The organism is Streptomyces sp. NPDC047061 (assembly GCF_040643955.1).
GTDB lineage: Bacteria > Actinomycetota > Actinomycetes > Streptomycetales > Streptomycetaceae > Streptomyces.
The window spans coordinates 1-57,671 of record NZ_JBEYVI010000021.1; the positions used below are offsets into that span (position 1 = coordinate 1).

Consider the following 57,671-nt stretch of genomic DNA (forward strand, 5'->3'; position numbering starts at 1 on the left):
CACCTGGCACCTCGCACCCGCCGGTACATGACCGCAGGGGCTGTCCGGCCTGACGGCCGGACAGCCCCTCACCAAGATCTTCATCGACCTTCTAGCCGCCGTTTCGACGGCCCCTCGCGGGCCGTCGGAGGTGCTGTGGCAAGGAGGAAGTGCGGGGTCGTCTCGGACGCAGCGGCCCGGGAGCCTCCGCGTGTCCGGCCGGCAGCGTGCAAGACGAACGCCCCGACCGTCCTGCCCGGTCGGGGGCCGTCGACGACATGCATCGGCTCCTGGGCCGTACGAGGCTCCCCCAAGCCGCTCGACAGCGACCGGCAGGCCCCCGCAACCCTCAGTGAAACCCCAGGTCACAGCCCCCGCACCGAACGGGTTAACACCCGAGGCTGGACGTCAGGCAAGATGGGGTGTATCTGCCCACTGCCAGATTTCAAGCTGCCGGACGGTTTCTCTTGGCTGAGTTCATTTACACCATGCGCAAGACGCGCAAGGCGCACGGCGACAAGGTGATTCTTGATGACGTCACCCTGAACTTCCTGCCGGGGGCCAAGATCGGCGTCGTCGGTCCGAACGGTGCCGGTAAGTCGACCGTGCTGAAGATCATGGCGGGGCTGGAGCAGCCCTCCAACGGTGACGCCTTCATCTCGCCCGGCTACAGCGTCGGCATCCTCCTGCAGGAGCCCACGCTCACCGAGGACAAGACCGTCCTGGAGAACGTCCAGGAGGGTGTCGCCGAGGTCAAGGGCAAGCTCGACCGGTTCAACGAGATCGCCGAGCTGATGGCCACCGACTACTCCGACGCGCTGCTCGACGAGATGGGCAAGCTGCAGGAGGACCTCGACCACGCCAACGCGTGGGACCTCGACGCCCAGCTGGAGCAGGCCATGGACGCCCTCGGGTGCCCGCCCGGCGACTGGCCCGTCACCACCCTCTCCGGTGGTGAGAAGCGGCGTGTGGCGCTCTGCAAGCTGCTGCTCGAAGCCCCTGACCTGCTGCTCCTCGACGAGCCCACCAACCACCTCGACGCCGAGTCGGTGAACTGGCTGGAGCAGCACCTCGCCAAGTACGCCGGCACCGTGGTCGCCATCACCCACGACCGGTACTTCCTCGACAACGTCGCCGAGTGGATCCTCGAGCTCGACCGCGGGCGTGCCTACCCGTACGAGGGCAACTACTCCACCTACCTGGAGAGCAAGGCGAGCCGTCTCAAGGTCGAGGGCCAGAAGGACGCCAAGCGGCAGAAGCGCCTCAAGGAAGAGCTGGAGTGGGTGCGGTCGAACGCCAAGGGGCGCCAGGCCAAGTCCAAGGCCCGTCTCGCGCGGTACGAGGAGATGGCCGCCGAGGCCGACAAGATGCGGAAGCTGGACTTCGAGGAGATCCAGATCCCGCCGGGCCCGCGGCTGGGCAGCATCGTCGTCGAGGTCGACAAGCTGAACAAGGCCTTCGGGGAGAAGGTCCTCGTCGACGGGCTCAGCTTCACGCTGCCGCGCAACGGCATCGTCGGCGTCATCGGCCCGAACGGCGCCGGCAAGACCACGCTCTTCAAGATGATCCAGGGCCTGGAGACGCCGGACTCCGGTGACATCAAGGTCGGCGAGACCGTCAAGATCTCCTACGTCGACCAGGGCCGTTCCAACCTCGACCCCAAGAAGACGCTGTGGGAGGTCGTGTCCGACGGGCTCGACTACATCAACGTCGGCCAGGTCGAGATGCCGAGCCGGGCGTACGTGTCCGCGTTCGGGTTCAAGGGCCCGGACCAGCAGAAGCCGACCGGTGTCCTCTCCGGCGGTGAGCGCAACCGCCTCAACCTCGCGCTCACCCTCAAGCAGGGCGGCAACCTGCTGCTCCTCGACGAGCCGACCAACGACCTGGACGTCGAGACGCTCTCCAGCCTGGAGAACGCGCTGCTTGAGTTCCCCGGCTGCGCCGTCGTCGTCTCCCACGACCGGTGGTTCCTCGACCGGGTGGCGACCCACATCCTCGCCTACGAGGGCGAGTCCAAGTGGTTCTGGTTCGAGGGCAACTTCGAGTCGTACGAGAAGAACAAGATCGAGCGGCTCGGGCCGGACGCCGCGCGTCCGCACCGTGCCACCTACAAGAAGCTGACCCGGGGCTGATCGATCTTGCGTCATCTCTACCGCTGCCCCCTGCGCTGGTCCGACATGGACGCGTACGGCCATGTCAACAACGCGGTCTTCATCCGCTACCTGGAGGAAGCCCGGATCGACTTCCTGTTCCGCCCGGACAAGGAGTTCAAGCAGGGGTCGGTGGTGGCGCGCCACGAGATCGACTACAAGAGGCAGCTCGTGCACCGGCACCACCCGGTCGGCATCGAGCTGTGGATCACCGAGATCAGGGCCGCGTCCTTCACCATCACCTACGAGGTGAAGGACGACGACCTGGTCTACGTACGGGCCTCGACGGTCGTCGTGCCGTTCGACTTCGACGCCGGACGGCCGCGCCGGATCACCGCCGAGGAGCGGGACTTCCTTGAGGAGTACCGCGACGACGACAAGGAGGAGGCCGTCGCCGCATGACGGTGCTCCACCTCGCTGACGACGGGGAGGCCGCGGATCTCGCGGCCTTCCTCTCCCGGCTGCTCCGCTACGACCGTTCGGCCGCGGTACGGCTGCAGGCCGCCGGCACCGCACTCGCCGTCTTCGGGCGGCCGCCGTCCTTCGAGGTGCTGGCGATCCGCGCGGTGCGGCTCGCCAAGCCGTACGAGGACGGCCTGGACGTCACCCTCGACGTGACCGTGTCGGCGGGGGAGCTGCTGGAGTCGGTCGACGAACAGGCCGCCACGGCCGCCGTGCCGGGGGCGGTGACCGGGCCGCCCTGGGCCGGGGTGCTGCCGCCGCGGGGCGGCTGGCGGGCCGAGCCGGGGCTGCCGGCGCCGCAGGCGCTGCGGGCCACGGTCGCCGCCGCGGTCGGCGAATTCCGGTCCCGTACCGAGGAGTTGGCCCCGGAGGGTCGTACCCGGGCCGAACTCGACCGGATCGGGCGGGACATCTGGTCCCGGACGGTCGGCGACACCCGGCTGCCGGTCCGGGCCGTGCACGCGGCGCAGTCGCTGGGCTTCCTGCGGCCGGACGACGAGGCCGGGGCCGTGCTGCTCTCGGCGGGCGCGTGGCTGCGGCTGCGGACGCCGTTCGGGTCGATCGCCGTACGGCGGGCGGGACTCGGGGCACTGGACGTCAGCGTCCGCTGAGAGCCGTCGGTGGAGTTGTTCCACCAGGGGGACTAATCAGCACATATCACTGGTGCGTCGTGGTGGTGTCGTCACGGAGAGTATCTAACGTGGCGTGTTCCGACCACGAAAGGTGTCAGTGTGAGAACTCGCTTCGGAACGAAACGGAGATCGGCGCTCGGAGTCACGGTCGCGGCGCTGGTCGCGATCGTCGCCGCCTCGGCCGTACCGGGAGCGGCCTCCGCCGTCCCGGCCGGAGGGGACCACGGACGATCGGCCCACTGGGGCGTCATCACCCGCAACACGATCGGCTCGCCCGTCGCCGCCCTGCGGGACGGCCCGTTCGGCTCGTTCGGCGTACCGGCTCAATTCGCCCATCCGCCCTACGGCCACGGCAGCCTCGGGATCGAGGTGGCGGACAGGTCCACCTCTCTCAGCCCGCCCAGCGAGGCCGTCCACTTCGGCAACGAGGTCGACTTCTACGGCGCCCCGGTCCTGCGACTGCATCAGGTCGGCTTCCACGTCTTCCAGACCGGCGAGAACGTCGGCTACGGCGGCGCCAACGTGAACATGCCGAACATCAGGTTCGAGATCAATCCGAACCTCGGCAACTCCACCGCCACCTACTCCTCGATGGTGTGGAATCCGCCCGACGTGCCTGTGGCGAGCAGGAACCGGTGGAGCGACTACCTGGACGCCACCACGACCGGATCATGGTGGCTCACGGGCAACGCGGGAACCGCGACCGGCTGCACACTGGCCACCCAGTGCACCTTCCCGCAGCTGATGACGGCCCTCAACGACGGCGGCGCGGAGCCCGTCATCTACACCGCCGGCGTGAGCAAGGGCCGCGACTTCATGTGGATCGGGGCCGTCGACGGCCTGCGGATCAACGGGACCGTCTTCGACTTCGAATCCGGCGGAGTCAGAGCGCGCTACGCCCGCTGAGTCGCCGCACGCCGACACGCCGAGGACGGGCGGCGGTCAGTCGGGGGTGTTGACCATCGAGGCGGCCGCGTAGGTGAGGTAGTTCCAGAGCTGTTCCCGGTGCTCCTCGGAGAGACCGAGCTCGTCCACGGCCACCCGCATGTGCTGCAGCCAGGCGTCGTGCGCCGCCCGGTCCACGGTGAACGGCGCGTGCCGCATCCGCAGCCGCGGGTGGCCGCGGTTGTCGCTGTACGTCGTGGGGCCGCCCCAGTACTGCATCAGGAACAGGGTGAGCCGTTCCTCGGCCGGTCCCAGGTCCTCCTCCGGGTACATCGGCTTGAGGATCGGGTCCTCGGCGACGCCCTCGTAGAAACGGTGGACCAGTCGGCGGAAGGTCTCCTCCCCGCCGACCTGCTCGTAGAAGGTCTTCTCCTGAAGCGTGCCGCGCCGAATCTCTCTCACCCGTACATGGTCTCAGACGGGGTGACCCAGGACTCGAGGCCTAGGACCCCGGGCCGGGCGGGGACACGCGCCTAGGGTGGAGGCATGGGCGGCTACGACAGCGGGATCGAGGGGCTCGCCGCCGTGGCCCGGGCCGCGCTGGTGCGGGAGATCGACGCCGAGGGGGTCTGGGCGGCGGAGCCGGTGTGGCGGGAGGCGTTCGCGGAGGTGCCCCGGCACCTGTTCGTGCCCTACTACTACGTCGCCGGGGCGCACGGCTATGAGCGCCGGTGGGGCGAGAGCCCGGATCCGGCGGCCCGGGAACGATGGGTGCGCGGCGCCTACGAGGACGTACCGCTGGCCACCCGGCTGCGCGACGGCGAGCTGCTCTCCTCCAGCAGCCAGCCCTCGCTGATGGCGCGGATGCTGGTCGCGCTGGGGGTGGCGGACGGCGACCGGGTCCTGGAGATCGGCGCCGGCACCGGGTACAACGCGGCACTGCTGGCGCATCGGCTGGGCGACGACGACCTGGTCACCACCGTCGACGTGGAGCCGGAGATCAGCGAGTCCGCGCGACGGCACCTGGCCGCGGCGGGGTACCGGCCGGCCGTGGTCACGGGGGACGGGGCGCGGGGGGTGCCGGAACGGGCGCCGTACGACCGGATCATCGCGACGTGTGCGCTGCCGAGCGTGCCGCGGGCGTGGGTCGACCAGTGCGGGGAGGGGGCGCGGATTCTCACGCCGGTGGCCACCGGGTTGCTGGCGCTGACCGTGCGGGGTGGGTGCGCCGAGGGGAGGTTCCTGCCGTCGGCGGCGTTCTTCGTGCCGTTGCGCGGGATGCCGCGGGCGGGGGTGGGGGATCTGGGCGGGGTGCCGCCAGGAGCCCTGGGGGATGAGCTGTTCCAGTTCCTGGCCGAGCTGACCCAGGGGGTGCTCAGTCCGCGGGAGGCCTATGAGGTGTGGGCGGGGGAGGGGATGCCCGGGCGGGAGCGGTATGGGGTGAGCGTCGGGAAAGACGGGGAGTGGGTGTGGCTGGACGACCGGGAGGGGCCGTTTGTATGGCCGCTCCCGGTCTGAGCACGGTTCTTCGGCTGCGGGCCGGTGGGGGCTGGTCGCGCCCACGCGGCGGAGCCGCACATCGATACAGCCCCGCGCCCCTTTCGGGGCGCTGCACCTCAGCCTCGTCGGGGTTGACCGCGCCCACGCGATACAGCCCCGCGCCCCTATGGGGCGCTCAGCCCCGTCGGACGGTGATCGTCGTCCAGGCGCCCACGTGCACCCGGTCCCCGTCCTGCAGTGGCACCGGGACGAACGGCTGGATGGGCTCCTCGCCGCCGTTGACCGTGGTGCCGTTCGTCGAGTTCTGGTCGACGACCGCCCAGCTGCCGTCGGGCTGCTGGACCAGGACCGCGTGCTGGTGCGAGACGCCCGGGTCCTCCGGCGGCACCGACAGGTCGATGTCGGGGGTGTCGCCGGTGGAGTGCCGGCGGCGGCCGATGGTGACCTGGTTGCCGGTGAGCGTGCGCTGCTGCTCCGGGGAGTACGCGGGCAGGTTGAGGCCGGCCGCCTCGGGGCCCGAGCGCTGCATCATCGCCATGAAGTACGCGCGGTCCGGGCCGATCGTCGCGATCCAGGTCGCCGGGCCCTGCGGGGCCTGCGGGAAGGCGGGGCCGGGCGGGGCCTGGGTGGCGCCGGGCTGCGGGTAGCCGTAGCCGCCGGGGCGGGCGGGCGCGCCGGGGCCCGCCGGACCACCGGCCGGCCCGGGCGGGGAGATCACCCAGTCGTCGTCACCGCCGCCGAAGGCCGGGCCGCCGGCCGGCGGCCTGGTCTCCTGCGGGAAGCCGGTCGGGGCCGACTGCTGGTAGGCGCCGGGAGCGCCGCCGGTGGTCGCACCGGGGCCGCCGGGCGGCGGAACCGGCGGGCGGGACGGGTCCGCGCCGCCGAAGGGCCCGGCGCCGGGTCCGCCGGAGGGGTCGCGGGTGTAGGGGCCCGAGGGCTGGCCGGCGCCGGGCGGGGCACCGAACGCGGACGGGCCGCCGGCGTTCTGGCCCGGGGCGCCGCCGTACGGCGGGGGCGGAGAAGAGGGGCCGCGCTCGCCGCCGAAGGGCGGGGGAGAGGACTGGCCGCGGTCACCGCCGCCGAAGGCGGGCGGACCCGGCTGGCCACGGTCGCCACCGAACGCCGGAGGACCGGACTGGCCGCGGTCGGGGCCGCCGAAGGCGGGCGGGCCGGGCTGGCCACGGTCGCCGCCGAACGCCGGAGGGCCGGGCTGTCCGCGGTCGCCGCCGAAGCCCGGCTGACCGGGCGGGCCCGACGGGCCGGGCGGCGGTGCCGAGGGGCCACGGTCGGCGCCGAAGGCGGACTGGCCGCCGCGCTCGCCCGCGAACGGCGTCGGGCCCGAGGGCTCGCTGCCGAAGGACGGGATCGGCTCGGCCGGACGGTTCACCTGCGAGGGGCGCGAGCCCTGGTACTCGTACGAGTCGCCGCCGCCGAACGTCGGCGGGGCCGGCGGCCGGAAGGTGGGCGCGGCCGGACCGGGACCGCCCGCCGGGGGGCGCGGGGCGGCGGGGGTGTACGAGGTGGCCGTGTTGGTCAGGAAGTTCCAGCGGCACTCCTCGCAGAACGGCGCACCGCCCTCACGGGGCGTACGGCACTGCGGGCACAGCTCCGGCTCGTGCGCGTTCGGCACCGCGGACAGATGGCGGCCACCGCCCATCGGGCCACCGGCCGGGGCGCCGGGCGCGGGCGGCGGGAAGCCGTAGCCGCCGGCGGTCGGCGGGGGCGGCGGAGGTACGGCACCGGCCATGCGGTGACCGCACACCTCGCACCAGTCGTCGGAACCCGACTGGTGTCCGTTCGGGCAGGTCGGCATGGCGGGCTTCCCTCTCTGTCAGGTTCGTCCTGAGCCTGTCTGGATGGTCCTGCGGGTGGACTGTCAGGTCACTTCTTTACACGAACAGTCTTTGTGGACCTTGTCTCGAGAGTCATCTCGTCGGCCTCCTCGACCTTCGCCTTCAGTCGCACAGTACCTGTCGTGGCGTCGACCACGTCCACCACCTTCGCAAGCAGTTTCGCAGTATCCGCGTTCCCGGAAGCGCTTGCCAACTGAACGGCCCGACCCAGTTTGGCTGTTGCCCCGTCCATATCGCCTGCTTTGCGCAGATCCAGGCCCTGTTGGATGGCTTGTGCCAGTTCGGCCTGGCCGGTGTAGTGGGCGACCTGGGGGTTGATGGAGGTCGAGGCGACCATGTCGTCCGTCCACACCGCCTTGATCAGGCCCTGCGCGCCCAGGTTCTGGACGCTGCCGTCGGGCTGCGGGACGACCAACGACACCCGTGCGGCGAGCATTTCCCGGCCGAGCCCGGCCGTGGGGACCTCCACGCAGACGTGGTAGTCACGGGACTCGTCGCCCCAGGAGCCGGTGGGGTAGTCCCCGGCCCGCGGCCCCGCTTCGGTGCGGCGGTCGGTCAACGCCTCGACCGTGGGCGCCACTTGCTTGACGAACTTGATGGTCGTGCCGACCGGGGTCCACAGCCGCAGCGCGACGTCCGCGACCTCCTTGCCCATCGCCGTCTCCATCATCTGCGTGAAGTCGGCGGCCAGGCCCGTGGGATCGGCGACGATGTCGGCGGTGCCGAGCAGCGCGGAGGCGATGCCTGTGACTTCTTTCACTTCCCAGTCGGTGCCGACACCACGGGCGTCACAGGTGAACCGCCCGGCGCAGGAGTCCAGGGCGGCCCTGAGGTCCTCCGGCGCCTCGTGCTCGTTGCGGCCGTCGGTGAGCAGGATGCCGTGCCGGATGGTGATGTCCGCGGAGGACAGGAGACGGTCGGCAAGCCGCAGCCAGGTGCCGATCGCCGTGCCGCCGCCCGCGCTGAGCCTGCGCAGCGCCTGCTTGGCCTGCTCGCGCGAGGTGCGGTCGGCCACCGCGAGCCGGCCGCCGCCCGGGTAGACCTCCTTGGCGACGTGCGTGCCGCCGATCACCGCGAAGTGGGTGCCGTCGCGCAGGGTGTCGATCGCGGCCGCGGTGGCGTCCCGGGCGTTGCGCATCTTGGTGGGCGGGTAGTCCATAGAACCCGAGCAGTCGACCATGATCGCCACCCCGGCGGAGGGCCCCTGCCCGGGTGCGTACGACGCCCCGACCGCGGTCCCGACGGTGCCGCCGCCGGTCGCCGTCACCGTGACGATCGCGTTGACCTCGCGGCCGCCCTCCGGCAGGTACTCGTTCTGGTACACGTCCACCGAGAACTGCGGCACGTTCGACTTCGAGAAATTGGCCATGACTGCTCTGGTCCCCCTCCACCCCACGCGTGGTGGGTGCTGACGGTGTGCGGACCGGTCCCCTCCGGTCCGCGGGTACTGCCCCGTACGTCTCGATCCCGTTTGCGGCCGTTTTGCGACGGCCTCAGGCGGATCCTGCCCCCTGCGGCGGTGCCGGGAACGGCAGCAGCGCCACTGTTACGTTGTCGTGGCCCCCGCCGTCCAGGGCGTGGCCGACCAGGACCCGGGCCGCGTGCAACGGCCGCACGGCCGCGTCCGCGGGGACGATCTCGGACATCTCCTCGGCCGTCTCCGCGTAGTTCCACAGGCCGTCGGTGCACACCACCACCACACCGGGCCGGTCCGGCTTGAAGGACGCGGTGTGCGGCTCCACCTCGTAGGCGTCCGCGCCGAGCCAGCCGGTGATCGCGTGGGCGCGCTCGTCGGCGTACGCCTCCGCCTCGCTCATCAGGCCCGCGGCGACCATCTGCGCGGCCCAGGAGTCGTCCTCGGTGAGCCGGGCCGCCGGGGCGGCGCGGTCCACCGGCACCCAGTAGACGCGGCTGTCGCCCACCCAGCCGACCACCAGCAGGCCCGAGGCCACGACCGAGGCGACGATCGTGCACGCCGGGGCGTTCTGGTGCGGGGTGTGCTCACGGGCCGACGGGGGCTCCTCCGCCAGGGCGTTGACGGCCTGGGAGGCGGCGACGATCGCGTCGTGCAGCGCCTGCTGCGGATGGGTGCCCTGCTCCAGCGCGGCCTGCAGCGCCTCGACCGCGGCCCGGGATGCGGCCATGGAGGCCTCGTCGGGACGGGTCGCCGAGGAGACGCCGTCGCAGACGACCGCCAGCGAGGCCGGGGTGCCGTCGGGCAGCGCGGTGTGGCCGACGGCGAACGCGTCCTCGTTGCGGTGGTGGCGCAGCCCGCGGTCGCTGACGGCGGCCACCGGGCCCGCCTCCTGCTCCATGTGGTCGCGCTCGCGGGGCTGGGCGTGCCCGCAGTTCTCGCAGTAGCCGTCGTCGTCGACCCGGCCCGCACGGCAGGCCACGCACACCTTCGGCAGCTCGGTGGTCTCGGCGGCGGAGGCGGCCACCCGGGGATCCGGCGCCTGCAGCGGGTACTCGTCGGGCTCCGGCGGCCGGTCGAACCGCACCCCGGAGGCCGGCGACACCGGCGAACCGTGCGGGGGCGGCGACGCCGGCGAACCGTGCGGCGACTCGGGCAGCTGCGTGCCGCCCGAGTCGGTGCCGGGCAGGTCGGTCGGCAGATGCGGTGCCGCGGGCTTTCCGGAGCTCTCCGGCTCGGGCGGGGGCCAGTCCACGCCCGAGGATCCCACACCGGCGGCGCCCATGGTGAGGGTCGGGTGGTCCTGCGGCGCGGCGGGCACGGCCGACAGGTCGTACCCGCACGCACCGCAGAACAGGTCACCCGATTCGAGCGGCTCCGCGCAGCTCGGGCACTTCGCCGGTGCGGCCTGCTGGGGCATCTGCGACATCAACTACACCCACGTCCGGGGGCGGTAACGGTTGGCCCGTTCCACCAGGTCGATCCTCTCCTCACCGCCGGCCGCCAGTCTGGCCAGCGTGCGGTACGAGCGTTCCAGGCCGAAGCGGAGGCCCCGCTCGTCCAGACCGCTGCCGAGCAGCACCCGGCCGCCGGCGGCGGGCTGGGAGTCCTGGCCCCCGGAGAGTATCCAGTCCAGCGCGCAGCCGAGGACTTCCGCCGACAACTGCTCGCGCCTGGCCGGGTCCAGACCGTACGCGTCCAGCGCCTCGATCTGCCCGGCACCGGCCGACAGGTCGTCCAGGAACGGGGTGTCGTCGGCCGCCGCGTTCCGGTGCCGCAGCCGCGCCCGTACGGCCGCCACCCGGGCCGCCGTGTAGTGGATGGAGGCCTCCGGCACCGACTCCAGGGTCCGTACGGCACCCCGCCGGTCCCCGGCCGCCAGCCGCACCCGGGCCAGCCCGAACGCGGAGCTGACGAAGCCCGGGTCGGTCGCCCACACCAGCCGGTAGTACTCGGCGGCGTTGTCCAGCTGGCCGAGCACCTCCGCGCACAGGCCGAGCGCCAGCTTCGGCGCGCTCTCGCCGGGGAAGGCGTCGTAGATCGCGTCGAAGGACAGCGCCGCGCCCTCGAAGTCGCCGGTGACCAGGGCGGTCACGCCCCGGTACCAGACCACCCGCCAGTCGTCCGGCTGCTCCTCCTCCAGCTCGCCCAGCGCAGCCAGGGCGGCCTCGTGGTCGCCGCTCTCCAGCCGGGCGCGGATCTGGCGCAGCCGGGTCTCCACCGTCTGGGCCGGCGCCGCGGCCAGCGCCCCGAGCAGCTCGCCCGGCGCCGAGGTCATCATCAGGCCCGCCAGGAAACCGGCGTTCGGGTCGTTCTGGTCGACGAGCGGGACCGGCAGGGCGAGCGCGGCGGCCGGCGTGGCGATCGGCCTGACCAGGGCCGGGTCGGCCGGGTCCGGGGCCGCTCCCGACGGGTCCAGCGCGAGCGTTCTGGAGGCCACCGCCCGCGCGCCCAGCCGGGACACGTCCCCGTCCAGCTTCGGGAACAGCTCGGTGTCCGTGACCTTCACCTCGGGCCCGAACAGCGTCGACAGCGCGGGCCGCGCGGTACCGGTCTGCACCGACACGACCTCGCGCAGCACACCGGTCAGCTGCTCGGCCATCTCCTGCGCGGAGGCGAACCGGCGCGCCGGGTCGGGGTCGGTGGCCCGGACCAGCAGCCGGTAGAACGACTCGTACTGCCGGAAGACCTCGATGTTGTCCGGGTCGGGCAGCGAGTCCACGAAGACGGTCGTGTAGCCCTGGAAGTCGAAGGTGAGGACGGCGAGGGTACGGCCGACCGTGTACAGGTCGGAGGCGACGGACGGGCCGACCTCGGCGACCTCGGGCGCCTGGTAGCCGACCGTGCCGTAGATGGCCGACTCCTCGTCGTCCATCCTGCGCACCGCGCCCATGTCGATCAGCTTGAGCTGGTCCTCGGTCTGGATGGCGTTGTCGACCTTGAAGTCGCAGTACAGGAGATTGCGGCTGTGCAGGTGGCCGAGGGCTTCGAGGGCCTCGATGCCGTACGCGCAGGCCTGCTCCACCGGCAGCGGGTCCCGGCGGCCCTCCGGGGTACGGCGGTCGTTGGCGATCTCCTTGAGGGACTTGCCGCCGACGTACTCCATGACGATGTAGCCGTCGAGGGAGCCGGTGCGCTGGTCGAGGTGCTCGACGAAGTTGTAGATCCGCACGATGTTGGCGTGCTCGATCTCCGCGAGGAACCGCCGCTCGGAGATCGCGGCGGCCATCGCGTCCTGGTCGCCGGTGTCCAGCAGACCCTTGAGGACCACCCAGCGGTCGGCGACCGCCCGGTCCACGGCCAGGTAGATCCAGCCCAGGCCGCCGTGCGCGATACAGCCCGCGACCTCGTACTGGCCGTGCACCACGTCGCCGCCCTTGAGCTTGGGCACGAACGAGTACGGGTTGCCGCACTTGGTGCAGAACCCCTCGGTCCGCCCCGGCTGCTCCCCGCGGGCCCGGCCCACCGGCGCCCCGCAGTCCGACCGCGAGCAGAACCGCTTCCGCTCCGGCACCTCGGGGTTCTCCAGGACCATCTCGCGCGGGTCCGGCTTCGGCACCTGCGGCACCGCGACCAGGCCCGCGCCCAGCCGGCTGCGCGCCGACGCACTGCTCGACGAACCGGAGCTGCGCACCGACACCGAACGGCCCGTCGAACTGCCCGACAGGGACCGCGACAGCCGCCCGGACACCGAGCGCCGCGACTTCGACGACTGCGACGACGTACGCGAGCTGCCGCGGCCGGTGGAGCGCGAACTGCCGCTGCCCGCCGAGCCCCTGCCGCCGGCCGTGATCCCGGTGTGCGGCGACTCCACCATCCCGGTCGCCGAGACGACCGGCGCCAGACCGCAGGTGTCGCAGTACAGCTCACCGCCGCCCACGTCCTCGTACGACCCCTCGCAGCCCGGCCGCTGGCAGGCCTCTCCCGCCTGACTCACGCCTACTCCCCCCTCCGGTCCTCGGGCCCGCTCTGCTGCGGCACCCGCGGCGCCCCCAGCGCCTCGGCCGTAGCCCGCTGGTAGCGCAGCACCGCCTCCTCCGCGACCCTGAGATCGCAGGGCGCGCTCCACAGCATCCGCCGGGCCGCGTCGTACCGCTCGATCAGGAACGGGTCCTCCGCCAGCCCGTGCCGGGCCACCTTCGCCTTGTACGCGTCCAGCCGGCCGCGCAGCTCCGCGCGGACCGCGAGCGGCGCGGCGACCGCCGTCAACGACTCGCGGGCGCGCAGCAGTTCGTCCTCCGCCTTCTGCTCCAGCGACTCGAGCAGCGGTGACAGGCGGTGCCACTGGGCCTGTCTGCGGTACTCGGCGGCCGCCGCCAGCTGCTCCTGCAGCACGGTCGGAGGGCCGCTGACCACCGGCACCTCGGTCGCCGCGATCTTCGCCAGCACCTCACCGCGCGCGGTGCGCGCCTCGGCGAGGGTGCGGTCCGCGCGGGACAGCACGTCCCGCAGCTTGATCAGCCGGGCCTCGGCGTCCTGCCGTACCGTCAGCACGGCGTCGATCTCGCGCCGCACCTCCTCCAGCGCCCGGGCCTCCCGGTCGTACACCGTGGTGTCCGGACGGCCGCCGCCGGGTGCCGAACTCCCCGGCGCCGGGACCCAGAACGTCAGCGGGTCCGAGACGACGTCCTCCCGGAGCCTCGTCAGGGTCCGGGTGATCCGCTCCAGGTCGTCGCCCGCCGGGTGCTCGCCGGGGCGCACCCCGACGGAGTGCGCGAGCTTGCGGGTGCGCTGCAGCTCCGCGGCGAGTAAATCGATCCGCGCGGGCAGCGCCGACCACACCGCGTCGGCGGTGACGACCATGTCCAGCGAGGTCGCGTACAGCTCGTTCATCCGGTCGACCAGGGCCGCCAGGGAGAACCGCTCGCTGAGCCGGCCGGCCGCCGACAGCAGGGTCGGCGCGTTCGCCGTCGCGGTCGCGCTGCCCGCCACCGTCACGGACTCGCCGCGCAGCAGCTCGGTCAGCTCCACCAGGTCCTCACGGCTGGACCAGCGGCGCCTGGCCCTGATATCCCGGGCGGAGCGCAACGCGTCCGTGTAGGCGTCGAAGTAGGCCCACAGCAGGGTGATCGAGGCGTCGGCGGTCGTCCACCGCTCCCGGGTGGTCCCGGTCAGCTCGGCGCCTTCCAGGAGCCTGCGGCCCGCGTGGTCCTGCAGGGCGAGCAGCGAGGTCTCGATCGCCTCGTGCTCCGCGCCGAGCCGCGCCAGCGCACGGTCCACCTCGTCCCGGTCCATCACCGGCCCGGCGGGGTCCGTGACGCCCATCGATCACCTCTCGCTTGCTCGTCGGGGCTGGGCCGCGCGGATGCGGGTCAGCTGCTGCGCAGGTACTGCGGCGCGGGCGGTTTCGACGCCGCCGAGTCCGTTCCCAGTGTCGCCGACAGCCACCTGTCGTACGACGCCTGCCAGCCGTCGGCCCGGTACTCCACCAGGATCTGGTTGACCCGGCGTACCAGATCGGTCGCGTCCTTCTTCATCGCCACGCCGTAGTACTCGGTGGTGAACGCGGCGCCCTTGAGCTCGACCGTCGGGTCCTGGGCGGCCTGGCTGGCGGCCAGCGCGCCGTCGGTGACCACCGCGTCGACCTCGCCGAGCTGCAGCCTTACCAGGCAGTCGAGTTGGTTGGGGACGGTGGTGGAGATGTCCGCCGAGGCGACCAGCTTCCCGGACTTCTTGTCGGCGTCCAGCTTGGTGTACGCCGTCGAACCGGCCGCCGTGCAGATCTTCTTGTGCGCCAGCGTGCCGTTGTAGCCCGTGATCGACGAGGACTTGGGGGCGAGGACCTGCTGCCCGGTCTTGAAGTACGGCGCGGAGAACGCGACGTCCTTCAGCCGGTCGCAGTTGATGGTCATCGTGCGCACCACCATGTCGACGCGGCCGTCCTGGATCGCCGGTATCCGCTGGCTCGTCGGAATCGCCTTGAACTGCACCGCGTTCGGGTCGCCGAGGATGTCCTGGGCGATCCGGTGCACCAGGTCGATGTCGAAACCCTCCAGCTCCGCGTCCGAGTTGTTCGGGTTGCGGTAGCCCCAGCGGTAGCTGTTCTGGTCGACGCCGACGATCAGCTTCCGCTTGGCGCCGGTACGGGCCTTGATGGCGTCGATGGTGGACCCGTCCGCGCCCGACGGCGACCAGGTCTCGTTCTGTGCCTGGGAGTCGGTGCAGTCGTCGGCCTTCGCCGGGCTGCCGGTCGCCAGCCCCGGACCGCCGATCCCCTCGCCCTGGCCGCCCTCACCACGGGACTGGGTGAGCGGCAGCAGCAGGACGAACGCCAGCGCCAGGGCGCAGCCGACCGCCATCGCACCCACTCCGCCCCAGCCGCGCAGGGAGGCCCTCAGCCGCCGCACGAACATCGCCACGCCCCCTCTCACCGGTACTCCGAAAGCCTGCGCCCGATGCCGAAGAGCGCGCCGGCCGCCGCCGCGACCCCCAGCATGGCGGCACCGATCGGCAGTCCGGACATCGCGTCCCGGCCGTCGGTGGCCTGCTCCTTGAACTCGGTCTCCTCGAACGCCAGCGCGTTCTTCAGGTTCGTGTCGACGCTGTCGAAGCACTCGGCGGTCGCGTCCTTGGTGCCTATCACCTTGTCCAGCGCCGCCTGGTAGTCGCCGTTCTCGTCCTCGGTGCGGGCGTCGGCGTGCCGCTCCTTCCACACCTTCATGTTCCCCTCGGCCGCCACGACAGGCTTGTTGCCGGCCGTGCCGTCCGCGAGCGCGGCGGCCTCGGTGAGGCCCTTGCCGAGCGCCGCCATGTCCTTGTCGAAGTCGTAGTAGTACGCGTCGTACGTCTGCCCGCCGACCGTGACCGTCTCGGCGCCGCGCGCCACCAGGCTCAGGTTCTCGTTCCCGCGCGCCTTCAGGGAGGCGATCCGGGCGTCGTGCAGCACGTTCAGCGAGCGGACGCCGTGGTCGTAGGAGCCGTCCAGACCGGACCGGGCGAGGGTGTGGCCGACGACCAGCCACAGCAGCGTGATGACGGTGGCCGCCGAGGCCGCGACCAGGCCGTGGTTCAGCAGGCGGTTCGTCCGGCGGTAGTGGCGCAGCTGGGCCCAGGCGAGCGCGGCGAGCGCGAGGAGGCCGAGGGCGATCGCCGCCCACGGGTACGGCGTCGCGTCCGAGTAGTCGGAGGCGAGGCGCGCGTTCTCCTTCGTGTAGAGGTCCTCCGCGGCCGGGAGCATCTCCTGCTGCATCTTCTCGTTCGCGTACCGCAGGTACGCGCCGCCGACCGGGTAGCCCTGCCGGTTGTACACGCGGGCCCGCTCCACCAGCCCCTCGTACTCCGGCAGCAGCTTGTTCAGCTTCGCCACGGCCGCCTCGGCGGGCGAGCCGGGCTCGGAGTTGGCGGCGGCGGTGACCAGCTTGGCGGCGGCGGTCTGGACGTCCTTCTCGTACCGCGTGCGGGAGGCGGCCGTCTCCTGGCCGCCCGCCAGGAAGCCGCTGGAGGCCGTGGTGTTGGCGTCCGCCAGCGAGCGGTAGATGTCGGCCGCGCCCGAACTGAGCGGCTGGCTGCGGTGCAGCACGTCGTCGGCGGCGGCCGCGCGGTCGGTCATCTGCCAGGCGGTGACGGCACCGAAGGCGACGATCAGCACGGCCAGGACGGCGCCGATGATCCGGAGCCGGCCGGGCTCGGTGGTGGCGGCGGTGCGCACCTGCTCGACGCCCTCCGCGAACGCGGAACGGCGGCGCGGGGGCGCCGCCTCGGGCGTGGGGGCGCCGGTCCGCTGCGCGGGCAGGGCGGTGCCTGCTCCTGGCGGTGCCGCGCTCTTCGTCGGCGAGTCTGTCACTTGACCTCCCCCATGGCCATCCGGTCGCCGACCAGTATCGCCGCCCGGACTGACATTCGGCACCGGCCTTCACTGGATCTTGATCGGATCGCAGCGGAACCCCTGCCCATGAATACGCCGGGGGAATCGGTTCGGTTCCGGAGGGGTGGTGAGGGTGCGTCACGGGGCGCGGGTGCGTGGGGGCTGGTCGCGCAGTTCCCCGCGCCCCTGACGGGGCGCCTCAGCCGCGGGCGCCTTGTCAGCTGACCCAGCCTGCGGGCAGTCGTGCCGCTGGGGCGGCACGGGTGGGCGCAGGCGGCACCCGGCCAGCGCCGGTAAGCGACACCCCCCGCCCCGGCCCCCACCCACCGTCACCCTTCGAAGTACCGCCGCACCCTCTCCTGCACAGCCACCCCCGCCCCCACCACATCCAGCCCCAGCAGCGCAGCGCCCAGTACCGGCCGCGCCGTCACCACCCGCGGTACCGCCTTCGGCGCCCGCGCGGCCAACAGCTCACGCACGCCGTCGTCCAGCTGCGGATGCCCGCCCGCCAGCACCCCGCCCCCCAGCAGCACCGGCGTCTCCTCGTCCAGCAGCTCCAGGCGCGTCAGCGCGACCACCGCCATCGCCACCACCTCCTGCGCCAGCCGGTCCACCACCGCCCGGGCCACCGGGTCGCCGTCGGCCGCCGTCGCGAACAGCACCGGCGTCAACTCGTGCCGCCGGGCGGGCTCGACGTCCTCCCGGTGCAGCGCCTCGATCAGCGCGAGCATGCTGTCGTACCCGAAGTGGGCCGGGAGCGCGCGGGCCAGGGCCGTGCCCTCCCCACGGCCGTCCTCCGCGCGGGCCGCGTGCCACAGGGCCTCCTCCGCCAGTCCCCAGCCCCCGCCCCAGTCACCGGAGATGCGGCCGAGGGCGGGGAAGCGGGCGGTACGGCCGTCGGGGCGCATGCCGACGCAGTTGATGCCGGCACCGCACACGACGGCGACCCCGCGCGGCTCGGTGACGCCGGCCCGGAAGATCGCGAAGGTGTCGTTGCGGACCGCCACCGTCGCCCCCCACGCGCGCGTGGCCAGCGCGGCGGCCAACTGCTCCTCCTCGAAGGGGAAGTCGGCGTTGGCCAGGCAGGCGGAGACGTGGGCGACGGAGGTGACCCCGGCGGCGGCGTACGCCTCCGCGACCGCCGTCGCCACCTCGTCCACGGCCTGCTCCACGCCCACCACCGGCGGCCGGAAACCGCCGGCCCGGGCCGTGGCGAGGACCTCGCCGTCCGCCGCCACCACCGCGACGTCGGTCTTGCTGTTGCCCGCGTCGATGGCGAGGACACTTGCGGTCAGGCCCACGCGAGGTGCTCCCGGTTGTGCGCGATCAGTCGGTCGGTCAGGGCGTCGGCGTACTCGTACTGGCCGATGAGGGGGTGGGAGAGCAGCGCCCGGAACACGCGGTCCCGGCCGCCGCGCAGGGCCGCCTCCAGGGCCAGTTCCTCGTACGCGGTCACGTTCGCGACCAGCCCGGCGAAGAGCGGGTCGACCTCCGGGACGGGCAGCGGAACGGGGCCGTGCGCGCCCACCGCCGCCTGTACCTCGATCACCGCGTCGTCGGGGAGGAAGGGCAGCGTGCCGCCGTTGTAGGTGTTCACCACCTGGTAGGGGTTCCCGCTGCTGCCGAGCAGCGCCGCGGCCAGGTCGACGGCCGCCTCCGAGTAGTAGGCGCCGCCGCGTTTGGCGAGCAGCTCCGGCTTCTCGTCCAGGGCCGGGTCGCCGTACATCTCCAGCAACTGCTTCTCCATCGCGGCGACTTCCTCCGCCCGGGACGGCTTGGTGCGCAGTTCCCGTACGACCTCGTCGTGCGCGTAGTAGTAGCGCAGGTAGTAGGACGGGATCACGCCGCCGAGGCGGTCCAGGAGGGCCGTGGGCAGCTTCAGGTCGGCGGCGATCGTGTCGCCGTGCTCGCCGAGCAGCTTGGGCAGGACGTTCTCGCCCTCGGGGCCGCCGAGGCGGACCGCCGTCTCCCAGGTGAGGTGGTTGAGGCCGAGGTGGTCCAGGTGGATCTCGGACGGCGTGACACCCAGCAGGTTCGCGAACTTCCGCTGGAAGCCGATCGCCACGTTGCACAGCCCGACCGCCTTGTGGCCGGCCTGGAGCAGGGCGCGGGTCACGATCCCCACCGGGTTGGTGAAGTCGATGATCCAGGCGTTCGGGTTGGTGCGGCGGACCCGTTCGGCGATGTCCAGGACGACGGGGACCGTGCGCAGGGCCTTCGCCAGGCCGCCGGCGCCGGTGGTCTCCTGGCCGATGCAGCCGCACTCCAGCGGCCACGTCTCGTCCTGCTGCCTGGCCGCCTGCCCGCCGACGCGCAGTTGCAGCAGCACCGCGTCGGCGCCCTCCACGCCCGCGTCCAGGTCGGAGGTGGTGACGATGCGGCCGCTGTGGCCCTGCTTGGCGAAGATCCGGCGGGCCAGTCCGCCGACCAGTTCGAGGCGTTCGGCGGCCGGGTCGACCAGGACGAGTTCCTCGATGGGCAGGGTGTCCCGCAGGCGTGCGAAACCGTCGATGAGTTCAGGGGTGTAGGTCGAGCCTCCGCCGACCACAGTGAGCTTCATGAATGGGTTAACCCTTCACTCCGGTGAGCGTGACGCCCTCGACGAACGCCTTCTGGGCGAAGAAGAAGACGAGGATCACGGGGGCCATGACCAGCAAGGTCGCGGCCATGGTCAGGTTCCAGTCGGTGTGGTGCATGCCCTTGAACGACTCCAGGCCGTAGGAGAGGGTCCAGGCGCCCGGGTTCTCCGAGGCGTAGATCTGGGGGCCGAAGTAGTCGTTCCAGGCGTAGAAGAACTGGAAGAGAGCGACGGCGGCGATCCCCGGCTTCGCCATCGGGATCACCACCCTGAGGAGGGTCCTGAGGTCGCCGCAGCCGTCCACCTTCGCCGCGTCCAGGTACTCGTTCGGGATCGTCATCAGGAACTGGCGCAGCAGGAAGATGGAGAACGCGTCGCCGAACGCCATCGGCACGATCAGCGGCCACAGGGTGCCGGAGAGGTCCAGCTGCTTCGCCCAGAACAGGTACATCGGGATGATGACCACCTGCGGCGGCAGCATCATCATCGAGATCACCAGCATCAGGGACAGGTTGCGGCCCCGGAAGCGGAACTTCGCGAGCGCGTACGCCACCGGGAGCGACGACACGACGGTCAGGACGGTGCCGAGTCCGGCGTAGATCAGGGTGTTCTTCCACCAGGTCAGGAAGCCCGGCGTGTCGAACACCTTCTTGTAGTTGCCCCACTCCCAGGTGTGCGGGATCAGGTCCCGGCTGAGCGCCTGGCTGTCGCTCATCAGCGAGGTCAGGAACACGAACACGAAGGGGAGGGTGAAGAACAGGGCGGCGGCGACGCCGAGCGAGTGCACCGCCACCCAGTTCAGCAACGCCTTGCGGCGGGCGGTGCGTTCGGCGTCCGACACCGGGGCCTTCAGCTCCGCCGGCCGGTCCAGCACTTGGGTCATCGTCAGTCACCTGCCTGGATGAGACCGCCCCGGCGCCGCATCAGGATCGCGGTGAACGCCATGGACAGGGCGAAGAGCACGAGGGCGACGACACACGCGGAGCCGTAGTCGAAGCGCTGGAAGCCGAGGTTGTAGACGAGCTGGGGGAGGGTGAGCGTCGACTTCTCCGGATAGCCGGGTTCGAACTGCGTGCCCGCGCCCTGGATCACGCCCGAGGCGACCTTTCCGGCGATGAGCGGCTGTGTGTAGTACTGCATCGTCTGGATGACACCCGTCACGACCGCGAACATCACGATCGGTGAGATGTTCGGGAGGGTGACGAACCGGAAGCGTTGCCATGCGGAGGCGCCGTCCAGCTCCGCCGCCTCGTACTGCTCCGTCGGCACGTCGAGCAGCGCGGCCATGAAGATGACCATCAGGTCGCCGACGCCCCACAGGGCCAGCAGGGTCAGGGCCGGCTTGGACCAGGTGGGGTCGTTGAACCAGCCCGGGGCCGGGATGCCGACCTTCTCCAGGATCGAGTTGACCGGCCCGGTACCGGGGTTGAGGAGGAACGCGAACGCCATGGTCGCGGCGACCGGCGGGGCCAGGTAGGGCAGGTAGAAGAGGGTGCGGAAGACCCCGGTGCCCGTCTTGATCTTCGTGATGAGCATGCCGACGCCGAGGCCGAAGACGACCCGGAGCGACACCATCACCAGTACCAGCCACAGGGTGTTGCGCAGTGCGGGCCAGAAGTAGGGGTAGTGCTCGAAGACGTACGTCCAGTTCTTCGTGCCGCTCCACGTCGGCGGTTTGAAGCCGTCGTAGTGCATGAAGGAGAAATAGACCGTGGAGATCAGCGGGTAGGCGAAGAACACCGCGAACCCGATCAGCCAGGGCGACATGAAAGCGACCGTACGAAGCGCCGACCGGCGGCGCTTCGACGCCAACGTGATGGTGCTCATCGCTACTTCGCCTGCGCGATGTCCGTGTCGATCTGCTTGGCCGTGGCCTCCAGACCGGACTTGAGGTTGCTGACCTTGCCGCTCTCGTAGTCGTATCCGAAGTTCTGGATCGTCGCCAGGTACACACCGCCGTTGATGGAGGCGGGGGACGTCGTGGAATTCGGGTTGGCGGCGATGTCCAGGAAGGTCTTGAACCGCGGGTCGTACTTCAGCTTCGGCGACTTCAGGGCGGCCAGCGTGGACGGCACGTTGTGGATGGCGTTGGAGAAGTTCACCACCGCGTCCGTGTCCGTGGTGATGTACTTGACGAACTCCCAGGCCGCGTTCTGCTTCTTGCTGTTGGCGGCGATGCCCGCGATGGTGCCGGTGATGTAGCCCTTGCCGTACTGCGCGACCTGGTCGTCGGGCACCGGCAGCGGGGCGACGCCGATGTCGAACTTCGGCTTGGTGGCAAGGGCCATGCCGAGCCGCCACTCGCCGTCGAGCTGCATGGCGACCTGGCCGGTCTGGAAGGGGTGCTTGTCGCCCCACTCGTCGCCGAGCGTCGCCCGGTACTTCTCCAGCTTCTGGAATCCGCCGAGTTCGTCGACGAGGTTCTTCTGGAGCGTGAACGCCTCTGTGAACGCCGGGTCCTTCGCGACGTTCGACTTTCCGTCGGCGGTGAAGTACGTCGGCGAGAACTGTGCCTGGTAGTGCTCGGTCGTGGTCTCCCAGCCGTGGTAGTCCGGCATGAAACCGAGCTGCTTGTAGCTGTCGCCCTGGGTGATCGTCAGTTTCTTGGCGTCGGCCTTGAATTCGGTCCACGTCTTCGGCGGGCTGGTGATACCGGCCGCCTTGAACGCCGTCTTGTTGTAGTAGAGGCCGTACGCGTCACCGAGCAGCGGCACCGAGCAGCGGTTGCCGTCGTACTGGGTGTACTCGTTCATCGCCTTCGGGAACGTCGTCGCCGGGTCGATGCCGGACTTCTTGAAGAACGGGTTCAGGTCGACCAGCGCGCCCGAGGAGCAGAACTTGCCGACGTTGTTGGTGGTGAACGACGAGATGACGTCCGGGGCCTTGTCGCCGCCGCTGCGCAGCGCCTGGTTGATCTTGTCGTCGGTCATGTTGCTGACGACGTTGACGTGGATGTTGGGGTGCGCCTTCTCGAAGCCGGCGATCAGCGCGTTGACCGCCTTCACCTCGTTCGGGGCGCTCCAGGCGTGCCAGAAGTTGATGGTGGTGTTCGCGGAGGCGTCGGCGTCGGCTCCGGAGGAGGACTGGCCGGTACAGGCGGTGAGCAGGGCCAGCGAACTGGCGGCCGCGGTCAGGGCAAAAGCCGTCTTTCGGGCAGCGGAGGGTATGGGCATGGCGAGGTCTCCCGGGGCGGGCGGTGTGGGAAGGGAAGGCTGTGCGGGAAGTCGAGGGGCGGAGAGAGGCGGAGGCAGGCGGAGAGGGGGCAGGGGCTCAGCGCGAGGTGTCGAAGACCTCGTCGCGGGTGGTCGCGAGCGCGCTCTCCAGCGCGCCGCGCAGCACGGGGTGTTCACGGACGTCGCCGACGACGAGCCGCGGCCGGGCGGCCGCCAGTTCCTCCAGTTCGGCCTGGACGAGGGCGCGCAGCACCTCGCCGCCGGAGGTCAGGGCGGTGCCGCTGAGGACGACGAGTTCGGGGTCGAGGACGGAGACGAGGGAGGCGAGACCGGTGGCGAGCCGGGTCGCGTAGGTCCGGAGCAACTGGTGGTAGGGGCCGGTGGCGTGGTCGGCGGCGCGGGCGACGAGTTCGGCGGCCGCCTCGTCGTACGGCCCGTCCGGCAGGTCCTCGATGCCCAGCTCGCGCGCCAGCCGGGGCACGGCCTGCGAACCGGCGAGCTCCTGGTAACCGCCGCTGTTGGCCTTGGTGACCTGGCGGACCAGCGGGGTGCCCGGCACCGGCAGGAAGCCGACCTCGCCGGCACCGCCGGTCCAGCCGCGGTGCAGCCGGCCACCGAGGACCAGGGCGGCACCGAGGCCCTCCTGGTTCCACAGCAGCACGAAGTCGCCGTGGCCGCGGGCCGCGCCGAGCCGCTGTTCGGCGATGGCGGCGAGGTTGACGTCGTTCTCGTACTCGACCGGCATCGGCAGCGCGGCGGCGAGGTCGTCGAGCAGTGCGGGGGAGTGCCAGCCGGGCAGGTGCGAGGCGTACCGCAGCCGGCCGGTGTTGGGGTCGAAGGCGCCGGGCGTGCCGACGACGACCCGGTGCACGTCGTCCCGGGCCAGCCCGGCCGCCTTCACGGCGCCGTCCAGGGCGTCGGTGACCTGCCGTACGACGGACTGCGCGGAGCGCCGCCCGGGGGTGGGCAGTTCGTACTCGCCGACGGTACGGCCGGTGACGTCGGCGACGGCGGCCCGGATCCGGCCCGGGTTGACGTCGAGGCCGGCGGCGTGGGCCGCACGCGGATTCACCGAGTACAGCTGGGCGTTGGGGCCCGGCCGGCCCTCGCTGGTGCCGGTCGCCAGCACCAGCCCGGCCGCCTCCAGACGGGCCAGCAGCTGGGAGGCGGTCGGCTTGGAGAGGCCGGTCAGCTTGCCGATCCGGGTGCGGGACAGCGGGCCGTGCTCCAACAGCAGGTCCAGTGCGGCGCGGTCGTTCATGGCGCGCAGCACACGCGGGGTGCCCGGCGTACCGGCGGTTCCTGCCATGGGGTTCGACACCTGCCTTTCCAGCCGCTCAGTTTCCCAGTGACACGGACGATCGGTCCACCCGGGTGGACCACCTGAGGCGGCCATCCCCTGATCACTGTTAGGAAAGTTTCCTGTTGGCTGGAAAACGTAAGCCGCCGGAAGGAGAGCGTCAATAGCCCGCCGGGGCGGCAACGCAGTCGTTACCTGGGCCCGGGCATGCGGAAGGGCCCGCCCGGAAGATCCGGACGGGCCCCGCTGTGCGCCTGGGGGTCTGTCAGAGCTCCAGGGCCGGCGGGTCCACCTCGACGTAGTCGCCCGCGGCCTTCGCCGCGGCGGTGGTCGTCGTGCCGGCGAAGACGAAGCGGTAGTAGCCGCGCTTCGAGGCCTTCACGGTGGTGGACAGCGCACCGCCGGTGCCGGAGGTGATGCCCTTGACGTTCTGGTACGTGCTGCTGCCCTCGGCGCGGAACTGGAGGACGACCTTCTGCCCCTTGTACCCCGCGTACTTGCCGGTCTCCCAGTTCGCCCGGGTCAGCTTGCCCTTGACGGTGAGCGTCTTGCCCTGGACCGCCGGCTCGGGGGTGGCGTTGACGGTCAGCTTGGCCGCCCGCTGCACCTTGGCGGTGGTCAGGTTGCCCCAGATGGCCGCGTCGTACTCGGAGCTGAGGAAGTCGTCCGAGACGGTGCTGTCGAGGTGGGCGTACAGCCCCCCGGCCTTCCACGTGGTGGCGTCCGCGGCCTCGTACAGGTAGTCGTCCGGGTCGACCGGGATGGTCTCGGAGCAGCTCTCGGTGACCGTGGTGTCCGTGGTGGCGGTCGTCGTGCAGGTGGGCATGACTTCCGGGTCCAGCTCGTTGCCGAGGGACTTCAGCGTGCCGCGGTAGAGCATCACCGCGGCGAACGTCTTCTTGTTGTCGATGACCAGGTCGGCGGGCCGGGTCAGGGTGTACGTCACCGGCACGTTCACCGTCTTGGTGGTGCCGACGACGATCGCCTTGCCCTTGTTCACGGTCACGTAGGAGAAGACCAGGTTCGGAGTGGCCGCGGAGGCGGCGGGCGCCGCGATGCCGGCCAGGGCCAGGGCGCCGGACAGGGCGGTGCCTATGGCGAGCTTTCTCATGTATCCCCACATTCGAGACGGGCCCCCGGGCGACGTCGCGCTCCAGAGCAAGGGCCCGTAGTGGGGCGACGATAGATCATCACGAGTGCGGGGAGAATGCGCGGGGCCTGTGAAGACCATCTGAATCCGGCCGACGGCCGGATTGTGATCACGGCTGCGTCACGATCTTCGTCCGCGCTGGTCAACGGGGTCCTTCGCCACGTTTCCTGCTTCTTGATCCCGGCATCGGACAGGAGGACGGGGACTCGGATGGCCTACCCGAGACGGCTGTTCCTGCGGCTGTCGCTGAGAACCTTCACCGACTCCGTGCCGGCGATGGTGCCGCCGTGCGTCTTCGCCTTCGTCGACGACGGCCTCGCCTGGTCGACCCTGCGCGAGGTGACCGCCATACCGGTGGCGTTGGCACTGCTCTCCCCGCTGTGGGCGGCCTGGCGAACCCGCGCGCTGGTGCGCGCGGCGCGCGGGCTGGGTATCCCGGTCTCCGAGAACGCCCTCGACCGCACCCAGACGCACACCCTCACCGGCGTCCCGCTGTCCCTCGTCCGCACCGAACTGGGCGCGGCCCGGCGGGCGTCCGGGGTCGGCGACGGCAACCCGGTCGGTTTCTCCTGGCGTCCGTTCCGGGGCAAGGCGTCCGCCGACGGTTCGGTCACCTACGAGGAGGCCTCGGGGGAGACCCGCGTCGAGCTCCGCGCGGGCAAGGGCCTCAAGACCGACACCGCCGTCTTCCACGGCGCCGTCTTCCTCGCGCTCTGCCAGACAGTGCGCACGATCGAGCCCGGGAGCACGAAGTGAAGCGGCGGTACATCGGGCTGGGGCTCGCCCTCGTCCTCGCGACGGCGGGCTGCACCACGACGACGGAGAAGGCGGCCGCGACCAGCCCTTCGACCAGCCCTTCGGCCAGGGCGTCCGCCACTGCCCCCGCCTGTCCCGGCGGCACCTTCCGGTGGGCCGGTGTGACCCGCGAGGAGCGGCTCACCGAGCTCTCCCCGGTCGTGACGGTGAAGGAGGGCGACCGCGGCTGGATCACCTTCCACACCCGGCTCGTCCGGAACGTCGTGCCCCGGGTCGACACCAGCGACGGCAGCGTCTCCGCGCACCGCGTCATGGCCGCGCTCGCCAAGCACCTCAAGCTGTGGGAGCCGTACGAGTACGCGACCCCCGGGGAGGACTCGGCCGACCGCCGACCGTCGCCGCTCAGAATGGGAACCCGCGGGCACGCCGGGCGCTACGTCGACGCCAAGAGCGTGCGGGTCGTCCAGGGCAGCTTCACCGTCGCCTGCCCCGGCCGGGACGTCTACGGCAGCGTCACCACCTGGGTCGGCGGCAACACCGACGCCGGCCTGACCTGCGGTGTCGACCCCCGCGCCGAAGCCTGGGTCAAGGAGGCCTACCGGCTGGCCTGCGGCGGCGGAACTACTTAGCGCCCGACCGCTGCGAGGCGATCGGCGTCGCCGCCGCCACCTGCGGCGAGTCCGAGTTGGAGAACACCGACGGCGCCGCCACCCCGTCCGCCCGGTCCGCGGCCTCGTCCTCCGAAGCCGCGGCCGGGACACCGCCGACGATCCGGATGTCCGCCGCGTCGAACGCCCGCTTGATCCGCCAGCGCAGCTCGCGCTCCACGGTCAGCGCCTTGCCCGGCATGGTCTTGGCGGAGAGCCGGACGACCATCGAGTCGATGAGGACCGAGTCCAGGCCGAGGATCTGGATCGGACCCCACAGGAGCTCGTTCCAGGGCTCCTCCTTGGACATCTTCTCGGCGACCGCGTCCAGGACGGCCCGCACCTGGTCCAGGTCCTCGCTGGGCCGGACGGTGACGTCGACGCCGGCCGTGGCCCAGCCCTGCGAGAGGTTGCCGATGCGCTTGATCTCGCCGTTGCGGACGTACCAGATCTCACCGTCGGCGCCGCGCAGCTTCGTCACCCGCAGGCCGACCTCGACCACCTCGCCGGAGGCGACCCCGGCGTCGATCGAGTCGCCGACGCCGTACTGGTCCTCCAGGATCATGAACACGCCGGACAGGAAGTCCGTGACCAGGTTCCGGGCGCCGAAACCGATCGCGACACCGGCGACACCGGCGGAGGCCAGCAGCGGGGCCAGGTCGATCTGGAAGCTGCTCAGCACCATCAGCGCGGCCGTGCCGAGGATCAGGAAGCTCGCCACCGACCGCAGCACCGACCCGATCGCCTGCGAGCGCTGCCGCCGCCGCTCGGCGTTGACCAGCAGCCCGCCGAGGGTGGTGCCCTCCGCCGACTCGGCCGTCCGGTTCATCCGGTCGATGAACTTGGTTATCGCCCGCAGCACGACGTTTCTGAGCACCACCGCGATCACCACGACCAGCAGCACCTTCAGCCCGATCGCCAGCCACGTCGACCAGTTCTGCTCGACCCAGCTGGCCGTGTTGGCGGCGCTCTCCTGGGCGTCCTGGAGCGTGGGGACGGTCGTTGTCGACGACTCCGAGGGGGTCGGCGACGGCGACGAACCGGCGGCCAGTAGGACGGCGGGCAAGGACACGGCGGGTACCTCCAGGCGGTGCGGTACTGCCCTCCGGCACGGCGTTCAAGGTCAGATACGGCGTTCAAGGTCACGGAAAGGTCACCGGACGGGCAGGAACACCACACTAACGGGGCAATGTGTGTGGGCCCGGCCGATACGAGAAGGAGAGACCGTCCTCACGCCTGCTTCTCACTTCCGGTCGCTTCCGCCGCACGGGACCGCCCGAGCAGGACCGCCTGAACAGGGCCGCTGGAAACGGCCCGCTTGAAAAGGGGTGCAACCGGGGGATGAATGCGGTGTGGTCGAAAACACTCCCAGCCCGTTACCGGGAGATGGTGGCGCGTCCACCAGGCAGGAGGGGAGACTGGCCACAGATCGTCCCGGCGCGAGCCACGCGCCGCCGACGCCCAAGGAGGCCCCCGTGCCGCATGTCCTGGTCCTCAACGCGTCGTACGAGCCGCTCGGCGTCGTACCGCTCCGCCGCGCGCTCGTCCTCGTCCTGGAGAACAAGGCTGTCGCCTTGGAGGAATCCGGCGCCTATATGCACAGCGCAACCGTCACAGTCTCGGCACCCAGCGTGGTCCGGCTCAAGCGATTCGTACGGGTTCCCTACCGGGGGCCCGTTCCTCTCACCCGCAGGGCGCTCTTCGCGCGCGACGGGGGCCGGTGCATGTACTGCGGTGGCGTCGCAACCAGCGTCGACCACGTCATCCCGCGCAGCCGCGGGGGTCAGCACGTCTGGGACAACGTGGTGGCGTCGTGCCGCCGCTGCAACCACGTCAAGGCCGACCGCCATCTCTTCGAGATCGGCTGGCGGCTGCGGCACAAACCAGCCCCACCCACCGGCCTGGCCTGGCGCATCATCGGGACCGGCCATAGGGACCCGCGCTGGCTGCCCTACTTGCAGCCGTACGGCGCGGACGACGCTCTGGCCCGGATCGACGGCATCTCCGCCTGACGATCCGGGCCTTCGCATACCCGGGCACGGTGTGCTCCGGCCCCCGGGGGTCCCCCGTGCCCCCGGGGTGCCCCGTGCCCCGGGGTGCCCCGTGCCCCACCCGGGGGCCGGGCACTCGTCCGGCGGTCACGCGTAGCGCAGTTCCGCCGGGCGCACCGAGCGGCGCAGCAGGGGCAGCGAGGTGGCCGCGGCGAGCAGACAGCACGCGTACACGCCCACCGGGACCAGCAGCGCCGCGTACGGCACGCCCGCGGCGGTCCGCTCCCCGACGAGCGCCGAGTACCAGACTCCGACCCCCATGCCGCCCGCACCCGCCACCGCGACCGCGGGGAGCAGCGGCAGCGCGGTCTCCAGCAGCAGCGCCCGGGCCAGCACCCCGTGCGGCACCCCGACGGCGGTCTGGACCGCCAGGCCCCGGCGCCGGGTGGCCAGGGACTCCGCGGTGCCCACGGCGAGGGCGGCCAGGACGATCGCCAGGGCGACGAGGATCGCGGCGGCCGTCAGATCGAGCCCGTCGGTGTAGTACGACAGGCCCGTCCCGAGGTGGCCCTCGCGCCCGGACGCGCGCAGATCGGCGAGCAGCACCTGCCGCACCCCCACGAAGCCCGTTCCGACGACCGTCACGAGCAGCACGGCCGCGTGGGTCCGGGCCGCCGCCCACGGGTCGTCGCGGAGCCGCTCCGCCGCGATCAGCACCGCGGGGCTGCCGGTGCGGGCGGCGAGCGCCGAGCCCAGCCGCCCGGACGACCAGCCCGCCAGCCACACCGCCGCGGCGCCCACCAGCAGGCACAGGGCGAAGACCACGAGCGGGCCGACGGCGAGCCCGAACAGGGGGAGCGAGAAGGGGTCGCGCACGAACACCGCCACCACCAGGAACAGCGCGGACACGCCCAGCAGGACGGTCGCCACCAGGAACAGCCGCCCCGGGCCCGCCGGCCGCACCCGCCGCACGACACCCAGCGGCGACGCCACCACGCGGCGCAGCGACAGCACGCTCACCGCCGCGCCGGCCGTCGGCACCAGCAGCGTCACCGCGGCGATCCCGGCCCAGGCCAGGGGAACGGGGTGGGACCACAGACGGAGCAGGACCGGCAGCGAGACCGCCGCGGCCACGGCGGAGCCGGCCAGGCAGGCGAGCCCCGACTCCAGCGCCGCGATCCGCCGCACCTGCGCGGCCCCCGCCCCCGCCAGCCGCAGCGCGGCCAGCCGCCGCTCGCGGTGCACGGCACCGATCCGCGCGCTCTGCCCGAGGAACCCGTACACCGGAATGAGCAGCATCGTCAGCGCGACGACCACGCCGCCCCGGGTCCCCTGCTCGTCCAGCAGCCCGCCGCCGACGCCGATGTGATAGTGACCGTCCAAGGGCACGAGCACGGCGACCACCGTCCCGAGCCCGGTCGCGAGGGCGGCCCCGGCCGCCGTCAGCACGACCCGCCACCACTCCCGCCGGTCCGACCCCCGGGTCAGCAGCCAGGCGAGCGCCAGATCGGCCCTCACGCGGCCACCTCCGCCGGCAGCACGGCCCCGTCGCTCAGCCGCACCTCGCGGTCCGCGTACGCCGCCACCTGGGCGTCGTGCGTGATCAGCAGGACAGCCGTACCCGACTCGCGGGCCGTGTGCACCAGGGCGGTCATCACCTGCTCGCTCGCCAGCGAGTCCAGCGCCCCCGTCGGCTCGTCGGCGAAGACCACCTTCGGGCCGGTCACCAGCGCCCGTGCCAGGGCGACCCGCTGCGCCTGGCCGCCGCTGATCTCGCCCGGCCGCAACTCCTCCTGTCCGCGCACCCCGAACCGCTCCAGCCACTCGCCGGCCCGCGCCCGGGCCTCGGTGCGGGCCGCTCCGGCCAGCATCAGCGGCAACGCCACGTTGTCGAGCGCGGTCAGTTCCGGGATCAGCTGCCCGAACTGGAAGACCACGCCGAAGTCGGAGCGCCGCAGCTCGCTCAGCCGCTTCTCCGGCAGCTGGTCGAGCCGCGACCCGTCGTAGGTCACCGCCCCCGTGTCCGGCCGCACGATCCCGGCCAGACAGTGCAGCAGCGTGGACTTGCCACTGCCGCTGGCCCCGGTCACGGCGAGGATCTCGCCGGCGCGCAGCTCGACACAGGCGCCGCGCAGTGCCGCTGTCCTGCCGTGCGCCTTGACGAGGTCCCGGCCCGCCAGAAGCGGCACCGGGGAGTCCCCCTTGTTGGTCATGCTGCGTCGACCTCCGCGGTCAGAGTGGTCAGCCGGTCCGCCGTGGTGTTCATCCAGCGGAGGTCGGCATCGAGGTGGTCGAGGGCGAAGTCCGCCGAGAGCACGGTCGCCAGATCGGCGCCCCGGGCCGTCTTCACGGCCGTGAGTTCCCGCATCCGCTCCATGTGCGCGGCACGCTGGGCGCGCAGATAGGCGGCCGGATCGCCACCGGCCAGGATCGAGACGACGACCTTCGCGAAGATCTCGTTCGCCACGAAGGGCGCGGGCGGCGCGATCTCCCCGGCCCAGTGCGCCAGCTCACGTGCCCCGCCGTCCGTCGACCGGTACAGCGTCCGCTCCGGCCCCCCGTCGGCGTCGGTCCCCTCGACCTCGGCGAGACCGTCCCGGACCAGGCGCTGCAGGGTCGTGTACACCTGCCCGTAGGCCAGCGGACGGGCCTGCGGAAAGCGTTCGTCGTGGCGCCGCTTGAGGTCGTAGCCATGACTCGGCCCTGCCTCCAACAGCCCCAGAAGGATGTGCCGGGTGCTCATGGAGAGCAGTATGCACTGGATACATGTACTGAGTGAATAGTGCGAGTGAAGAGTGCTCCCTGGAAATTCGCCGCCCCGCCGCCCTGCCCCGTCGCCCGCCGCGAAGGCCTGGGCGGAGTTCATCGCGTCGCAGCGCTGATCGCCGTCCGCGGGGAGTGCCCCTGCGGCGACGGGGTAGGCCTGCTCTGACCCGGCAATCGCCGCCGTACCCGACGTCGTGACGAGGAGGCCGCCGTGGCCGCAACGGTGCATCATCCGATCCCGGCCCAGTCCAAACCCCCGGTGGAGACCGCGGAGGAGCCCCACCTGTGCGGGTTCAGCGCCGAGAGTGCCTGCGCGCAGGCCCCGCTGACCAGTGAGCCGCCGCTGCCCGACGCCGAGCCCCTCACCAGCGAACCGCCGCTCGCCGACGCGGCGCCGCTGACCAGCGAGCCGGGGTTGTAGATGAACGAAGCCCTGGACCCGGGGCTGCGCCGGCTCGCGGAGCTGCACGGCGTCGCCACCTCCTACAGTCCCGCCCCGGACCGCACCGTCGCCGCCTCGCCCGGTGCTGTGACCGCCGCCCTGGGCGCCCTGGGCGTCGACGCGAGCACCCCGGACGCCGTCCGCACCGCCCTCGCCGACCGGGAACGGGAACTCGCCGAACGGCTGCTGCCGCCGACGGTCGTCCACTGGGCGGGCACCGGCGAGATCGCCCTCGGCCTGCCCGCCGGCACCCGCCTGGAGGTGCGGACGGAGGACGGGGAGAGCCGGAGCGATGTGGAGGGTCTGCCGCTCGGGGTGCATCTGCTGACCGCCGCCGCCCCCGACGGCCGCACCGCCCGCGCTCACCTGGTCGTCGCCCCCGAGCGGCTGCCCACCCCCGCCACCCGCTCGTACGGGATCCTCGTCCAGCTCTACTCGCTCCTGTCCCGCCGCTCCTGGGGCATGGGCGACCTCGGGGACCTCGCCGAGCTGGCCGACTGGGCCGGACGCACCGCGGGCGCCGGGTTCGTCCAGGTCAACCCGTTGCACGCGGCCGTACCCGGGGCGCCGACCGACCCGTCCCCCTACCGCCCCTCCTCCCGCCGCTTCCCCGACCCGGTCCACCTGCGCCCGGAGGCCGTACCCGAGTACGCCGAGTACACCGAGTGCGCCGAGGACACCGCCACGGGTCCCGGCACCGCCACCGGCGCCGTCACGGACCGTGCCGCCGTCACGGACCGTGCCGAAGCCCTGCGTTCCGCCGTCCTCGACCAGGGCGCCCTCATCGACCGGGACGCCGTGTGGGAGCTGAAGCGGGAGGCGCTGGAGAAGGCCGCCGCCGCACCGCTCGCCCCCGGCCGGCAGGCCGCCTACGACGCCTTCCGCGCCGCGGAGGGGCAGGCCCTGGAGGACCACGCCACCTGGTACGCGCTCGCCGAGCGGCACGGCTCCGACTGGCACCGCTGGCCGGCGGAACTGCGCGACCCCCGCTCACCGGAGACCGCCCGCGCCCGCGCCGAGCTGGCCGACCGGGTCGGCTTCCACTCCCGGCTCGCCTGGCTCACCGTCACCCAGCTCACCGCCGCCCAGCGCGCCGCCCGCGAGGCCGGCATGTCGGTCGGGATCGTGCACGACCTCGCCGTGGGCGTGCACCCGGCGGGCGCCGACGCCTGGGCCCAGCAGGACCACTTCGCCGCCGGGATGTCCGTCGGCGCCCCGCCCGACGCCTTCAACGCCCGCGGCCAGGACTGGGGCCTGCCGCCCTGGCGCCCGGACCGCCTCGCCGCCTCCGGCCACGCCCCGTTCCGCGAACTCCTGCGCGCCCTCTTCCGGTACGCCGGAGCCCTGCGCATCGACCACGTGATGGGCCTGTTCCGGCTGTGGTGGGTGCCGCAGGGCAGCCCGCCCACCGAGGGCACGTACGTCCGCTACGACGCCGAGGCCATGCTGGCCCTGCTGGCCCTGGAGGCGACCCGGGCCGGAGCGGTGGTGATCGGGGAGGACCTCGGCACCGTGGAGCCCGGGGTGCGCGAGACGCTGGAGCGGCACGGGGTGTTCGGCACGTCCGTGCTCTGGTTCGAACGGGACTGGGACGGCGACGGCCGCCCGCTGCCCCCGGCCCGCTGGCGCGCCGACTGCCTCGCCACCGCCACCACCCACGACCTGCCGCCCACCGCGGCCCGCCTCACCGGCGAACACGTCGAACTCCGCGACCGGCTCGGCCTGCTCACCCGCCCGCTGGCGGAGGAACGGGCCGAAGCGGTGGCCGACACCGCGGAGTGGCTGGCCCTGCTGACCCGCCTCGGCCTGCTCGCCGCCGCCGACACCGGCGACGAGGAGGCCGAGATCCGGGCCGTGCACCGCTTCCTGCTCCGCACCCCGGCCCGCATGATCGGCGTCTGGCTCCCGGACACCGTCGGCGACCGCCGCCCCCAGAACCTCCCCGGCACCTGGGACCAGTACCCGAACTGGCGCCTCCCGATCGCCGACGCCAAGGGCCGCCCGGTGACCCTGGAGGAACTGACGGCCTCGGAGCGGGTGCGCGCGCTGTTCCGGACCCTGCACACCGACCGCCCGTCCACGGCGTGAGTACGGGCCGCCGCAGCCCGCCGCAGCCCGCGGCGGCCCGTACAGGTACCCCCGGACGCGCGCCCCCCAAGTCGGCCCGCTAACTTTGGGTTCGTGGACAAGAAGAACGCCCTGCGCGCCGGCGCCCTGGCTGCCGGTACGACGCTGATGATGCTGCTCATGTCGTCGCCCGCCCTCGCGCTCACGCGTGACGACGGTGACGACCCCGGCCCGGGCCTGAGCGTCGTCCAGACGCTGGGCCTCTACGTCCTGACCCCGCTGGTGCTGTTCGCGGTCATCGCCGGTCTGGTGATGGTGCTGGACAAGTCCAAGGTCCGGGTCACCAAGCCGAGCGCGAAGGCCAAGGCGAAGGCCTGACACCCGCTTCCCCCGCTTCTCCACCGAGGGCGCCGGTCGCCTTCCGTACGTACCGCACGTACGGGAGCCGACCTGCGCCCTCGGCGCGTTTCCCGGCGGCGGGTCGTTCTCAGGGGCTCGGCGCGGTCAGATAGCGCTGCACGGTCGGTCCGAGCCACGCCTCGATCTCCTCCCGGGCCAGCGCCACGACCGGCGGCAGCCGCACCACGTACCGGGTCAGCGCGAGCCCCATCAGCTGCGCGGCGCACAGCCCGGCCCGCGTCGCCACCTGCTCGGGGTCCGGGCACACCCGCCGGGCCACCGGCACCACCTGGTCCCGGAAGATGCCCTGCAGGCGCTCGGCCCCCGCCTTGTTGGTGACGGCGACCCGCAGCACCGCGGTGAGCTCCTCGTTCGCCTCCCAGATGTCCAGGAAGTGCCCCACCAGCGCCCGCCCGACCTCGGTGGGCGGCACCTGGGACACGTCGGCCATCCGCAGGTCGAGCGTGACGGCGGCCGCGAAGAGGCCGTCCTTGCTGCCGAAGTAGCGCATGACCATCGAGGGATCGATGTGGGCGTCCTTGGCGATGGCGCGGATGGTGGCGCGCTCGTAGCCGTCGGCGGCGAAGCGCTCGCGGGCGGCGGCCAGGATGGCGGAGCGGCTGGCGTCGGAGCGGCGCGCCGCCGGGCCGCTCGCGGAATCCGTGCTTCTACTGGGGGTGCCGGTCATGCCAACGAGCGTAGGCCAACGAGCGTGGGCCAACAAGTGTGGGCCAACAAGTGTGGGCCAACAAGTGTTGACCGCGGAATCGGTCCGACCTAGGCTTGTCAACAAGCGTTGGCAAACATCCGTTGGCAAACGAGTGTCGGCACATGAATGCCGGCAAACGAGTGCAGGCATCCAGGAGGCCCCCATGAACGGCACGACTGGCACCCCGGGAACCACCGGCCCGGCCCCGGCCCCCGCCCCAGCCCCCGCCCTCGGCTCCGGAACCTCCCGTGTGATCGTCGTCGGCTCCGGCCCCACCGGCCTTCTCCTGGCCGGTGACCTCGCCGCCGCAGGCGTCCCGGTCACCCTCCTCGAAAAGCGCCCCCACAAGATCAGCAACCTCTCCCGCGCCTTCGCCCTGCACGCCCGCGCCCTGGAGCAGCTCGACGCGCGGGGCCTCGCCGACGAACTCGAAGCCGTCGGCCGGCCCCTGGCCCGGCTCAACCTCTTCGACGGCCTCACCCTCGACCTCTCCACCCTGCCCTCCCGTTTCCGGCATGTCCTCGTCCTCCCGCAGTACGAGATCGAGAAGGTGCTGGAGCGCCGGGCGGCCGAGGCGGGCGTCGACTTCCGCCACGAGTCCGAGGTGACCGGACTGACCCAGGACGCGGACGGGGTCACCGTGCACGTCAGGGGCGGCGCGGACCTGCGCGCCGCGTACGTGGTCGGCGCCGACGGGATGCGCAGTGCCGTGCGGGAGGCGGTCGGGCTGCCGTTCCCGGGGCGGTCGGCGATCCGGTCCGTCGTCCTCGCCGACGTGCTGCTCGCCGAGAAGCCCGCGACCCTGCTGACGGCCGCCGCGGTCGGCGACGCGTTCGCGTTCCTGGCGCCCTTCGGCGACGGCTACTACCGCGTCATCTGCTGGCACCGCGGCCGCGACGTCCCCGACCACGAGCCGGTCGGCCTCGACGAGGTCAGGGAGATCACCCGGCTGGCCCTCGGCAAGGACTACGGGATGCACGACGCCCGCTGGATGTCCCGCTTCCACAGCGACGAACGCCAGGTGCCCAACTACCGGGTCGGCCGGGTCTTCCTGGCCGGCGACGCGGCGCACGTGCACACCCCCGCCGGCGGCCAGGGCATGAACACCGGCCTGCAGGACGCGGCCAACCTGAGCTGGAAGCTCGCCGCCGTGCTGCACGGCCACGCGGACCCCGGTCTGCTCGACACCTACCAGGGCGAACGCCACCCGGTCGGCAGGTCGGTCCTGCGCAGCAGCGGCGCAATCGTCCGCCTCGCGATGGCCAAGGGCCCCCTGCTGGCGGTGCGGAGCGTCCTCATCCGCGCGCTGGGCCATGCCGGCCCGGTCCGCCGCAGGATCGTCGGCCAGATCACCGGCATCGGCTACCGCTACCCCGCACCACGGGGCGCCCACCGTCTCACCGGCACCCGGGCCCCCGACCTCGCCCTGGCCGGCGGCGGCCGCCTGTACGAGGCCCTGCGCGGCGGCCGGTTCGTCCTGGTCACCCCGGACCCTGACCCGGGCCGGGGCCCGCGGTACGGCGACGACCGGCTGGCCGTGGCGCGGTGGCGGAGCGGCCGTCGTACGACCGTTCTGGTGCGCCCCGACGGATACGTGGCCTGGGCGGGCGAGGACGCCCGGGCGCCGGAGATCGAGCAGGCGCTGGCCGCCCATCTCGGGTGACCGGTTCAGGACAGGCTGAAGTCGGCGGCCTTGGTGTCGAGGGTGGTGTGGCCGTCCTTGGCCGTGGCGAGTACGGCGATGTGCCAGGTGCCGTGCGTGGAGGAAGCGACGTCGGCGGCGGACACCGTGTCCTTGTAGACGCAGCGGACTGTGTGGCCGCCGGCCGGGGTGCAGGTAGCCGACTCCACCGAGGCCATGTCCTTGGCGGTCAGCGGCTTCGTCGCGAACTCGGACTTCTCCGGCCAGGCCAGCACCTTCAGGTTCTTGACGCCGGAGGGCGCGGTGACCTCGGTGGTGAAGGAGAGCGAGCCGTCCCGGCCGCCGTCGGGGGCGGTGTAGTGGACGGTGCTGTGCGCGAGGGCGGGCGACGGCTCCTGGTCGCCGGCGTAGGCGAGGGCGAAGGCCCCGGCCCCTCCGAGCACGACGACAGCGGCGACCACGGACAGGGCGATACGACGGGACATGGCGAGTTCTCCGTAACTGGCTCAGGCCGGCTCGGAACCGTCCGAGCCGAAGGGACCCGGCGCTCTCTCCCGCGCCGTTGCGTCGATACTCGCAACGCGCAGCCGCCCCGGGCGTGAGCACGGATACTCAACTGGTCCTAGGTGATGGGTACTTCGTGAGTGAGGTGGGGCGCCCGGCGCAGATCGCGCCAGGTGCCCCACCGCCCCACTGCCCCGCCGTCGTACCGCCTACTCGGCGGCCGCGTCCGCCGCCTGGGCCTTCAGGGCGCGCTCGACGCCCGCGCGGGACTCCGAGACGAGCCGGGCCAGGGCCGCGTTCGGCTGGGCCGCGGCCAGCCAGGTGTCCGTCTTGGCCAGGGTCTCCTGGGAGACCTGCAGGGACGGGTAGAGGCCGATCGCGATCTGCTGGGCGATCTCGTGCGAACGGGCGTCCCACACCGACTTCAGGATCTCGAAGTACCTGTCGGTGTAGGGCGCCAGCAGCTCACGCTGGTCGGTCTGGACGAAGCCGCCGATCACCGCCTCCTGCACGGCGTTCGGCAGCTTGTCGGAGTCGATGACCGACGCCCAGGCCTCCGCCTTCGCCTCCTCGGTCGGGCGGGCCGCGCGGGCGGTGGCCGCGTGCCGCTCGCCGGCGGCCGTCCTGTCCCGCTGGTACTCGCCCGCGATCTCCGCCTCGTCGAAGCGGCCGACCGCGGCCAGCCGCTCCACGAACGCCCAGCGCAGTTCGGTGTCGACGGCCAGGCCCTCGATGGTGTGGGTGCCGTCCAGCAGGCCTTCGAGCAGGTCCAGCTGCTCCGGTGTGCGGGCGGTGGCCGCGAAGGCGCGCGCCCAGGCCAGCTGGTGGTCGCTCGCGGGCGCGGCGGACCGCAGGTGGGCCAGCGTCGCGTCGGTCCAGCGGGTGAGCAGGGCCTCACGGGCGGCCGGGTCGGCGTACAGCTCGACGGCCAGCTTCACCTGGCGGTGCAGGGACTGGACGACACCGATGTCCGACTCCTTGCCGATGCCGGACAGCACGAGGGACAGGTACGCGCGGGTGGGGAGTTCCGCGTCCCGGGTCATGTCCCAGGCGGACGCCCAGCACAGGGCGCGCGGCAGCGAGGACTCGAAGTCGCCGAGGTGCTCGGTGACGAAGCGCAGGGACTCCTCGTCGAGGCGGACCTTGGCGTACGACAGGTCGTCGTCGTTGAGCAGGAACACCGCCGGGCGGGCGCGGCCGGCCAGCTGCGGAACGGCCGTCAGCTCGCCGTCCACGTCCAGCTCGATCCGGTCGGTGCGGACCAGCTTGCCGGTCGCCTCGTCGAGGTCGTACAGGCCGATCGCGATCCGGTGCGGACGCAGGGTGGGCTCGCCCTTGGCGCCGGCGGGCAGCGCCGGGGCCTCCTGGCGGATGGCGAAGGAGGTGATGACACCGTCGGCGTCCGTCTCCACCTCCGGGCGCAGGATGTTGATGCCGGCCGTCTGCAGCCACTTCTGCGACCAGGTGCTCAGGTCACGGCCGGAGGTCTCCTCCAGGGCGCCCAGCAGGTCGGACAGGCGCGTGTTGCCGAACGCGTGCCGCTTGAAGTACGCCTGCACGCCCTTGAAGAACTCGTCCATGCCGACGTAGGCGACGAGCTGCTTCAGGACGGACGCGCCCTTGGCGTACGTGATGCCGTCGAAGTTGACGAGCACGTCGTCCAGGTCGCGGATCTCGGCCATGATCGGGTGCGTGGAGGGCAGCTGGTCCTGCCGGTACGCCCAGGTCTTCATGGAGTTGGCGAACGTTGTCCACGAGTGCGGCCAGCGCGACCCGGGGGCGTACGCCTGGCAGGCGATGGAGGTGTAGGTGGCGAACGACTCGTTCAGCCACAGGTCGTTCCACCACTCCATGGTGACCAGGTCGCCGAACCACATGTGGGCCAGCTCGTGCAGGATGGTCTCGGCGCGCGTCTCGTACGCCGCGTCGGTCACCTTGGACCGGAAGACGTACTGGTCGCGGATGGTCACCGCGCCCGCGTTCTCCATCGCGCCCGCGTTGAACTCCGGCACGAAGAGCTGGTCGTACTTGGTGAACGGGTACGCGTAGTCGAACTTCTCCTGGAACCAGTCGAAGCCCTGCCGGGTCACCTCGAAGATCGCGTCCGAGTCGAGGAACTCGGCGAGCGACGGGCGGCAGTAGATGCCCAGCGGAACGCTCTGGCCGTCCTTCTCGTACACGCTGTGCACGGAGTGGTACGGGCCGACGATCAGCGCGGTGATGTACGACGAGATGCGCGGCGTCGGCTCGAAGACCCAGAGGTCGTCCTTGGGCTCGGGCGTCGGCGAGTTGGAGATCACGGTCCAGCCGGAGGGCGCTTTGACCGTGAACTGGAAGGTCGCCTTCAGGTCCGGCTGCTCGAAGGAGGCGAAGACCCGGCGGGCGTCCGGCACCTCGAACTGGGTGTAGAGGTAGGCCTGCTCGTCGACGGGGTCGACGAACCGGTGCAGACCCTCACCCGTGTTCGTGTACGCGCAGTCGGCGACGACACGGAGGACGTTGGGGCCCTCCAGCAGGCCGGGCAGCGCGATCCGGGAGTCCGCGAAGACCTCGGCGGGGTCCAGCGGATCACCGTTCAGGGTGACCTCGTGGACCGCGGGGGCCACCAGGTCGACGAAGGACGCGGCGCCGGGTTCGGCGACGTCGAAGCGCACCGTGGTCACGGACCGGTAGGTACCGCCCTCCTGCGCGCCGGAGAGGTCGAGATCGATCTCGTACGAGTCAACGGTGAGCAGCTTCGCCCGCTGCTGTGCCTCTTCGCGAGTCAGGTTTGTGCCAGGCACGCGGTCATCTCCTCGTTATGTGTGGGTTGCGCCATCCTTCCACGGGAGCGGGGACGAGGGCGACGAGGGAAAACCCCAGAGATCGCGCGGTCGCAGGCCCGGGGCCGCCTCAGACGGCCGTCGTGCCCCCGTCGACGGGGACGGCCGCGCCGGTGACGAAGGAGGACCGGTCGCTGCACAGCCAGAGCGCCGCCTGGGCCACCTCGGCGGGGTCGGCCATCCGCTTCTGCAGCGTCTCCTGCTCGAACTGCCTGCCCAGCTCGGGCAGCTCACGGACGACCCGGTCCATCATCTCGGTGAGTGTGCTGCCCACCACCAGCGCGTTGACGCGGATGCCGCGCTTCCCGTACTCGGCCGCGGCGGCCCGGGTGAGCCCGAGGACGGCGTGCTTGGCGGCCACGTACGCGGCCGAGGCCCCGGTGGCCCGCTGCCCCGCGACGCTGGAGGTGTTGACGATCGTGCCGCCGCCGTCGCGGAGCATCACGGGGACCTGGGAGCGCAGGCAGTTCCAGACGCCGCGCACGTTGACGTCCATGGTCTGCTCGTAGACGTCCCGACCGGTCTCGTGCAGGTCGGTGCCGGCGGTGCCGAACCCGGCGTTGTTGAAGGCGCAGTCGAGCCGGCCGAAGGCGTCGACGGCCGTGCGCACGACCCGCTCGACGTCGTCCTCGGCGGCGACGTCCCCGGGCACGGCGAGTGCCCGCCCGCCGGAGCCGCGGATCTCCTCGACGAGCGACTCCAGCCGCTCCGCCCGCCGGGCGGTGACCACGACGGCGGCCCCCTCACGGGCGAACAGCCGCGCCGCGGCCGCCCCGATCCCACTGGACGCCCCGGTGATCATGGCGACCTTGCCGTCGAGGAGGCGTGAGGTGCCGCAGGCAGGCTGGGTGTCGCTCATGTGTGGTGGCCCCCTGGAAAACGAACGTGAGCATCAGCGCCCCGTTAGGGGCGCGGGGCTGTGCCGATATGCGGCTCCGCCGCGTGGGCGCGACCAGCCAGGACGGCGCCGCACTCGCCCGACGGCAGAACGCGGCACCCCCTGAGGCGCCCGGCCCCCTACTTGCCAGCCAGCTCTTCCGCCACCAGCTCAGCGATCTGCACGGCGTTGAGCGCAGCCCCCTTGCGGAGGTTGTCGTTGGAGACGAAGAGCGCGAGGCCGTTCTCCACCGTCTCGTCGCGGCGGATCCGGCCGACGTACGACGGGTCCCGGCCGGCCGCCTGCAGCGGGGTGGGGATGTCGGACAGCTCGACGCCGGGCGCGTCGGCGAGCAGCTCGGTCGCGCGCTCCGGGGAGATCGGGCGGGCGAACCGGGCGTTGACCTGGAGGGAGTGCCCGGAGAACACCGGGACGCGGACACAGGTGCCGGAGACCTTGAGGTCGGGAAGCTCCAGGATCTTGCGGGACTCGTTGCGCAGCTTCTGCTCCTCGTCGGTCTCGTTCAGACCGTCGTCGACGAGGTTGCCGGCGAAGGGCAGGACGTTGAAGGCGATGGGCCGCTTGTAGACCTGCGGCTCCGGAAAGTCGACCGCCGTGCCGTCGTGGGTGAGCTTGTCCGCGTCGGCGGCGACCTTCTGCACCTGCCCGTGCAGCTCCGCCACGCCCGCGACACCGGAGCCGGACACCGCCTGGTAGGTGGTGGCGACCAGCGCCTCCAGGCCCGCCTCCGCGTCCAGCACCTTCAGGACCGGCATCGCGGCCATCGTGGTGCAGTTCGGGTTGGCGATGATGCCCTTCGGGCGGTTCGCGATCGCGTGCGGGTTCACCTCGGAGACGACCAGCGGGACCTCGGGGTCCTTGCGCCAGGCGGAGGAGTTGTCGATCACGACGGCACCCTGCGCGGCGACCTTCTCCGCGAGCGCCTTCGAGGTGGCCCCGCCCGCCGAGAACAGCACGATGTCCAGGCCGGTGTAGTCGGCGGTCGCCGCGTCCTCCACCGTCACACCGTCGAGCACGGTCCCGGCCGAGCGGGCCGAGGCGAACAGGCGCAGCTGGGTGACGGGGAAGTTCCGCTCCGCGAGGATCCTGCGCATGACCGTGCCGACCTGACCGGTGGCTCCGACGATTCCGACCCTCACGGCGACTCCCTCTGCATACGTTGACCTGTGTCTGCGGCCTTTCCATCATGCGGCCGACCCGGGTCCACCTGTCCAATTCTTTCCCCGCCATGCTCACCGACTGGACCAGCCGCCCCGTGGAACTCCCGCCCGCACCCACGCTGAGCTGCAGAAATTACCTCCACTTGGCCGTCGTGCCGCAAGCTGTGCTGCGCCGCGCGCCGGTGTGACGTACGCCTCGGAGAAGATTTCCGGGAAGTCGGCCGAACGTTTCCGGGGACTGCGGCGTCGTAGGAGAAACGCGGTGAGGGGGTGGGTTGTGCTGCGCAGAAAGGCCCGCCGCGCCCAGGGGGACCAGCACGGTGACCCTCTGGACGCGGACCAGGAGCGCCGGGTGCGTGCGGTGCTCGCGCTGGGCGGCGTACCGCAGGCGGACCTGCTGGACGGGGTACAGCAGGTACGCCTGCGGTTGCTGGAGCGGGCGGCCGGCGGCCAGGAGGCGCCGCGGGACGTGTCGGCGTGGGCGGCGGTCGTCGCCTCCCACCTCGCCATGGACTGGCACCGCGCCAAGCGCCGCCAGGAACGGCTCGGCGAACGGCTCGCCTCCCTCCGCCAGCCCGACCACGCCCTGGGCGAGGACACCCGGCTGCTCTCCGTCGCCGTCGCCCGCGGCCTGGACGAACTTCCGGACGCCCAGCGCCAGATCCTCGTCCTGCGTTTCTACGCCGACCTGCCGGTCCGCGGGATAGCCGAGGAACTGGGCATCCCCGAGGGCACGGTCAAGAGCCGCCTGCACACGGCGGTACGGGCCCTGCGCGCCCGCCTGCACGAGGACGAGGTGGTGTGAGCATGACCGCCGAACACGACGACCACGACGCCCGGGATGCCTGGGACGCCCGCGAGCGGTACGACGGCCGGGGCGAGGAGGAGACCGACGGCCTGTTCGCCGTCCTCATGGACGAGCCGCTCTCCGACGAGCGGCGCGCCGACCCCGCCTTCATGGCCGAGCACCGCGCCGCCACCGCCGACCTGGCGCTCCTGCGCGAACAGCTCGGGATCATCGGCGACACCCTTGCCGAGCCACCGCCCGCCACGCCCCGGCCGCACCCCCGGCCGGCCCGGCGCCGCCGCCCCTGGCAGCACCCCGGCGTCCGGGCCCTCGGGTTCGCCGGTGCCCTCGCGGCCGCGTTCGCCGGGGCCGTGTTCGGCATCGGCTGGCTCGCGGCCAACGGCGGTTCGAGCGCCATGTCGAGCGGTGCCAGTTCCGACAAGGCCGCCAGCGGCGTGTCGGGCACGGCCGGCCAGGGCGGCAAGGAGCAGGCCGCCGGCCCCGGCTACCTCGCCTGCGCCCGGCTGGTCGTGGAGGGCACGGTCACCGGGGTGCGGCAGGTCGCGGACTCCGGCACGGAGCGCGTCACCCTGCGCGTGACCCACGCCTACAAGCCGGCGAAGACCGCCGAGGAGGTGGAGTTCCTCTTCGAGGACGGCACCGACGCCCGGGTCCGCACGGGCGCCCGCCTGCTGGTCGGCATCACGGTCGGGCAGCAGGTGCCCGACCGGTACGCGGTCGGGGAGTCGGAGATCGCCCGGGAGCGGTCCTGGATCGTCCGGGACCTGCCCGAGTCGCGCACCCTGACCTGCCGGAAGTGAAAGCGAAGGGGCGGGCGCCCTGCAGGACGCCCGCCCCCCCAGCACCGCAGTCGCCTACGGCGTGACCTTCTCGATCTTCACGCTGCCGGTGCCCGCGGCCGTGCCGTGCGCGTTGACCAGCTGGACCTGCCCGAAGAACTCACGTCCCTCGGGGGCCGCCGCGGCCGCCGTGACCTGGCCGGTCACCGTGGCCGAGGCACCCGTGCCGAGCTTCACCGGCGTGGTCCCGTCGACGGTGACGGAACCGAGCGCGGGGGAGAAGAACACGTCCCGGTAGTCGTAGTCGGTGGAGCCGGCCGGGACCGAGTAGCCCACGACCTCGATCGTGTAGGTCCCGGCGGCCGGCGAGGCGATGGAGACGGCCTCCTCCGAGTCGCCGTCGGCGGACTGCGCGACCTGCGTGCCGGACGCGTCGTACACCGTCAGGTCCAGGTCGGCCGAGGTGTCCGACACGTTGCCGATCGCCACGTCCAGCGAGGTCGCGCCCGCCGGCACGGTCACCGTCGTCGTCTGGGTCTCGCCCTCCTTGATGGCCGGGCGGGTGGTCTTCGAGGAGCCGAGCGGGCCGCCGGTCAGCTTGCCGTCGAGGGCGGCGAACTCGTTGGTCACCTTCCAGGAGGCGGTGACCGGGGTGCCGACCTTGGCCTCGGGGACGGTCACCGTCTCCGGGTCGAAGGCCGCGCCGAGCACGGTGACGTCCAGCTTGTACGGGTTGTCGAGCAGCGGCGAGGTGCGGCGCGACTCGACCTCGATCTCCCAGACCCCGGCCTGCGGGTCGGCGTACGACCGCACGTCGGGCTTGCAGCCGTTGCCGTCCAGGTAGTTGTTGTAGCAGTACGGGGTGCCGGTGTTCTCGACCGGGACGCCGTACGGGTGGATGGCGATGAACCGCGTCTGGCTCTTGTCGGCGAGCCCGCTCATCGCGACCTCGAGGGTCCTGGCACCCTCCGGCACGGTCACGAAGTACGACGTGGAGCTGTTGCGCTGCACCGAACTCGACGCCGAGTAGGTGTAGTCGACGGGGGACGACACCACGACGGTCGTCAGGATCTGCTTGTCGACACCCTCGGTACGCGGGTCGTCGACCTCCAGGATCGCGGACTTGATGCCCGAACTCCTCGGCTTCGCCTGCACCTTGACCGTCACCGGCTGGTTCAGCGGCAGCGTCACCTCGTCGGACCCGAGGATCTTGAAGGTGTGCCCGGCGTTGTTCTCGAAGCGCAGCTCGTGCCGGATCGCCTTGTCCGCGCCGGAGGTGCGGGTGATGGTGACGTCGTACGTCTTCTTCTGCCGGACCTTGAGGCCGCCCTCGCGGTCGTACAGCCCGGTGCCGTAGCCCGGGGTCTTCAGCGCGGAGTCGATCGCGGTGTCGACGGGCGCCTTCACGGTGTACTCGTGGGCGGTGGCGTGGTCGCGGATGGACTCCCACGCGTCGACGATGTCGATCCGGCCCGCGCCCTCCTCGTACGCCTGGACGCCCTTGATGTGGTGGGCGGTCGACGTCAGCGCCGTGCGCAGGTCGGCGGGGGAGAGGGCGATGCCCTTCTCCTTGGCCGCGCTCAGCAGCAGCGCGCTCGCGCCCGCCGCCTGCGGGGAGGCCATCGAGGTGCCCTGGAGCATGGAGTAGCCGGCCGGCAGCGAGTAGCCCGCCTCGGCGACCGGGGCGCCCGGCAGCCAGGTCTGGGTGGTGTTGATCGCGGCGCCCGGGGCGACCAGGGTCGGCGTGAAGCCGCCGTCCTCACGCGGGCCGCGCGAGGAGAAGGGGAGCAGCTGGTACTTGGTGGTCACCTGGGAGCCGTAGTTGGCCGCCCAGGTCTCCTTGGAGATGGCCGCGCCGACCGAGATCACCTTGTCGGCCAGGCCGGGGTCGCCGATGGTGTTCGCACCCGGGCCGGAGTTCCCGGCCGAGATCACGAGCTGCACGCCGTAGGTGTCGATGAGCCGCGTGTACAGCTCGGCACGGGCGTTGTTGCCGTCGTTCAGCGCCGGGAGGCCGCCGATCGACATGTTGACGATGTCGACGCCCCGGTTGGTGACCAGGTCGATCATGCCCTCGGTGAGGGCGACGTTGGTGCAGCCGCCGGTCCAGGTGCAGGCCCGGGACGAGACGATCTTCGCGCCCGGGGCCGCGCCGTTCATCTTGCCGCCGAACAGGCCGTTGGCGGCGGTGATGCCGGCGACGTGGGTGCCGTGCTCGGACTCGATGACGCCGATGTTGACGTAGTCGGCCTTCGCGCCGGACGCGTTGTAGACGACGTCCTTGCGGATCTCGACCACGAACGGGATGCGCTCGACGACGTCCGTGGCCGGGTCGTCCGTGCCGAAGTAGCCGATCTGGTAGCCGTCCTTGTACGGCTTCATCGGCACGTCGTCGGTGAAGTCCAGGTTGTCGTTGCTGTCGACGCGCACGGTGCCGGAGGCCGGGTCGTACAGCACACCCCAGGCGTCGGTCGTGTCGCCGTCGCGGTTCAGGTCGCCCTTCATGTCGCCACCGGCGGTGGCGGACTCGTACATGTAGTTGAACTTGTACGAACCCGCGGGCGCCTTGAACGTCTCGGTGCCCTGGCTGGCCGTGGTGATGGAGAACGCCGGGCCGGCGGCCGCGACGGTCATCCGCCGCCAGGTGCCGTCGCCGTCGTTGACCGGGTCGGTCGAGGTCACCCAGTCGACGATCTTCCGCTCGCCGGTGGTGGTCTTCTGCAGCGCCGGGTGGCCGAGGTCCACGCCGGAGTCCAGGATGCCGATGGTGATGCCCCGGCCGTCCGCCTTCGGGTGCTCCTTGACGAAGTCGACGGCGCCCGTCTCGAAGGAGGGGTTGTAGGGGTTCACGGCGGGGGTGTTCTTGTTCGGCGCCGAGTAAGTGGTCTTGGACGCCTTGGCGTTGGAGCTGCTCCCGCTCGCCGTCGGGTCGTCGAGCTGGATCTCCTGGCGCAGGTCGATCGCGTGCACCGAGGACAGCTTCGCGGCGGCCGCGATCGCCGAGTCCGCCCGCCCGGTGGGGACGGTGGCCCGGACGTAACCGAGCTTGTCGTACGTACGGCCCACCAGGCCGCCCTTGACCGCGTCCAGTTCCTCGGCGACCTGCTCGGTCTGCCCCGGCGCGGTCGCGATCATCATCGTGACGCTCTTGGTGCCGTCGGACTTGGCCTCGGCGAGCAGGGCCGCGTCGTCCGAACCGAGCTTGTCGTGGGCGGACTTGACGCCGGGGTCGGCGGCGGTGGCGGCGGTGGCCGGGGCCGCGGCGGCCAGGGGCAGCGGCCCGGCGGCGGAGAGCGCGGCCACGACACCGACGGCGAGGGCCAACCGGCCCAGGCGTCTGTGGCCCGGTATCGGGTCGTGCTGGGGGGTGAGGGTCATCTGCATCCCTTGTAGGTAAAGGAACGAGCGTGGAGCGGCTGGACATGGTCATGTCCGGCGCGTAGGCGCACAGCTTTACCCAAGGGAACGGCCTTTTGGGAACGTTGACCGAATCGATATGAACGTATGGGGAAAACCCCCTATCTGTGTCCTTGCTGTGGGAGGAAATCCCGTTGGCCGCCGCCCGCCCGGGGCCCTACCGTGCCGACGTGCGAGAGAAGCTCAGGGTGGCGGCCTACGCCGTGTGTGTCCGTGACGGTCAGGTCCTGCTCGCCCGGTCACCGGCCGACGACGGCACCCCCGAGTGGGTCCTGCCCGGCGGCGGCATGGAGCACGGCGAGGACCCGTACGACACGGTCCGCCGTGAACTCATGGAGGAGACCGGCTACCGCATCGAGGTGACCGGCCTGCTCGGCATCGACTCCAACCGCCTCCGCTTCCCCCGCGCGGGCCTGCGGCGCCCCGCCACCGACCACCACGGCGTGCGGATCGTCTACACCGGCGAGGTCGTCGGCGGCGAACTGCGCAACGAGGTCGACGGCTCCACCGACATGGCCGCCTGGCACGACCTGGACGCCGTGCCGGACCTGAGGCACATCCGGCTGGTCGACGTCGCCCTGCGGCTGTGGCGGGAGAAGCCGGCGGCCGGGCGGTTCGCGGAAGAGCAGTCGTAAGGGCCGGAGACCCTCCCCTACCCCGGCAGATGAACGCGGAGTGACCGGCCCCCGGACGCCCGCAATCCGCTCCATGGCCGGTCCCCACCTCGCCTGATCCACGTACGGTGATCGGCGCTGCGCGTTGCCGCCGCGTTCACGCGCAGGTCATCCCCGGTGCCAACGATCCAAAGTGAGCGGGAAGTTCGCGGAAGCGATCGCCCGTGACCACTGCCGACGCGTTCGTACTCGGGGAGATCGCGCCATGTCGCGCATACGCTCTGTCGCCACCTCCGCGGCCCTCAAGGGCCGCGAGGCACTGGAGATCAACCGCCGTACCGTGCTCGCCGCCGCCGGAGCCGTCTCGCTCTCCGCAGGCGTCGGACTGGCCCTGCGCCCCACCGGCAGCGAGGCCGCCCCCGCCACTCCCGCCGCCCCCGCGGCCGAGGAGCAGCAGCCGGTCGCCGAGGGCCGCCAGGCCGCCGCGGCCCCCCTCGCCCCCTACACCAAGGGCACCACCCTCGCCTCCGTCGCCGCGCCCCGCACCAGCTCCGGCTACCGGCGGCTCGGCGACGGCGCCGGCTGGTCGCGCGTGGTGCGCTCCGACCTGGCCGCCGCCAGGTCCGGCCGCGCCGGCCGCCGTACCGCGCTCGCCGCGTTCGTGCAGTTCACCGACCTGCACCTGATGGACGTCCAGCACCCGCTGCGCCTGGAGTTCCTGCGCGCCCACGACCCGCACGGCTGGCGCCCGCACGAGGCGCTCACCGTGCCCGGCGCCATCTCGCTCGTCGAGCGGGTCAACGCGCTGCGCGGCGCCCCGGTCACCGGCTCGCCGCTGCACTTCGTGATGACCACCGGCGACAACACCGACAACAACGCCCACTCCGAGCTGGAGTGGTTCATGAAGGTGATGAGCGGCGGCCGGATCACCCCCAACACCGGTGACCCCAAGCACTACGAGGGCGTCCAGAACAGCGGCCTCAAGCTGTACTGGCAGGCCTCCTCCACCGTCCGCGACGGCGACAAGGCGCTCGGCTTCCCGCACCTCGCCGGCTACCTGGCCGCCGCGATCCGCGAGGTGAAGAGCCCCGGCCTGAACCTGCCCTGGTACTCCACGGTCGGCAACCACGACGCCCTGCCGCTCGGCTGCTTCGGCTCGCACGCCGACCCCTGGCTCGCCGCGGCCGCGATCGGCGGCAAGAAGCTGATGACGGTGACCGACGCCGAGGCCAAGAAGCTCCAGGACTCCATCCGCGCCGCCAAGGACCCCAAGGGCAGCGGCTACCGCGACTTCCTGAAGGCGCACGCCCGGTCGATGCGCTCGGTCACCGCCGACGAGAAGCGCGCCCCGTACACCTCCGCGGAGTACCTCAAGGCCCACCTGGACCCGGCCTACCAGGGCCTCGGCCCGGTCGGCCACGGCTACTCCAGCGCCAACGTGGCCGCGGGCACCCAGTACTACGCCTTCCGTATCTCCGACGACGTCATCGGCATCAGCCTCGACACGACGGACGCGGGCGGCCACTACGACGGATCGATCGGAACGGCCCAACTGGCCTGGCTGGAGAAGACCCTGAAGGAGAACAAGGACTCCTACGCGGTCGTCTTCAGCCACCACACCAGCCAGACGATGACCAACACCCGCCCCGACCCGGCCCACCCGAGCGACGGCCGCCACACCGGCGCCGAGCTGGTCACCCTGCTCAACCGCCACGCCAACGTGCTGGCCTGGGTGAACGGCCACATCCACCGCAACCTCATCACCCCGCACAAGGCCTCGAACGGCAACTCCTTCTGGGAGGTCACCACCGCCTCGCACGTCGACTACCCCCAGCTCGCCCGGGTCGTCGAACTGGCGGACAACAAGGACGGCACGATCTCCCTCTTCACCACCCTCATCGAGTCGGCCGCCCCGCACCGCACGGACTTCTCCGACCTCTCCCAGACCGGCCTCGCCGCCCTCTACCGCGAACTGGCCTTCAACGCCCCCGGTTCCAGCAAGGTCCTGGGCGGCAATCCGACGGACCGGAACACGGAACTGGTCCTCAAGAAGGGCTGAAAATCGGTCAACCGGCCCAAGCCGGGCAACCTCGTCGATCAGGACGGTGTCCCTCCCCCCGACCGAGTACGACGACTCCACTGGGGGAGAGACATGTCCGTACGTACGACGCTGGTGGCGGCGACCGCCCTGGCCCTGTCGGCAGCGCTCGCGGGACCGGCACTGGCGGCCCCGGCCGGGCCGGCGCCGACGGCGGCCGAGGCCGGCCACCGGGCCACCCGCAAGGCGATCGAGGCCGCGATCGAGGGCGGTGTCCCCGGGGCGACGGTCACCGTCCGGGACGCCCGCTCCACCTGGTCGGCGACGGCCGGGGTGGGCGACACCCGCACCGGTGCCCCGCGGTCCGCGGCCGACCGCTACCGGGTCGGCAGCATCACGAAGACCTTCGTGGCCACGGTCCTGCTCCAGCTGGAGGCGGAGGGCCGGCTGTCCCTCGACGACACCGTGGACAGGTGGCTGCCGGGCGTGGTCGCCGGCCACGGGAACGACGGCCGCCGCATCACCGTCCGGCAGCTCCTCAACCACACCAGCGGCCTCTTCAACTACACCGCGGACGAGGGCTTCGGCCGCACGTACTTCCTGAAGGACGGCTTCTTCGCGCACCGCTACGACACGCTGACGCCCGCCGGGCTGGTGGCGATCGCGACGAAGCACCAGCCCGCCTTCGCCCCGGGCACCAGCTGGGCCTACTCGAACACCAACTACGTGCTCGCCGGCATGGTGATCAAGGCGGTGACCGGCCACTCGTACGCCCGGGAGATCACCGACCGGGTGATCAGGCCCCTCCACCTGACCGGCACCTCCCTCCCCGGCACCCGCACCACGCTGCCGCGCCCGAGCAGCCGCGCCTACTCGAAACTCGCCGAGACCACGACGGGCCCCACCTACGACGTCACCGCCCTCAACCCCTCCATGGCCTCCTCCGCCGGCGAGATGATCTCCACCTCCGCCGACCTGACCCGCTTCTACGAAGCCCTTCTGAGCGGCAGGCTGCTGCCCCCGCGCCAGCTGAAGGAGATGAAGACCACCACCCCCGTCCCCGGCGATCCCAACAGCGCGTACGGCCTCGGCCTGATCGACGCCACCCTCCCCTGCGGCGTCCACGTCTGGGGCCACGACGGCGGCATCCACGGCTCCTCCTCCGTCGCGGCCACCACCCCCGACGGCCGCCACGCCCTGGCCCTCAACTTCAACGCCGACTGGACCGGCGACAAGGACGCGGTGGTCGTGGCGGAGTTCTGCGGCGGCTGAGCACCGGCCGCCCGATCCCGGAAAAAAATCTTGGGCCGTGATGTCGAGAACCCGTGGCCGGCTCCGTCCCCGGGGTGAAGGCGGCCACAATGGGCCGTACCGGCACCGAGGAGAACCACGATGGCCAAGTACCTGCTGCTGAAGCACTACCGCGGCGCCCCGGCCCCGGCCGAGGACGTGCCCATGGACCGGTGGACGCCGGAGGAGATCTCGGCCCACGTGCGGTACATGCAGGACTTCGCGGCCCGGCTGGAGAAGTCCGGTGAGTTCGTCGACGGCCAGGCCCTCGCCCCCGAGGGGATGTGGGTCCGGTACGACGGCGAGGGGCGCCCGCCGGTCACCGACGGCCCGTTCGCCGAGACCAAGGACCTCATCGCCGGCTGGATGGTGATCGACGTCGACAGCCAGGAGCGCGCCGTGGAGCTGGCCGGTGAACTGTCGGCCGCTCCCGGGGCGGGCGGGCGGCCGATCCACGAGTGGCTGGAGGTGCGCCCGTTCCTGGCCGCGCCGCCCAACGCCGAGGACTCGTGCCACTGATGGACGAGGTCCTGCTCAGGAGCCTCACCCCGAGCGTGCTCACCGTCCTCGTCCGCCGCGGAGCCGACTTCGCGGCGGCCGAGGACGCCGTGCAGGAGGCACTGGTCGAGGCGGTCCGTGTCTGGCCCGCCGACCCGCCGCGGGACCCGAAGGGCTGGCTGGTCACCGTGGCCTGGCGGCGGTTCCTCGACGCGACCCGCGCGGACACCGCCCGCCGCCGGCGCGAGGACCGCGTGGACGAGGAGCCGACGCCCGGCCCGGTCCCCGCGGCCGACGACACCCTCCGGCTCTACTTCCTCTGCGCCCACCCCTCCCTCACCCCCTCCGCCGCGGTCGCGCTCACCCTGCGCGCCGTCGGCGGCCTCACCACCCGCCAGATCGCCCGGGCCTACCTGGTGCCCGAGGCGACCATGGCCCAGCGGATCAGCCGTGCCAAGCGCACCGTCTCCGGCGTCCGCCTCGACCGGCCCGGGGACGTCGCCACCGTGCTGCGCGTCCTCTACCTGGTCTTCAACGAGGGCTACTGCGGTGACGTCGACCTCAGCGCCGAGGCCATCCGGCTCACCCGGCAGCTCGCGGCCGCGATCGACCACCCCGAGGCGGCCGGGCTGCTCGCCCTGATGCTGCTGCACCACGCCCGGCGCGCGGCCCGGACCGCACCCGACGGCAGCCTGGTGCCCCTCGCCGAGCAGGACCGGAGCCGATGGGACACCCGCCTGGTCGCCGAGGGCGTCGGGATCCTCCAGGCGGCCCTCGCCCGCGACCGCCTCGGCGAGTTCCAGGCCCAGGCCGCCATCGCCGCCCTGCACGCGGACGCGCCCACCGCCGAGGACACCGACTGGGTGCAGATCGTCGAGTGGTACGACGAACTCGCGGGCCTCACCGACAGCCCGGTCGTCCGGCTCAACCGCGCGGTCGCCGTCGGCGAGGCGGACGGCCCCCGCGCCGGTCTCGCCGCACTCGCCGAGCTGGACGCCGCCCTGCCCCGGTACACCGCGGTCGCCGCCCACCTGCACGAACGCGACGGTGACCGGGCGACCGCGGCACGCCTGTACGCCGAGGCGGCCGGCAAGGCCCCGAACCTCGCCGAACGCGACCACCTGACCCGCCGTGCCGCACGCCTCAACGCACAGCTCGCCGCCGACCGCGGCAGGTGACATCGTCGTGCGTCCGGGTGACCCGCTTGCCGTTTTTTTTGCCGTCGGCCGCCCTCGTCCGGAGGGCGCGGGCGATGCGGATGCTCTTGTGAAAGCGCAGGTCAGAAGGGTGTCCACGGGGGAAGTGGAATGATGTTGCCGACCGTGGCTCCGGCGCTCGCCCTGTAAACGCAGCCGACTTCGAGACGAGACACTCCGTTCATCCGAATGAAACGTCCGTACCGCCTCATATCGGCTAACCCGCGGATCCCGGGGATGGCTCGATCTGGTGCAAGGCAGGTGTTCGTGTGGGCGCTCGGCTCGGACTTCGTGTGCTCTCGGTCTACGAGGGTTTTTTCTCCGGGGGAGCCCGGATCGTGCACAGTGATGTGCTGCTGGGCCTGGTAGAGGGCGGACAGCAGTGGCATCGGGTGCTCAGTCTGCACGGTGAGGTCCACCGAGAAGCCACCACGCAGCGCATGGAGGACGACGCCTGTTACCGCGCGCTTACGGCCGGTGGCGTCGAGGTGACGTCGCTGGGCCGCACCGCCGGCCTCGTCGACGGCACCGTCGCCGCGTCGGTTTTCAGCGGGCCCGAGCTGGCCGATACGGCGCGGGCCATGGCCGGCGCGGACGTCATCCTGTCGTTGAAGGAGCAGCCGCTCGCGCTGCTCAACCAGGCCGGACTGCCCCGCCGCCCCGTCGTCGTCTGCCTGCACCGGTCCGACCCGGAGAACCAGGGCCAGGCGCTGGACGAGCTCAAGGCCGCCATCGCGGACGGCACCGTGGTCGCGTGCGTGTGCTGCGCCGAGTCCACCCGGGACGCGTACGAGGCCGCCGGGATCCCCGGCGAGCTGCTGCACGTGATCCCCAACGGCGTCGACCTGCTCCGCTTCCGGCCGGACGCGGCGCTGCGGTTCGCCTTCCGGGAGTCCCTCGGCATCCCCGCCACCGCCCCCGACACCCCCGTGGTCGTCTTCGCCGCCCGGTACGCCGGCATGAAGAACGTGCCGCTCTTCCTGCGGGCGGCCAGGGCCTGGCTGGCCCGCGAGGGCGGCGGCCACGTCGTCATGTGCGGGGCCGGGATGACCGAGGACAACCCCGCCCTCTGGGCCGACATCGAGGTCGCCTTCGGCGCCGACCGGGCCGCCCTCGGCGACCGCCTGCACCTGCTCGGCGTACGGCACGACATGGAGACCGTCTACGCCGGCTCCGACGTCGTCGCCCTCACCTCCGCCTCCGGCGAGGCCGCACCGCTCTGCCTCATCGAGGGCATGATGTGCGGCGCCGTCCCGGTCACGACGGACGTCGGCGACAGCGCGTCGATCGTCGAGGGACACGGGTTCGTGACGCCCTTCGACCCCGACGCGATCGCCTTCGCCTGGTCGGCGGCGGTGGCCGACCGGGAGCTCTTCGCCCCGGCGCTGGCGGCGAGCCGCGAGCGGTTCAGCCGTACCCGGATGATCGCCGCGTACGCCGACCTCCTCGCCCACGTCGTCGGCGACGACGTCCGCGACGAACTGCGTCCGGGCGTCAGCGGGCAGTAGTACCCCGCCGGTCCGCCTCGCCCGCCGCGACCAGGCGCGGGCGGGGCGGGACGTGGGCGTCGGCTAGCCGGGCAGCGGGTCGTCGCGCAGGACGCCGTAGAGGACGGAGTCCCGCCAGCGGCCGTCCCGGAAGACGAGGGAGCGCAGCACGCCCTCGCGGGTGAAGCCGGCCTTCTCCAGGGCGCGTTGCTCGGCGATGTTCTCCGCATCGGTTTCGGCCTGGATCCGCTCCACCGGGGTGTGGGCGAACAGGTAGCGGACGAGCAGGAGCTGGGCGCGGGTGCCGATGCCCCGGCCACGGGCATCCGGCGCCAGGGCGATGCCGGCGCTCCAGCAGTACGACGTGGGGCCGGTCGTCTGCCTGTGCCAGGACACGAAGCCGAACGGGCCGCCGGACGCGGCGCCGCCGTCGGTGTCGACGATCAGCTGGCCGCCGTCCGACCCGAGCAGACCGTTCTCCGCGAAGCGGCGCCGGAAGCGGTCGGGGTCCCGCCAGCCGAACCACTGGAAGTGGCTCGCCGCCTCGGGGTCGAAGAGAAACCGCTCCAGCAGGGGGAGGTCGTCCGCACGGGCGGGGCGCAGTATCACGGGGGCTTCGTCGCTCACCGCCGTCACATTAGCCGCCGCCGGGCACGGCGGAGGGGCCGTCGGTCCCCCTCCGAACCGGCGGCCCCTCCACTGCGCGTTCCCCGCCTACCGGGGCAGCACCACCACATACGCGGCCGGGTCGCGGTCGTCGGATGCCATCAGGGCGGTGCGGATCACCGCCGCCTGCTGCTCCGCCGAGTCCCGGAGCTTCTTCGGGGTGACGTACACGACCGTGATGCCGAGGCGCTCCAAGTGCTCCCGCTTGCGGGCGTATTCGGACCACAGGGCGTCCTCGTCGTGACGGGGTGCGCGGGTGTCGAGCTCGACGGCGACGGCGTGCTCCGGCCAGTAGGCGTCGAGGCCGCCGAGGTGGGGGCCGCCGGGCAGCCTCAGGTCCACGTTCCAGACCGGGTCGGGGAGGCCGTACTCGTGGACCATCCGGTAGAGGCGGTCCTCCGCGATGGCCCGGCCCTCGGCGACGAGGGAGTCGACGGCGTCCACCACATGGGGGCGGGCGAGCAGCTTCGCCTGGGTCAGCTCCCGTACCACCGCCGCCGGTTCGCAGTGGCCGCCGCGCACCGCCTCGGTCAGCAGCCGCCGCACGGCCTCCGCGTCGGTGAGGTCCGCCACCGCGTCCGCGAGGGCGCGGGGGACCGGGGCGACCGGGAGGCCCGTCACCGTCTCGGGGGCCGGCAGGGCCGGGGTGCGGAGCACGCGGACGTAGGAGGTGGAGCGCAGTCGGCGCATCCGCGGGACCAGGACGTCGACATGGTCCAGGGAGAGCAGCGGCGGGGTGGCGGAGAAGCCGTGCAGGGTCAGCGCGGCCAGGCCCGTGATCATCGCGTCCGCGTAGACCGGGCGGTGCGGGGAGTCCGGGGTCGGCTGCGCCGGGACGCCGGGGGCCGGTTCGCGGGCCGTGAAGAGCAGGGCCCCGTGCAGGCGTTCCTCGCTGGTCGGCGGTCCGGGGTGGAGCAGCACCACGCCTGGCAGCAGTTGTTGCCAGGGGCCGCCCGGCCGGCACTGCTCGGCGATCTCGGTGGCCGCGACGCCGTGCGAGCGGAGCTGGGCCGTCGTCAGCACCCGGCGGCGGACGTCGGAGAGGTGGCGGAGGGGGCGGGGGGAGAGCGGGGTGTTGTGGGTCATGGCCTCGGGATTCCCGGGGCCGGCCGGGTCCTTAACCGGTGTTACGTGTTCGTCGATGAATACGGACAAGACGGGACTAAAGGACGGGTGTTCGGGTGCCGAGTAGGGACCGGAAACCCCTGGTCCGGACGGGTGGGGACCAGGGGTTACGGCCATGATGGAATGAATTGCGTAACGGTCACCCGGAGGCCGACCTTTGGCCAAAGGTCAGCTCGCGGGGACCCCTGCGGCCTGCGCGTCGCACTCCTGTCCGCGCAGCGTCCGGGCCAGGTCGTCCCGGGCCTCCAGGACCAGGCGGCGCAGCGCCGGCGGCGCGTCGGCGTGGGCCGTCAGCCACGCCTCCGTCGCCTCCAGCGTCTCCGGGCGGTCCTGGAGGGACGGGTACAGGCCCCGGACCACGTCCATGCCGATCTGGATCGAGCGGTCCTCCCAGATCCGGGCGATGACCTCGAAGTACTTCTCCGCGTACGGTGCCAGCAGCTCCCGCTGCGACGGCTGGGCGAAGCCCGCGATCGTCGCCTCCACCAGCGCGTTGGACAGCGCCTGCGACTCCACGACCTGCGCCCACGCCTGCGCCTTCACGGCCGCCGACGGGCGGGCGGCCAGGCAGCGCACCTGGTGGCGCTTGCCGGACGCCGTGTCGTCCCGGGCCAGTTCGGCCGCCAGCACGGACTCGTCGGCCACGCCGTGCGCGGCGAGGGGTTCGAGGAACGCCCAGCGCAGCTCCTGGTCGACGTCCAGGCCGTCGATCGTCGCCGTGCCCGCCAGCAGCTCCTGGAGCAGCCCGAAGTCGGGCCCGTCCGCCGCCGTCGACGCGAAGAACCGCGCCCAGGCCAGCTGGTGCTCGCTGCCCGGCGCGGCCTGCCGCAGCTCCCGCAGGGCGCCCTCGGCGAGCAGCCGCCCGGTCGCCTCCCGGCCCTGCGGCGCCACGTAGTGCACCAGCGCCGACTCCGCCCACGCCTGGAGCATCTGCAGCACGCCGATGTCCGACTCGCGGCTCGCGAACCGCAGCACCAGGTCGACGAAGTCCCGGGCGGGCAGCAGCGCGTCCCGGGTCAGGTTCCACAGTGCCGACCAGCACAGCGCCCGGGCCAGCGGGTCGGTGAGCGAGCCGAGCCGGCTGCGCAGGGTCGCCAGCGAGGTCTCGTCGAAGCGGATCTTGCAGTAGGTGAGGTCGTCGTCGTTGACCAGGACCAGTTCGGGGGCGTCGGCGCCCGCCAGGTCCGCGACCACCGTCCGCGGGCCGTCGACGTCCGCCTCGGCACGCGCGTACCGGACCAGCTCGCCGTCCTCCAGCCGGTACAGGCCGATCGCGACCCGGTGCGGGCGCAGCTCGGGGTGCGACTCGGCGGCCTCCTGCACCACCGCCAGCTCGGCCACCCTGCCGTCCCCGTCGAGGAGCACCTGCGGGGTCAGCGAGTTCACCCCCGCCGTCTGCAGCCACTTCCCGGCCCAGGCGCTCATGTCCCGGCCGCTGGTCTCCTCCAGGACCGACAGCAGGTCACCGAGGCGCGTGTTGCCGTACGCGTTGCGCTTGAAGTAGCGGCGGGCGCCCTCCAGGAACGGGTCCTGGCCGACGTACGCCACGAGCTGCTTCAGAACGCTGGCCCCCTTCGCGTACGTGATGCCGTCGAAGTTGAGCTTGGCGTCCTGCAGGTCGCGGATGTCGGCCGTGATCGGGTGCGTGGAGGGCAGCTGGTCCGCGCGGTACGCCCAGGCCTTGCGGCGGTTGGCGAAGGTGGTCCACGCGTTCTCGAAACGGGTCGCGCCGACGTTCGCGAACGTGCCCATGAAGTCCGCGAAGGACTCCTTCAGCCACAGGTCGTCCCACCACACCATGGTGACCAGGTCGCCGAACCACATGTGCGCCATCTCGTGCAGGATCACGTTGGCGCGCGCCTCGTAGGACGCCTGGGTCACCTTGCCCCGGAAGATGTACTCCTCGCGGAAGGTCACCAGGCCCGGGTTCTCCATCGCGCCCAGGTTGTACTCGGGCACGAACGCCTGGTCGTACTTCCCGAACGGGTACGGGTAGTCGAAGTGGTCGTGGAAGAAGTCCAGGCCCTGCTTGGTGATCAGGAAGACGTCGTCCGCGTCGAAGTAGGGGGC

The 57,671-nt window shown here is 72.1% G+C and carries 48 protein-coding genes (1 of these 48 running past the window's edge); 20 read left to right on the forward strand and 28 right to left on the reverse strand.

The annotated features are described in order from the left end of the window. Nucleotides 1-446 precede the first annotated feature (446 nt). The 4 genes from ettA (at nucleotide 447) to ABZ887_RS27240 (ending at nucleotide 4,129) form a co-directional block, all read left to right on the forward strand. Complete coding sequence (ettA, locus tag ABZ887_RS27225; RefSeq protein ID WP_361294215.1) at nucleotides 447-2,111, forward strand: energy-dependent translational throttle protein EttA; 1,665 nt, start codon at nucleotides 447-449, stop codon at nucleotides 2,109-2,111. Between the two features lie 6 nt (nucleotides 2,112-2,117). Continuing rightward, nucleotides 2,118-2,531 carry a thioesterase family protein gene (locus ABZ887_RS27230; protein ID WP_361294218.1) on the forward strand — a complete coding sequence of 138 codons (414 nt, stop codon included), beginning with the start codon at nucleotides 2,118-2,120 and terminating at the stop codon, nucleotides 2,529-2,531. After that, nucleotides 2,528-3,202, forward strand: coding sequence for a hypothetical protein (locus ABZ887_RS27235; RefSeq protein ID WP_361294221.1), 675 nt, complete (start codon nucleotides 2,528-2,530; stop codon nucleotides 3,200-3,202). Before ABZ887_RS27230 ends, ABZ887_RS27235 begins: the two co-directional genes overlap by 4 nt. Before the next feature lie 120 nt (nucleotides 3,203-3,322). Further along, nucleotides 3,323-4,129 (forward strand): hypothetical protein, encoded by an 807-nt coding sequence (locus ABZ887_RS27240; protein WP_361294224.1) that lies wholly within the window; start codon nucleotides 3,323-3,325, stop codon nucleotides 4,127-4,129. A 36-nt stretch (nucleotides 4,130-4,165) separates the two neighbouring features. Here ABZ887_RS27240 and ABZ887_RS27245 read toward each other — a convergent pair whose 3' ends face one another. Continuing rightward, nucleotides 4,166-4,570, reverse strand: coding sequence for a globin (locus ABZ887_RS27245; protein WP_361294227.1), 405 nt, complete (start codon nucleotides 4,568-4,570; stop codon nucleotides 4,166-4,168). An 84-nt stretch (nucleotides 4,571-4,654) separates the two neighbouring features. Here ABZ887_RS27245 and ABZ887_RS27250 point away from each other — a divergent pair, with 84 nt between their 5' ends. Next, the gene (locus tag ABZ887_RS27250; protein WP_361294230.1) at nucleotides 4,655-5,626 is read left to right on the forward strand and encodes a methyltransferase domain-containing protein; all 972 of its coding nucleotides are present in this window, start codon (nucleotides 4,655-4,657) and stop codon (nucleotides 5,624-5,626) included. Between the two features lie 157 nt (nucleotides 5,627-5,783). Here ABZ887_RS27250 and ABZ887_RS27255 read toward each other — a convergent pair whose 3' ends face one another. The 14 genes from ABZ887_RS27255 to ABZ887_RS27320 form a co-directional block, all read right to left on the reverse strand. Next, nucleotides 5,784-7,421 carry an FHA domain-containing protein gene (locus ABZ887_RS27255; RefSeq protein WP_361294233.1) on the reverse strand — a complete coding sequence of 546 codons (1,638 nt, stop codon included), beginning with the start codon at nucleotides 7,419-7,421 and terminating at the stop codon, nucleotides 5,784-5,786. Between the two features lie 68 nt (nucleotides 7,422-7,489). Further along, a complete protein-coding gene (locus tag ABZ887_RS27260) occupies nucleotides 7,490-8,830 on the reverse strand; it encodes a VWA domain-containing protein (RefSeq protein ID WP_361294236.1) in 1,341 nt (446 codons plus the stop codon). Nucleotides 8,831-8,954: 124 nt separating this feature from the next. Continuing rightward, nucleotides 8,955-10,307, reverse strand: coding sequence for a protein phosphatase 2C domain-containing protein (locus tag ABZ887_RS27265; protein ID WP_361294239.1), 1,353 nt, complete (start codon nucleotides 10,305-10,307; stop codon nucleotides 8,955-8,957). Next, a complete protein-coding gene (locus ABZ887_RS27270) occupies nucleotides 10,308-12,812 on the reverse strand; it encodes a tetratricopeptide repeat protein (RefSeq protein WP_361294242.1) in 2,505 nt (834 codons plus the stop codon). A gap of 2 nt (nucleotides 12,813-12,814) precedes the next feature. Beyond that, a complete protein-coding gene (locus ABZ887_RS27275) occupies nucleotides 12,815-14,140 on the reverse strand; it encodes a hypothetical protein (RefSeq protein ID WP_361294245.1) in 1,326 nt (441 codons plus the stop codon). A gap of 47 nt (nucleotides 14,141-14,187) precedes the next feature. After that, entirely contained in the window at nucleotides 14,188-15,228 is a 1,041-nt protein-coding gene (locus tag ABZ887_RS27280; protein ID WP_361294595.1) for a glutamate ABC transporter substrate-binding protein, read from the reverse strand. A gap of 14 nt (nucleotides 15,229-15,242) precedes the next feature. Continuing rightward, nucleotides 15,243-16,607 carry a hypothetical protein gene (locus ABZ887_RS27285; RefSeq protein WP_361294597.1) on the reverse strand — a complete coding sequence of 455 codons (1,365 nt, stop codon included), beginning with the start codon at nucleotides 16,605-16,607 and terminating at the stop codon, nucleotides 15,243-15,245. A gap of 401 nt (nucleotides 16,608-17,008) precedes the next feature. Continuing rightward, the gene (locus tag ABZ887_RS27290) at nucleotides 17,009-17,980 is read right to left on the reverse strand and encodes a BadF/BadG/BcrA/BcrD ATPase family protein (RefSeq protein WP_361294248.1); all 972 of its coding nucleotides are present in this window, start codon (nucleotides 17,978-17,980) and stop codon (nucleotides 17,009-17,011) included. Next, nucleotides 17,971-19,239 carry a 6-phospho-beta-glucosidase gene (locus ABZ887_RS27295; RefSeq protein WP_361294251.1) on the reverse strand — a complete coding sequence of 423 codons (1,269 nt, stop codon included), beginning with the start codon at nucleotides 19,237-19,239 and terminating at the stop codon, nucleotides 17,971-17,973. The genes ABZ887_RS27290 and ABZ887_RS27295 overlap by 10 nt, the downstream gene beginning before the upstream one ends. A 7-nt stretch (nucleotides 19,240-19,246) precedes the next feature. Next, the gene (locus tag ABZ887_RS27300) at nucleotides 19,247-20,140 is read right to left on the reverse strand and encodes a carbohydrate ABC transporter permease (protein ID WP_361294254.1); all 894 of its coding nucleotides are present in this window, start codon (nucleotides 20,138-20,140) and stop codon (nucleotides 19,247-19,249) included. A 2-nt stretch (nucleotides 20,141-20,142) separates the two neighbouring features. Further along, complete coding sequence (locus ABZ887_RS27305; RefSeq protein ID WP_361294257.1) at nucleotides 20,143-21,084, reverse strand: sugar ABC transporter permease; 942 nt, start codon at nucleotides 21,082-21,084, stop codon at nucleotides 20,143-20,145. 2 nt (nucleotides 21,085-21,086) lie between these two features. Then, the gene (locus ABZ887_RS27310) at nucleotides 21,087-22,430 is read right to left on the reverse strand and encodes an ABC transporter substrate-binding protein (protein ID WP_361294260.1); all 1,344 of its coding nucleotides are present in this window, start codon (nucleotides 22,428-22,430) and stop codon (nucleotides 21,087-21,089) included. 97 nt (nucleotides 22,431-22,527) lie between these two features. Next, nucleotides 22,528-23,739 (reverse strand): ROK family transcriptional regulator, encoded by a 1,212-nt coding sequence (locus ABZ887_RS27315; RefSeq protein WP_361294263.1) that lies wholly within the window; start codon nucleotides 23,737-23,739, stop codon nucleotides 22,528-22,530. 256 nt (nucleotides 23,740-23,995) lie between these two features. Then, complete coding sequence (locus ABZ887_RS27320; RefSeq protein ID WP_361294266.1) at nucleotides 23,996-24,841, reverse strand: hypothetical protein; 846 nt, start codon at nucleotides 24,839-24,841, stop codon at nucleotides 23,996-23,998. Nucleotides 24,842-25,090: 249 nt separating this feature from the next. Here ABZ887_RS27320 and ABZ887_RS27325 point away from each other — a divergent pair, with 249 nt between their 5' ends. Together ABZ887_RS27325 and ABZ887_RS27330 are read left to right on the forward strand one after the other, a co-directional pair. Continuing rightward, a complete protein-coding gene (locus tag ABZ887_RS27325; RefSeq protein WP_361294269.1) occupies nucleotides 25,091-25,636 on the forward strand; it encodes a hypothetical protein in 546 nt (181 codons plus the stop codon). Continuing rightward, a complete protein-coding gene (locus ABZ887_RS27330) occupies nucleotides 25,633-26,265 on the forward strand; it encodes a hypothetical protein (protein ID WP_361294272.1) in 633 nt (210 codons plus the stop codon). Before ABZ887_RS27325 ends, ABZ887_RS27330 begins: the two co-directional genes overlap by 4 nt. Here ABZ887_RS27330 and ABZ887_RS27335 read toward each other — a convergent pair. Then, nucleotides 26,258-27,355: a mechanosensitive ion channel family protein gene (locus ABZ887_RS27335; RefSeq protein WP_361294275.1), complete on the reverse strand. Its 1,098-nt coding sequence runs from the start codon at nucleotides 27,353-27,355 to the stop codon at nucleotides 26,258-26,260. The two genes, ABZ887_RS27330 and ABZ887_RS27335, sit on opposite strands and share 8 nt — an antisense overlap. Before the next feature lie 403 nt (nucleotides 27,356-27,758). Here ABZ887_RS27335 and ABZ887_RS27340 point away from each other — a divergent pair, with 403 nt between their 5' ends. After that, nucleotides 27,759-28,295: an HNH endonuclease gene (locus ABZ887_RS27340; protein ID WP_089107458.1), complete on the forward strand. Its 537-nt coding sequence runs from the start codon at nucleotides 27,759-27,761 to the stop codon at nucleotides 28,293-28,295. Between the two features lie 126 nt (nucleotides 28,296-28,421). Here the strand turns inward: ABZ887_RS27340 and ABZ887_RS27345 are convergent, their stop codons facing one another. The 3 genes from ABZ887_RS27345 to ABZ887_RS27355 are packed head-to-tail and all read right to left on the reverse strand — an operon-like array spanning nucleotide 28,422 to nucleotide 31,017. Further along, nucleotides 28,422-29,792 (reverse strand): FtsX-like permease family protein, encoded by a 1,371-nt coding sequence (locus ABZ887_RS27345; protein ID WP_361294279.1) that lies wholly within the window; start codon nucleotides 29,790-29,792, stop codon nucleotides 28,422-28,424. Continuing rightward, nucleotides 29,789-30,487: an ABC transporter ATP-binding protein gene (locus tag ABZ887_RS27350; RefSeq protein ID WP_361294282.1), complete on the reverse strand. Its 699-nt coding sequence runs from the start codon at nucleotides 30,485-30,487 to the stop codon at nucleotides 29,789-29,791. Before ABZ887_RS27350 ends, ABZ887_RS27345 begins: the two co-directional genes overlap by 4 nt. Further along, nucleotides 30,484-31,017 carry a PadR family transcriptional regulator gene (locus tag ABZ887_RS27355; protein ID WP_361294285.1) on the reverse strand — a complete coding sequence of 178 codons (534 nt, stop codon included), beginning with the start codon at nucleotides 31,015-31,017 and terminating at the stop codon, nucleotides 30,484-30,486. Before ABZ887_RS27355 ends, ABZ887_RS27350 begins: the two co-directional genes overlap by 4 nt. A 246-nt stretch (nucleotides 31,018-31,263) precedes the next feature. On the opposite strand from ABZ887_RS27355, the gene ABZ887_RS27360 reads away from it, so the two are divergent. The 3 genes from ABZ887_RS27360 to ABZ887_RS27370 all read left to right on the forward strand — a co-directional run bounded on the left by ABZ887_RS27360 (nucleotide 31,264) and on the right by ABZ887_RS27370 (nucleotide 33,927). Next, nucleotides 31,264-31,461 (forward strand): hypothetical protein, encoded by a 198-nt coding sequence (locus tag ABZ887_RS27360; protein ID WP_361294600.1) that lies wholly within the window; start codon nucleotides 31,264-31,266, stop codon nucleotides 31,459-31,461. Then, on the forward strand, nucleotides 31,462-33,570 hold the full coding sequence (malQ, locus tag ABZ887_RS27365; protein WP_361294288.1) for a 4-alpha-glucanotransferase: 2,109 nt from the start codon (nucleotides 31,462-31,464) through the stop codon (nucleotides 33,568-33,570). Between the two features lie 93 nt (nucleotides 33,571-33,663). Continuing rightward, nucleotides 33,664-33,927: a hypothetical protein gene (locus ABZ887_RS27370; protein ID WP_361294291.1), complete on the forward strand. Its 264-nt coding sequence runs from the start codon at nucleotides 33,664-33,666 to the stop codon at nucleotides 33,925-33,927. 109 nt (nucleotides 33,928-34,036) lie between these two features. On the opposite strand, the gene ABZ887_RS27375 is transcribed toward ABZ887_RS27370, so the two are convergent. Beyond that, nucleotides 34,037-34,636, reverse strand: coding sequence for a TetR family transcriptional regulator (locus tag ABZ887_RS27375; RefSeq protein WP_361294294.1), 600 nt, complete (start codon nucleotides 34,634-34,636; stop codon nucleotides 34,037-34,039). A 184-nt stretch (nucleotides 34,637-34,820) separates the two neighbouring features. Here ABZ887_RS27375 and ABZ887_RS27380 point away from each other — a divergent pair, with 184 nt between their 5' ends. Continuing rightward, the gene (locus ABZ887_RS27380; RefSeq protein ID WP_361294297.1) at nucleotides 34,821-36,320 is read left to right on the forward strand and encodes an FAD-dependent monooxygenase; all 1,500 of its coding nucleotides are present in this window, start codon (nucleotides 34,821-34,823) and stop codon (nucleotides 36,318-36,320) included. 5 nt (nucleotides 36,321-36,325) lie between these two features. Here ABZ887_RS27380 and ABZ887_RS27385 read toward each other — a convergent pair whose 3' ends face one another. The 4 genes from ABZ887_RS27385 to ABZ887_RS27400 form a co-directional block, all read right to left on the reverse strand. Further along, nucleotides 36,326-36,784 (reverse strand): DUF5707 domain-containing protein, encoded by a 459-nt coding sequence (locus tag ABZ887_RS27385; RefSeq protein WP_361294300.1) that lies wholly within the window; start codon nucleotides 36,782-36,784, stop codon nucleotides 36,326-36,328. 228 nt (nucleotides 36,785-37,012) lie between these two features. Next, the gene (pepN, locus tag ABZ887_RS27390) at nucleotides 37,013-39,586 is read right to left on the reverse strand and encodes an aminopeptidase N (RefSeq protein ID WP_361294303.1); all 2,574 of its coding nucleotides are present in this window, start codon (nucleotides 39,584-39,586) and stop codon (nucleotides 37,013-37,015) included. Nucleotides 39,587-39,695: 109 nt separating this feature from the next. Then, nucleotides 39,696-40,484 carry a glucose 1-dehydrogenase gene (locus ABZ887_RS27395; protein WP_361294306.1) on the reverse strand — a complete coding sequence of 263 codons (789 nt, stop codon included), beginning with the start codon at nucleotides 40,482-40,484 and terminating at the stop codon, nucleotides 39,696-39,698. Nucleotides 40,485-40,642: 158 nt separating this feature from the next. Beyond that, entirely contained in the window at nucleotides 40,643-41,662 is a 1,020-nt protein-coding gene (locus ABZ887_RS27400; protein ID WP_361294309.1) for an aspartate-semialdehyde dehydrogenase, read from the reverse strand. Between the two features lie 298 nt (nucleotides 41,663-41,960). On the opposite strand from ABZ887_RS27400, the gene ABZ887_RS27405 reads away from it, so the two are divergent. Continuing rightward, nucleotides 41,961-42,488: a sigma-70 family RNA polymerase sigma factor gene (locus tag ABZ887_RS27405; RefSeq protein WP_361294603.1), complete on the forward strand. Its 528-nt coding sequence runs from the start codon at nucleotides 41,961-41,963 to the stop codon at nucleotides 42,486-42,488. Between the two features lie 2 nt (nucleotides 42,489-42,490). Next, on the forward strand, nucleotides 42,491-43,291 hold the full coding sequence (locus tag ABZ887_RS27410) for a hypothetical protein (RefSeq protein WP_361294312.1): 801 nt from the start codon (nucleotides 42,491-42,493) through the stop codon (nucleotides 43,289-43,291). 54 nt (nucleotides 43,292-43,345) lie between these two features. Here the strand turns inward: ABZ887_RS27410 and ABZ887_RS27415 are convergent, their stop codons facing one another. Then, nucleotides 43,346-46,648 (reverse strand): S8 family serine peptidase, encoded by a 3,303-nt coding sequence (locus ABZ887_RS27415; protein ID WP_361294315.1) that lies wholly within the window; start codon nucleotides 46,646-46,648, stop codon nucleotides 43,346-43,348. A gap of 209 nt (nucleotides 46,649-46,857) precedes the next feature. Here ABZ887_RS27415 and ABZ887_RS27420 point away from each other — a divergent pair, with 209 nt between their 5' ends. From ABZ887_RS27420 to ABZ887_RS27445, 6 genes are all read left to right on the forward strand, one after another. Continuing rightward, nucleotides 46,858-47,322: an NUDIX hydrolase gene (locus tag ABZ887_RS27420; protein ID WP_361294318.1), complete on the forward strand. Its 465-nt coding sequence runs from the start codon at nucleotides 46,858-46,860 to the stop codon at nucleotides 47,320-47,322. Nucleotides 47,323-47,566: 244 nt separating this feature from the next. Beyond that, complete coding sequence (locus ABZ887_RS27425) at nucleotides 47,567-49,360, forward strand: TIGR03767 family metallophosphoesterase (RefSeq protein ID WP_361294325.1); 1,794 nt, start codon at nucleotides 47,567-47,569, stop codon at nucleotides 49,358-49,360. Nucleotides 49,361-49,453: 93 nt separating this feature from the next. Further along, on the forward strand, nucleotides 49,454-50,611 hold the full coding sequence (locus ABZ887_RS27430) for a serine hydrolase domain-containing protein (RefSeq protein WP_361294328.1): 1,158 nt from the start codon (nucleotides 49,454-49,456) through the stop codon (nucleotides 50,609-50,611). Between the two features lie 120 nt (nucleotides 50,612-50,731). Then, nucleotides 50,732-51,148 (forward strand): YciI family protein, encoded by a 417-nt coding sequence (locus tag ABZ887_RS27435; RefSeq protein ID WP_361294331.1) that lies wholly within the window; start codon nucleotides 50,732-50,734, stop codon nucleotides 51,146-51,148. Further along, nucleotides 51,148-52,305, forward strand: a complete 1,158-nt coding sequence (locus tag ABZ887_RS27440; RefSeq protein WP_361294606.1) for a DUF6596 domain-containing protein — start codon at nucleotides 51,148-51,150, stop codon at nucleotides 52,303-52,305. The genes ABZ887_RS27435 and ABZ887_RS27440 overlap by 1 nt, the downstream gene beginning before the upstream one ends. A gap of 311 nt (nucleotides 52,306-52,616) precedes the next feature. Continuing rightward, nucleotides 52,617-53,831: a glycosyltransferase gene (locus tag ABZ887_RS27445; RefSeq protein WP_361294609.1), complete on the forward strand. Its 1,215-nt coding sequence runs from the start codon at nucleotides 52,617-52,619 to the stop codon at nucleotides 53,829-53,831. Between the two features lie 63 nt (nucleotides 53,832-53,894). On the opposite strand, the gene ABZ887_RS27450 is transcribed toward ABZ887_RS27445, so the two are convergent. The 3 genes from ABZ887_RS27450 to pepN (ABZ887_RS27460) form a co-directional block, all read right to left on the reverse strand. Next, nucleotides 53,895-54,437, reverse strand: coding sequence for a GNAT family protein (locus ABZ887_RS27450; protein WP_361294334.1), 543 nt, complete (start codon nucleotides 54,435-54,437; stop codon nucleotides 53,895-53,897). 87 nt (nucleotides 54,438-54,524) lie between these two features. Continuing rightward, nucleotides 54,525-55,562, reverse strand: a complete 1,038-nt coding sequence (locus ABZ887_RS27455) for a hypothetical protein (protein WP_361294337.1) — start codon at nucleotides 55,560-55,562, stop codon at nucleotides 54,525-54,527. Nucleotides 55,563-55,769: 207 nt separating this feature from the next. Beyond that, on the reverse strand, nucleotides 55,770-57,671 hold the 3' portion of the coding sequence (gene pepN, locus ABZ887_RS27460; RefSeq protein ID WP_361294340.1) for an aminopeptidase N. It continues 684 nt past the right edge of the window; 1,902 of the gene's 2,586 nt are visible here — the last part of the coding sequence; the start codon falls outside the window, past its right edge; its stop codon occupies nucleotides 55,770-55,772.

Coding starts and splice junctions, on each gene's coding strand:
- ABZ887_RS27350 (WP_361294282.1), bottom strand. CDS start 30,487: ATGACCAACAAGGGGGACTCCCCGGTGCCGCTTCTGGCGGGCCGGGAC.
- ABZ887_RS27455 (WP_361294337.1), bottom strand. CDS start 55,562: ATGACCCACAACACCCCGCTCTCCCCCCGCCCCCTCCGCCACCTCTCC.
- ABZ887_RS27310 (WP_361294260.1), bottom strand. CDS start 22,430: ATGCCCATACCCTCCGCTGCCCGAAAGACGGCTTTTGCCCTGACCGCG.
- ABZ887_RS27255 (WP_361294233.1), bottom strand. CDS start 7,421: ATGCCGACCTGCCCGAACGGACACCAGTCGGGTTCCGACGACTGGTGC.
- ABZ887_RS27410 (WP_361294312.1), top strand. CDS start 42,491: ATGACCGCCGAACACGACGACCACGACGCCCGGGATGCCTGGGACGCC.
- ABZ887_RS27385 (WP_361294300.1), bottom strand. CDS start 36,784: ATGTCCCGTCGTATCGCCCTGTCCGTGGTCGCCGCTGTCGTCGTGCTC.
- ABZ887_RS27430 (WP_361294328.1), top strand. CDS start 49,454: ATGTCCGTACGTACGACGCTGGTGGCGGCGACCGCCCTGGCCCTGTCG.
- ABZ887_RS27415 (WP_361294315.1), bottom strand. CDS start 46,648: ATGACCCTCACCCCCCAGCACGACCCGATACCGGGCCACAGACGCCTG.
- ABZ887_RS27250 (WP_361294230.1), top strand. CDS start 4,655: ATGGGCGGCTACGACAGCGGGATCGAGGGGCTCGCCGCCGTGGCCCGG.
- ABZ887_RS27435 (WP_361294331.1), top strand. CDS start 50,732: ATGGCCAAGTACCTGCTGCTGAAGCACTACCGCGGCGCCCCGGCCCCG.
- ABZ887_RS27235 (WP_361294221.1), top strand. CDS start 2,528: ATGACGGTGCTCCACCTCGCTGACGACGGGGAGGCCGCGGATCTCGCG.
- ABZ887_RS27275 (WP_361294245.1), bottom strand. CDS start 14,140: ATGGGCGTCACGGACCCCGCCGGGCCGGTGATGGACCGGGACGAGGTG.
- ABZ887_RS27325 (WP_361294269.1), top strand. CDS start 25,091: ATGGCCTACCCGAGACGGCTGTTCCTGCGGCTGTCGCTGAGAACCTTC.
- ABZ887_RS27305 (WP_361294257.1), bottom strand. CDS start 21,084: ATGAGCACCATCACGTTGGCGTCGAAGCGCCGCCGGTCGGCGCTTCGT.
- ABZ887_RS27260 (WP_361294236.1), bottom strand. CDS start 8,830: ATGGCCAATTTCTCGAAGTCGAACGTGCCGCAGTTCTCGGTGGACGTG.
- ABZ887_RS27315 (WP_361294263.1), bottom strand. CDS start 23,739: ATGGCAGGAACCGCCGGTACGCCGGGCACCCCGCGTGTGCTGCGCGCC.
- ABZ887_RS27440 (WP_361294606.1), top strand. CDS start 51,148: ATGGACGAGGTCCTGCTCAGGAGCCTCACCCCGAGCGTGCTCACCGTC.
- ABZ887_RS27380 (WP_361294297.1), top strand. CDS start 34,821: ATGAACGGCACGACTGGCACCCCGGGAACCACCGGCCCGGCCCCGGCC.
- ABZ887_RS27375 (WP_361294294.1), bottom strand. CDS start 34,636: ATGACCGGCACCCCCAGTAGAAGCACGGATTCCGCGAGCGGCCCGGCG.
- ABZ887_RS27295 (WP_361294251.1), bottom strand. CDS start 19,239: ATGAAGCTCACTGTGGTCGGCGGAGGCTCGACCTACACCCCTGAACTC.
- malQ (WP_361294288.1), top strand. CDS start 31,462: ATGAACGAAGCCCTGGACCCGGGGCTGCGCCGGCTCGCGGAGCTGCAC.
- ABZ887_RS27280 (WP_361294595.1), bottom strand. CDS start 15,228: ATGTTCGTGCGGCGGCTGAGGGCCTCCCTGCGCGGCTGGGGCGGAGTG.
- ABZ887_RS27320 (WP_361294266.1), bottom strand. CDS start 24,841: ATGAGAAAGCTCGCCATAGGCACCGCCCTGTCCGGCGCCCTGGCCCTG.
- ABZ887_RS27300 (WP_361294254.1), bottom strand. CDS start 20,140: ATGACCCAAGTGCTGGACCGGCCGGCGGAGCTGAAGGCCCCGGTGTCG.
- ABZ887_RS27355 (WP_361294285.1), bottom strand. CDS start 31,017: ATGAGCACCCGGCACATCCTTCTGGGGCTGTTGGAGGCAGGGCCGAGT.
- ABZ887_RS27395 (WP_361294306.1), bottom strand. CDS start 40,484: ATGAGCGACACCCAGCCTGCCTGCGGCACCTCACGCCTCCTCGACGGC.
- ABZ887_RS27425 (WP_361294325.1), top strand. CDS start 47,567: ATGTCGCGCATACGCTCTGTCGCCACCTCCGCGGCCCTCAAGGGCCGC.